This is a genomic window from Verticiella alkaliphila (assembly GCF_018904615.1).
In the GTDB taxonomy this organism is placed as follows: Bacteria; Pseudomonadota; Gammaproteobacteria; order Burkholderiales; family Burkholderiaceae_B; genus Verticiella; species Verticiella alkaliphila.
Genome location: NZ_JADCNH010000028.1, coordinates 1 through 53,476 on the forward strand (window position 1 = coordinate 1; position 53,476 = coordinate 53,476).

General features: G+C 67.5%; 43 protein-coding genes and 4 pseudogenes. 23 read left to right on the top strand and 24 right to left on the bottom strand.

Annotated features, from left to right (window positions below; translation table 11 throughout):
* The 4 genes and pseudogenes from IMZ29_RS16220 to IMZ29_RS16235 all read right to left on the bottom strand — a co-directional run.
* A pseudogene (locus IMZ29_RS16220) lies at positions 1 to 106 on the bottom strand (type II toxin-antitoxin system HicA family toxin); the annotation flags it as partial.
* The gene (locus IMZ29_RS16225) at positions 90 to 965 is read right to left on the bottom strand and encodes a ParA family protein (protein WP_003098988.1); all 876 of its coding nucleotides are present in this window, start codon (positions 963 to 965) and stop codon (positions 90 to 92) included. The gene IMZ29_RS16225 and the pseudogene IMZ29_RS16220, both read right to left, overlap by 17 nt.
* Positions 966 to 1,007: 42 nt before the next feature.
* Positions 1,008 to 1,220 carry an AlpA family transcriptional regulator gene (locus tag IMZ29_RS16230; RefSeq protein WP_003090093.1) on the bottom strand — a complete coding sequence of 71 codons (213 nt, stop codon included), beginning with the start codon at positions 1,218 to 1,220 and terminating at the stop codon, positions 1,008 to 1,010.
* A gap of 118 nt (positions 1,221 to 1,338) precedes the next feature.
* Positions 1,339 to 2,085 carry a hypothetical protein gene (locus IMZ29_RS16235; protein ID WP_003098991.1) on the bottom strand — a complete coding sequence of 249 codons (747 nt, stop codon included), beginning with the start codon at positions 2,083 to 2,085 and terminating at the stop codon, positions 1,339 to 1,341.
* Between the two features lie 450 nt (positions 2,086 to 2,535).
* On the opposite strand from IMZ29_RS16235, the gene IMZ29_RS16240 reads away from it, so the two are divergent.
* Entirely contained in the window at positions 2,536 to 3,036 is a 501-nt protein-coding gene (locus IMZ29_RS16240) for a DUF305 domain-containing protein (RefSeq protein ID WP_003098996.1), read from the top strand.
* A gap of 620 nt (positions 3,037 to 3,656) precedes the next feature.
* On the opposite strand, the pseudogene IMZ29_RS16245 reads toward IMZ29_RS16240, so the two are convergent.
* From IMZ29_RS16245 to IMZ29_RS16265, 5 genes and pseudogenes are all read right to left on the bottom strand, one after another.
* Positions 3,657 to 4,681, bottom strand: a pseudogene (locus IMZ29_RS16245) (Bug family tripartite tricarboxylate transporter substrate binding protein).
* A 45-nt stretch (positions 4,682 to 4,726) separates the two neighbouring features.
* A complete protein-coding gene (locus IMZ29_RS16250; RefSeq protein ID WP_216186024.1) occupies positions 4,727 to 5,494 on the bottom strand; it encodes an SDR family NAD(P)-dependent oxidoreductase in 768 nt (255 codons plus the stop codon).
* Entirely contained in the window at positions 5,491 to 6,204 is a 714-nt protein-coding gene (locus IMZ29_RS16255) for an SDR family NAD(P)-dependent oxidoreductase (RefSeq protein ID WP_216186026.1), read from the bottom strand. The genes IMZ29_RS16250 and IMZ29_RS16255 overlap by 4 nt, the downstream gene beginning before the upstream one ends.
* A 14-nt stretch (positions 6,205 to 6,218) precedes the next feature.
* Positions 6,219 to 7,115: an isocitrate lyase/PEP mutase family protein gene (locus tag IMZ29_RS16260; RefSeq protein ID WP_216186028.1), complete on the bottom strand. Its 897-nt coding sequence runs from the start codon at positions 7,113 to 7,115 to the stop codon at positions 6,219 to 6,221.
* A gap of 25 nt (positions 7,116 to 7,140) precedes the next feature.
* Positions 7,141 to 7,863 carry a GntR family transcriptional regulator gene (locus IMZ29_RS16265; RefSeq protein WP_216186030.1) on the bottom strand — a complete coding sequence of 241 codons (723 nt, stop codon included), beginning with the start codon at positions 7,861 to 7,863 and terminating at the stop codon, positions 7,141 to 7,143.
* Between the two features lie 295 nt (positions 7,864 to 8,158).
* Between IMZ29_RS16265 and acnA the strand changes: the two genes are divergently transcribed.
* The 5 genes from acnA to IMZ29_RS16290 all read left to right on the top strand — a co-directional run bounded on the left by acnA (position 8,159) and on the right by IMZ29_RS16290 (position 14,483).
* Positions 8,159 to 10,822, top strand: a complete 2,664-nt coding sequence (gene acnA, locus IMZ29_RS16270) for an aconitate hydratase AcnA (protein WP_216186032.1) — start codon at positions 8,159 to 8,161, stop codon at positions 10,820 to 10,822.
* A 13-nt stretch (positions 10,823 to 10,835) separates the two neighbouring features.
* Positions 10,836 to 12,197, top strand: a complete 1,362-nt coding sequence (locus IMZ29_RS16275) for a dihydroorotase (RefSeq protein ID WP_216186034.1) — start codon at positions 10,836 to 10,838, stop codon at positions 12,195 to 12,197.
* 17 nt (positions 12,198 to 12,214) lie between these two features.
* Complete coding sequence (locus IMZ29_RS16280; RefSeq protein ID WP_216186036.1) at positions 12,215 to 12,934, top strand: isochorismatase family protein; 720 nt, start codon at positions 12,215 to 12,217, stop codon at positions 12,932 to 12,934.
* Between the two features lie 2 nt (positions 12,935 to 12,936).
* Complete coding sequence (locus IMZ29_RS16285) at positions 12,937 to 13,947, top strand: CobW family GTP-binding protein (protein WP_216186038.1); 1,011 nt, start codon at positions 12,937 to 12,939, stop codon at positions 13,945 to 13,947.
* Between the two features lie 77 nt (positions 13,948 to 14,024).
* A complete protein-coding gene (locus IMZ29_RS16290) occupies positions 14,025 to 14,483 on the top strand; it encodes a MarR family winged helix-turn-helix transcriptional regulator (RefSeq protein WP_216186040.1) in 459 nt (152 codons plus the stop codon).
* A gap of 56 nt (positions 14,484 to 14,539) precedes the next feature.
* Here IMZ29_RS16290 and IMZ29_RS16295 read toward each other — a convergent pair whose 3' ends face one another.
* From IMZ29_RS16295 to IMZ29_RS16310, 4 genes are all read right to left on the bottom strand, one after another.
* A complete protein-coding gene (locus IMZ29_RS16295; protein ID WP_216186042.1) occupies positions 14,540 to 15,856 on the bottom strand; it encodes an MFS transporter in 1,317 nt (438 codons plus the stop codon).
* A gap of 182 nt (positions 15,857 to 16,038) precedes the next feature.
* The gene (locus IMZ29_RS16300) at positions 16,039 to 19,131 is read right to left on the bottom strand and encodes a c-type cytochrome (protein ID WP_216186044.1); all 3,093 of its coding nucleotides are present in this window, start codon (positions 19,129 to 19,131) and stop codon (positions 16,039 to 16,041) included.
* On the bottom strand, positions 19,128 to 19,649 hold the full coding sequence (locus IMZ29_RS16305; protein WP_216186046.1) for a (2Fe-2S)-binding protein: 522 nt from the start codon (positions 19,647 to 19,649) through the stop codon (positions 19,128 to 19,130). Before IMZ29_RS16305 ends, IMZ29_RS16300 begins: the two co-directional genes overlap by 4 nt.
* Before the next feature lie 67 nt (positions 19,650 to 19,716).
* Entirely contained in the window at positions 19,717 to 20,874 is a 1,158-nt protein-coding gene (locus IMZ29_RS16310; protein WP_216186048.1) for an FAD-dependent monooxygenase, read from the bottom strand.
* Between the two features lie 314 nt (positions 20,875 to 21,188).
* Here IMZ29_RS16310 and IMZ29_RS16315 point away from each other — a divergent pair, with 314 nt between their 5' ends.
* The 5 genes from IMZ29_RS16315 (at position 21,189) to IMZ29_RS16335 (ending at position 26,971) form a co-directional block, all read left to right on the top strand.
* A complete protein-coding gene (locus tag IMZ29_RS16315) occupies positions 21,189 to 21,959 on the top strand; it encodes a maleate cis-trans isomerase family protein (RefSeq protein ID WP_305852519.1) in 771 nt (256 codons plus the stop codon).
* A gap of 89 nt (positions 21,960 to 22,048) precedes the next feature.
* Entirely contained in the window at positions 22,049 to 22,882 is an 834-nt protein-coding gene (locus tag IMZ29_RS16320; protein ID WP_216186050.1) for an alpha/beta fold hydrolase, read from the top strand.
* 27 nt (positions 22,883 to 22,909) lie between these two features.
* Positions 22,910 to 23,983, top strand: coding sequence for a 2,5-dihydroxypyridine 5,6-dioxygenase NicX family protein (locus IMZ29_RS16325; RefSeq protein WP_216186052.1), 1,074 nt, complete (start codon positions 22,910 to 22,912; stop codon positions 23,981 to 23,983).
* Complete coding sequence (locus tag IMZ29_RS16330) at positions 23,980 to 24,645, top strand: N-carbamoylsarcosine amidohydrolase (protein ID WP_216186054.1); 666 nt, start codon at positions 23,980 to 23,982, stop codon at positions 24,643 to 24,645. The genes IMZ29_RS16325 and IMZ29_RS16330 overlap by 4 nt, the downstream gene beginning before the upstream one ends.
* Positions 24,646 to 24,667: 22 nt before the next feature.
* Entirely contained in the window at positions 24,668 to 26,971 is a 2,304-nt protein-coding gene (locus IMZ29_RS16335; protein WP_216186056.1) for a xanthine dehydrogenase family protein molybdopterin-binding subunit, read from the top strand.
* Positions 26,972 to 27,033: 62 nt separating this feature from the next.
* Here IMZ29_RS16335 and IMZ29_RS16340 read toward each other — a convergent pair whose 3' ends face one another.
* The 7 genes from IMZ29_RS16340 to IMZ29_RS16370 form a co-directional block, all read right to left on the bottom strand.
* Complete coding sequence (locus tag IMZ29_RS16340) at positions 27,034 to 27,342, bottom strand: DUF2149 domain-containing protein (protein ID WP_371820316.1); 309 nt, start codon at positions 27,340 to 27,342, stop codon at positions 27,034 to 27,036.
* Positions 27,339 to 27,851, bottom strand: coding sequence for a MotA/TolQ/ExbB proton channel family protein (locus tag IMZ29_RS16345; protein WP_216186060.1), 513 nt, complete (start codon positions 27,849 to 27,851; stop codon positions 27,339 to 27,341). Before IMZ29_RS16345 ends, IMZ29_RS16340 begins: the two co-directional genes overlap by 4 nt.
* Positions 27,852 to 27,854: 3 nt before the next feature.
* A complete protein-coding gene (gene cobN / locus IMZ29_RS16350; protein ID WP_253207190.1) occupies positions 27,855 to 31,925 on the bottom strand; it encodes a cobaltochelatase subunit CobN in 4,071 nt (1,356 codons plus the stop codon).
* A complete protein-coding gene (locus tag IMZ29_RS16355; protein WP_253207191.1) occupies positions 31,925 to 32,761 on the bottom strand; it encodes a TonB-dependent receptor domain-containing protein in 837 nt (278 codons plus the stop codon). Before IMZ29_RS16355 ends, cobN begins: the two co-directional genes overlap by 1 nt.
* Complete coding sequence (locus tag IMZ29_RS16360; RefSeq protein WP_216186065.1) at positions 32,734 to 33,903, bottom strand: TonB-dependent receptor plug domain-containing protein; 1,170 nt, start codon at positions 33,901 to 33,903, stop codon at positions 32,734 to 32,736. Before IMZ29_RS16360 ends, IMZ29_RS16355 begins: the two co-directional genes overlap by 28 nt.
* A gap of 156 nt (positions 33,904 to 34,059) precedes the next feature.
* Positions 34,060 to 35,442 (bottom strand): YncE family protein, encoded by a 1,383-nt coding sequence (locus IMZ29_RS16365; protein ID WP_216186067.1) that lies wholly within the window; start codon positions 35,440 to 35,442, stop codon positions 34,060 to 34,062.
* An 8-nt stretch (positions 35,443 to 35,450) separates the two neighbouring features.
* Positions 35,451 to 37,505, bottom strand: a complete 2,055-nt coding sequence (locus tag IMZ29_RS16370; RefSeq protein WP_216186069.1) for a TonB-dependent receptor — start codon at positions 37,503 to 37,505, stop codon at positions 35,451 to 35,453.
* 591 nt (positions 37,506 to 38,096) lie between these two features.
* On the opposite strand from IMZ29_RS16370, the gene IMZ29_RS16375 reads away from it, so the two are divergent.
* The 10 genes and pseudogenes from IMZ29_RS16375 (at position 38,097) to IMZ29_RS16420 (ending at position 46,448) form a co-directional block, all read left to right on the top strand.
* On the top strand, positions 38,097 to 39,191 hold the full coding sequence (locus tag IMZ29_RS16375; RefSeq protein ID WP_371820319.1) for a LuxE/PaaK family acyltransferase: 1,095 nt from the start codon (positions 38,097 to 38,099) through the stop codon (positions 39,189 to 39,191).
* Entirely contained in the window at positions 39,188 to 40,678 is a 1,491-nt protein-coding gene (locus IMZ29_RS16380; protein ID WP_216186071.1) for an acyl-CoA reductase, read from the top strand. The genes IMZ29_RS16375 and IMZ29_RS16380 overlap by 4 nt, the downstream gene beginning before the upstream one ends.
* A gap of 2 nt (positions 40,679 to 40,680) precedes the next feature.
* Positions 40,681 to 41,433, top strand: a complete 753-nt coding sequence (locus tag IMZ29_RS16385) for an ABC transporter ATP-binding protein (protein ID WP_216186073.1) — start codon at positions 40,681 to 40,683, stop codon at positions 41,431 to 41,433.
* A 106-nt stretch (positions 41,434 to 41,539) separates the two neighbouring features.
* Positions 41,540 to 42,361 carry an ABC transporter permease gene (locus tag IMZ29_RS16390; RefSeq protein ID WP_216186075.1) on the top strand — a complete coding sequence of 274 codons (822 nt, stop codon included), beginning with the start codon at positions 41,540 to 41,542 and terminating at the stop codon, positions 42,359 to 42,361.
* Entirely contained in the window at positions 42,358 to 43,347 is a 990-nt protein-coding gene (locus IMZ29_RS16395) for an ABC transporter substrate-binding protein (RefSeq protein WP_216186077.1), read from the top strand. Before IMZ29_RS16390 ends, IMZ29_RS16395 begins: the two co-directional genes overlap by 4 nt.
* Before the next feature lie 13 nt (positions 43,348 to 43,360).
* The gene (locus tag IMZ29_RS16400; protein WP_216186078.1) at positions 43,361 to 44,128 is read left to right on the top strand and encodes an SDR family oxidoreductase; all 768 of its coding nucleotides are present in this window, start codon (positions 43,361 to 43,363) and stop codon (positions 44,126 to 44,128) included.
* Positions 44,129 to 44,242: 114 nt separating this feature from the next.
* On the top strand, positions 44,243 to 44,701 hold the full coding sequence (gene queF / locus IMZ29_RS16405; RefSeq protein ID WP_216186080.1) for a preQ(1) synthase: 459 nt from the start codon (positions 44,243 to 44,245) through the stop codon (positions 44,699 to 44,701).
* 9 nt (positions 44,702 to 44,710) lie between these two features.
* A pseudogene (locus IMZ29_RS16410) lies at positions 44,711 to 45,309 on the top strand (DUF2946 family protein).
* 135 nt (positions 45,310 to 45,444) lie between these two features.
* Positions 45,445 to 45,651: a cold-shock protein gene (locus tag IMZ29_RS16415; RefSeq protein ID WP_216186082.1), complete on the top strand. Its 207-nt coding sequence runs from the start codon at positions 45,445 to 45,447 to the stop codon at positions 45,649 to 45,651.
* 200 nt (positions 45,652 to 45,851) lie between these two features.
* Positions 45,852 to 46,448 (top strand): MgtC/SapB family protein, encoded by a 597-nt coding sequence (locus IMZ29_RS16420; protein ID WP_216186083.1) that lies wholly within the window; start codon positions 45,852 to 45,854, stop codon positions 46,446 to 46,448.
* A 40-nt stretch (positions 46,449 to 46,488) separates the two neighbouring features.
* Here the strand turns inward: IMZ29_RS16420 and cls are convergent, their stop codons facing one another.
* A complete protein-coding gene (gene cls / locus IMZ29_RS16425) occupies positions 46,489 to 47,928 on the bottom strand; it encodes a cardiolipin synthase (RefSeq protein WP_371820318.1) in 1,440 nt (479 codons plus the stop codon).
* Between the two features lie 20 nt (positions 47,929 to 47,948).
* The gene (locus IMZ29_RS16430; protein ID WP_253207196.1) at positions 47,949 to 48,404 is read right to left on the bottom strand and encodes an outer membrane lipoprotein; all 456 of its coding nucleotides are present in this window, start codon (positions 48,402 to 48,404) and stop codon (positions 47,949 to 47,951) included.
* A 177-nt stretch (positions 48,405 to 48,581) separates the two neighbouring features.
* On the opposite strand from IMZ29_RS16430, the gene IMZ29_RS16435 reads away from it, so the two are divergent.
* Complete coding sequence (locus IMZ29_RS16435; protein WP_216186091.1) at positions 48,582 to 49,625, top strand: metal-dependent hydrolase; 1,044 nt, start codon at positions 48,582 to 48,584, stop codon at positions 49,623 to 49,625.
* A 256-nt stretch (positions 49,626 to 49,881) separates the two neighbouring features.
* Here the strand turns inward: IMZ29_RS16435 and clpA are convergent.
* Positions 49,882 to 52,146 (bottom strand): annotated as a pseudogene (gene clpA / locus IMZ29_RS16440) (ATP-dependent Clp protease ATP-binding subunit ClpA); the annotation flags it as partial.
* Positions 52,125 to 52,436: an ATP-dependent Clp protease adapter ClpS gene (clpS, locus tag IMZ29_RS16445; protein WP_216186095.1), complete on the bottom strand. Its 312-nt coding sequence runs from the start codon at positions 52,434 to 52,436 to the stop codon at positions 52,125 to 52,127. The gene clpS and the pseudogene clpA, both read right to left, overlap by 22 nt.
* Positions 52,437 to 52,624: 188 nt before the next feature.
* Here clpS and lexA point away from each other — a divergent pair, with 188 nt between their 5' ends.
* Positions 52,625 to 53,263 (top strand): transcriptional repressor LexA, encoded by a 639-nt coding sequence (gene lexA / locus IMZ29_RS16450; RefSeq protein WP_216186097.1) that lies wholly within the window; start codon positions 52,625 to 52,627, stop codon positions 53,261 to 53,263.
* Positions 53,264 to 53,476: the final 213 nt, after the last annotated feature.

The window sequence follows — 53,476 nt, forward strand, 5'->3', positions numbered from 1 at the left end:
GGTGCCCGCCCGGCGTGCGCTTGACGTGCCAGCCCTCACCGACCGCGAACTCGATCAGGGCGCGCAGCCGCTTGTGGCCGCGGGCCAGCTCATGTGCGTTCGCCATGGGGCCTCCCAGGATCAAGAGGTCGCTGCGGGCGGCCGGATACTTGAGCCAGTCGGTCCTGCCATTGCGGGAACAACTCGCTGGCGAGCGCGCGCATCGTGTCGAGCGCGGCAGGGGCGACTCTGCCGGGCGGCTGGCGGTGCTCGACCCGATGCACCGGCAGGCCGCGCGTTGCGGCACGTGGATACGCTTCTATGGCCGGCACGTCGGTGGCGAGCACGCGGATGCCGGCGCTGTCCTGGAACAGGTCGCGCAAGGCCTGCTGGATCAGCCGTGCGTTGGCGGACACCGGGTGGACGCGGTTGATGAGCAAGTGCAGCGGCGGCGGTTCGATGCCCAGGTGCCGGTACGGCGCAATGTCTTCGAGCAACTGCATGGTGCCGCGCCGCAGCTCGCGTGCCGCGAGGATCTCCGGCGTGACGGGCGACAGCGCGAGATCGGAGGCGAGCACCGCCATCTCCAGCAGCACGGAACGCGCGCCCTGGGTGTCGATCAGCACCAGGTCGTAGAGGGGAGCAAGTGCTGGCAGCAGATGCCGCAACCGCAGGCGGCCATCCGGCGCATGCAGCAACAACGTGTTCAGCTCGCCCCGGTGGTCGTCGGACAGCACCAGGTCCAGGCCCGCGATGATCGTGCGGGACACGAGCTGGCCAAGGTCGCGCTCGTTGAAGGCCAACAGCTCATAGATGCCGCCCGGCGCGCGCTGGGTCAGTTCGTAGTAGGAGGACAAGGTGGGCTGCACGTCGAGATCGAGCAGCAGCACGCGCAGGCCCGCGTCCGCGGCGAGCCCGCCCAGGTTGGCGGCCGTCGTGGTCTTGCCGACGCCGCCCTTCGTTGAAATGATGGACACGACCTGCATGGCGCTCTCCGGCTGGGAATGGGAAGTCCGCGGGAGAGCGGGTCAGGTCCGGTGGTTGAGGCGCTCGGCGATCCACTGGTCGATTTCGATCGAATCCCAGCCGACAGCGCGCACGCCCAGGCGCAGCGCCTGAGGGAACTGGCGCTTCTTCATCAGGTTGTAGATGTGGGCGCGTTTGAAGCCGGACTTCGCTTCGACTTCATCGAGCCGCAGGATGCGGCGCTCGTTCGGCGGGAGTACAGGGGTCTGCGACATGGCGGTCACTCCTGAACGCTCGGTGGCGTTTGTTGGCGTGACCTCTATTCAATAGACCTGGCTGCGGAAAGACATTGCAAATGCAATCTCCGCGATTGCACATACAAGCTGGATAACCTCATGCGCTTGCGCTACGAACGTACCTCTTAGCGTTGGCGAACTTTCCGTTTAAGGTGCGCTCAGTGATGCCCATGGTGCCGCCGTAGTGGGCGACCAATGCAGAGACAAGGGCCTCCTGCGTTTTGAAGCTGGAATAGGGCACGCCTGAAGGCGACTGGCTCAGCATCAGCGTCAACATCCCTCCAATGATGTTGAGATAGGTCGTTTCCGCCCGTTCGCTGATCTCGCATTGCTTGGATGCCAACAGCACCGAGGATTGCTTGAGTAGCGTGTCGTGCTGCTCCTGCAGTTCTCGCATCTCACGTCGGGCTTGTTCAAGCGCGGCCTGAAGGGCCAGCCGCTCCACGAGGATCGCCTGTCCTGTTTCCATGGTGATGAAAGGATGCGCCATGCGTTCGCCACGGCTGAACAGAAATCCTGGCCGGTGCTCGGGATAGTGGGTGCGCATCCAGCGTTTTAGATCGACATGGCGAACAGTCAGATCCAGAGAATTGAGCAGGTTCGGATCATTGAGCGTGATCCCGTTCTTGCCGTAGGGCAGCTCTCCGTTGAGGATGCCGTCATAGATACGTTCCGAGTGCAGCCGGCACTCATTCCATCGAGGGCAGTTCAGCGACCGAGGCAGGACACGCGGTGACGCGATCGTGGCCAGGATCATCGGGAGATACCGCAGCAACCCAGCCCATCGGATGGCCGCCTCGATGGGACGATAGAACACCTTTGATGTTGAAATGTCCTTGTGCATGTCTTCGTCTCCTTTCGGGTGCGCTACATCACCGGCTCCTTTCTTGCCCAAGGGCTGTTGTGTCGTTATGGCCTGCGACGGACGCTTGAGGCGATGCCCTAAGCGAAGGCGGAGGAGGCCATTGGCGTCCGCCGCAGGTGGCCTTGTCTTGCTTGATATGCAAGAATCGATCAGTTGCCGGCCCATCGAGCGATGAGGACGCAAGCTCGATATTGGCGCTCACGGTACCAGCGTCATAGGTGGCGCAAAGCCCATCAAGACCGATTTGGTATGGTCTGATATCCAGACGGTTCAAGACCAGCGAGTTGAAGCGTTCGACGCCCCTACGTCCAGTTGGGGACTGGAAATCAGCGGTTAGTGATGCATCGCTCCACATGCTGATATATCGACAAAGTATCTGCCGCAGTACCAGTGACCCTGCCAGGTTGCCCCAGCACATAGGAGACGGAGATGGCTGAACATTCCCATGAACATCAACATCACACATCCGGTCAGATGGGTAAGCACGGCCGACCATACGCCAAGTTCTGGGTGAACATGGTGTTGGGCCTCGTCGTCATGTACTTCGTAATGTTCAGCATGATCGACGGCGCCAGGGACTTCAGAAACAATCTCAACATGCTCTACATGGCGGTCACTATGTGGGCGCCAATGGGCATCTTCATGCTAGCGACAATGCCCGGCATGTTTCCAAACCGGCGGCTCAATCTCGTGCTGTACGGCTTGTTTGCCGTTCTCACACTCGGTTCTTTTGCCGCTACCCGTGCTCAAACCGGAATCGGCGATCGACAGTTCATCGCGTCTATGGTCCCGCACCATTCGGGAGCGATCCTCATGTGCCGCGAGGCGCAGCTCTCAGATCCGGAACTCGTCAACCTATGCCAAGCGATTTCCGATGGCCAGCGCGCGGAGATCGAGCAGATGAACCGGATTGCTGCACGCCTTCGTTGAGGCTGGCTGCCACTACACTGGCGCCGCGTTGCGCTCCGGCGAAGTTAACCGCAGCGATGTAAAGATGAGTACTTGCGGTGTTCCGATGCCGGCGGTTGTGTCCTACAGCCGTCCAGGTGCCAGGTAGTCCACGCGACACCACCCCGCGCTGCCTGCGGAGCGAGCGCAAGTCATGATCGTCGCAAGTTGGAGTTCGATAGCGAACCCGCTCAGCAGCTGGACGCATCAGGCGTAACGACGGGTGGATGGATCATCCTTGGACGCTGGTGGAAGTGGTTGGATGAACTTTGTTGCCGAGGGCGAAAAACAAGGCTATAATTGAGTTCTTCGCTGATCACCACAGTGGAGAAAGTGATTGGGAAACAGAGACTTAGCGCTCTAGTGCATGACTCGTCTCCCGCTCCAAATTCCAGAAAAAGGCCGAAACTCAGGTTTCGGCCTTTTTCTTTGCGTCGACGCTACGGATACACGCACGGCATCATCAGCGTCTGGATGTGTGGCATTTGGCCCTACATTCTCGCGATCTTCCCCGCCCCACCCCGGAAACGATCAAGCCCGGCTACAACGCAAGCCGGGCTCGATCAGGAACGCGCATGCGCGTTCCGTGGGGTCATTCACACTTAGTCGACGCTCGCGCCCGAGATCTTGACGGCTTCGGCCCACTTCGTGATTTCCGCATCCACGAAGGCGCGGAATTCGTCAGGCGTGGACGGCGTGAAGACGCTGCCGGCGGCCACGATCTTTTCCTTCAGGACCGGATCGGCCATCGCCGTGCGCATGTCGGCCGAGATCTTCTCGACGATCGGCGCGGGCGTGCCCTTGGGGGCGAAGAAGCCCGACCAGGGCGGCGCGGCGTAACCGGGAAAGCCCTGCTCGGCCACGGTCAGGTAATCCGGGGCGCTGGAGAAGCGCTCGGCGGTCGTGACGGCGATGATCTTGAGCTTGCCGCTCTTGGCATAGGCCTGCACGGCGGGCAGACCGGTGATGCCGACCTGGATCTGGCCGCCCAGGAGATCGGTGACCATCGGCGCGCTGCCACGATACGGCACGTGCGGCAGGTCGAACTTGCCCTCGCTCTTGATCAGTTCCATGCCCAGATGCGAGGCGGTGCCGTTGCCGTCCGAACCGTAGGCGTACTTCGAGCTGTCCTTCTTCAGGAGCTCGACCAGCTCCTGCAGGTTGTTGACGGGCACGTCGGCATTGACGACGATCGCGTTCGGGTAGAGCGTGGCTTGCGTGAGCGGCTCGAAATCCGTGCGCGGGTCATAGCGCATGTTCTTGTAGAGCGAGGTGTTGATGCCGTGCGAACCCGTCACGCCCAGCACCAGGGTGTAGCCGTCCGGATTGGCGCGCGCCACGTACTCAGAGCCGATGTTGCCGCCCGCACCGGGACGGTTCTCGACGACGACGGACTGGCCCCACTGCTTGGACAAGCCATCAGCCACCAGGCGAGCGGTGATGTCGGTGGCGCCACGGCCGGGAACGGGACGATGATGGTCACCGGACGGCTCGGGAAATTCCCGGCAGCGTCCTGGGCCTGGGCGACGCCAAACGGCGCCACGGCCGCGAGCGCCAACACGGCGGCAGCACCGCGCATGCCATGACGGCGCTTCATATTGAGACTGCTGCGATTTCCCTGCTTCATAACGGCTTCCTTAGTTAGAGAACGACCCACGGAGCACTACCAAACCTAGACGGTGGAATAGCCACCGTCCACACGTAAATCTGTACCAGTGATGAAACCCGCCCCTTCCGTCATGAGGAACAGGGCGGACTGCGCCACCTCGTCGATGGTGCCCAGACGGCCCACCGGATACTTGCCCGCCAGCGCGGCAGTCGCCGCATCGGCACTGCCGTAGCGGCGCATGACGCGTCCCGTGAGGACAGCCCCGGGCGACAGGCTGACGGCGCGAATGCCCTCGTCGGCATAATCGACGGCGATGGCACGGGCCAAGGCGATGAGGCCGGCCTTGCTGGCGCCGTAGGCCCCGCGTCCGGGTGCGGCCACACTGCCCAGCTGCGAGGCCACGTTCAGCACGAGCCCGCGACGCGCCCGCTGCATGGCAGGCAGCACGGCGCGGCTCATGAGCCAGGCGCCGGTCAGGTTGACATCGAGCGCGGCACGCCAGTGCGCGAGCGACAGGTCGCCGACCTTCTCGCCCGGTGTCACGATGGCGGCGTTGTTGACGAGCACATCCACGCGACCCCAGGCGGCGAGCACCTGCTCGACCGCCTGCGCCGTGGCATCCGGATCGGCCACGTCGAAGACGACATGCCGAAGCGCGTCGGGATCCTCGCCGCCACGCTCGGCCAGCGCGCGGGCGTCATGGTCACAACACGCCACGCGCGCGCCGGCGGCGCGGCAGGCTTGTGCGATCGCCCAGCCGAGATCGCCCCCTGCCCCGGTGATGACGACGACCTGCCCGGCCAATGCGGGATGCGCGATGGCCGTGCTCATAGCGGCCCACTCCCGAGCGAAGCGCCACCGCACACATACAAGGTCTGTCCGGTGACGGCACCGGCCGAGACCGACAGGAAATAGGCCACCGCACCCGCTACCTCATCCGGCTGGATGAGCCTGCCGATGGGCAGCGAAATCTGCGCCGGCGCGCCGCGCGAGGGGTCGCTCAGCATGGGCGTGTCGACCGCGCCGGGCGCCACCACGTTGACCGTGATACCGCGGCCGATGAGCTCAGCCGCCAGGCTGCGGGCCAGCCCGATCTGAGCGGCCTTGCTGGAGGCGTAGGCCGCCCGGTGGGCACGGCCGAGGACGGCACGGCTGGAGACGAGGACGATGCGCGCGCGCCGCTCGAGCAACGACGGCACGATCGCGCGCAACAGCGCCATGGGCGCGCCCACGTGCAACTGCCACATGAGCGCGGCGTCTTGGTCACGGGTATCGATGATGCCGCCCGTGCGCATGACGCCCGCGGCATGCACGAATCCAGTGATGGGCCCACCGTCGAGCGAGAGCGCCAGCCGGCGCACGGCGTTGGGATCTGACAGATCGCACAGATGATGCGTGTACGCCGGCCCCAGATCGACCGGCACGGGCTGGCGATCCACGCCGATCACGGTCCAGCCTTCGTCTAGCAGCAGCCGCGCGAGCGCAAGGCCGATGCCGGAGGACGCGCCGGTCAGGATGCAGCGAGGCGGCGTGCAGATCATGACGCGGCTCCTGCTCAGGCTTCCAGCGTGGTGAGGCGCTTTTCGAGCGCACGCATCTCTTCATAACCCATGAGGGCCATGATGTCTTCGATGCCCACCAGCAGATCCGGGCGATCGACCGGCTCGCCGCTGGCGATCACGCCCTGCATGACCTGGAGCGCCTGGCGCATGCCGAAGATGGCCGCAGCCGGCAGCATGCGCGGCAGGCTGATGCGCTTGACACCGATTTCCTTCAGACGCGGCAGCGGAATCAGCGGCGTCGTCGGACGGGCACGGATGCCGAAGCCCATGTTGATGCTGAGCGGCACGCCAGCAGCGTCGACCAGGCGCTTGATGTCGTCCTCGGTGCGCACGGCATCCGGGAAGATCATGTCGGCGCCGGCACGGCCATAGGCGCGCGCCCGCTTGACGGCGCCTTCGATGCCTTCGATGGCGATGGCGTCGGTGCGCGCGATGATCACGAAATCATCGTCGCGGCGCGCTTCGCAGGCCGCCTCGATCTTCTTGACCATCTCGGCTTCGGGGATGACGTCCTTGCCGGGCATGTGGCCGCAACGCTTGGGGCTCACCTGATCTTCGATGTTGATGCCGGCCACGCCGGCTTCTTCGAACATGCGCACCGTGTGGAACACGTTCACCGGATTGCCGTAACCCGTGTCGGCATCGGCCGTCATGGGGATGGACACCGAACGCGCGAGGTTGCGGCAGTGGGCGACATTCTCGGAGAGGCCGAGAACACCGATGTCCGCAATGCCCAGCAAGGCGTTGGAGACAGCCGCACCGCTCGTGCACGCCGTCTTGAAGCCCGCGGCTTCGACCAGACGGATGCTGTAGCCGTCGTAGACACCCGGCGAGACGATGAAGGGCTCGTTCTTCAGGAGTTGCCGGAACTGATGACGGGGATTGCTCATGACTTGCTGTGCTCCAAGGAAGGCGTCAGGCGATCGGCACGTGCTGCCGCGCGATGGCCGGCGCGCCGTAGGCCAGGTGTTCGAAAAGATGTTGCGTCGCGCGCTCGATGTGCGAGCGCATGAGCGATTCGGCGAGCTCGGCATCGCGGGCACGGATGGCGCGCACGATCTGCCAGTGCTCGGCGTAGGCGTCCTCCTTGCGCTCGAGGACACTGCCGGAGTGCCGGCGGTAAATGCGCAGGAGGTGATAGAGATCGCCGCACAGGCTGTTGATGATGCGTTGATTGCCGCAGGCCCGCACGATGCGCTCATGAAAGTCGAAGACGCGCGCGCCGACGGCCTCGCCCTGCGCCACGGCCACGCGGTGCTTGCGATCGCGTTCGAGATCTTCCAGCAGGCGTGCGATGTCCTCGTCGCTCATGCGGCGCGTGGCGAGATTGCACGCGACGCCCTCGAGAGCCATGCGCATCTGGAAGAGTTCCAGTGCCGACTCGGCGGACAGGAGCACCACGCGCGCCTTCATGTAGGGCTCGCGGGTGACCAGTTGAATGCCTTGCAGCCGACGCACCGCCTCGCGCACGGGCCCGCGACTCACGTCGAACTCCTGCGCGAGCGCCACTTCATTGATGACGCTGCCAGGTGCCAGCCGCCCCTGATAGATGGCGTCCAGCATGCGCTCGAAGACGGCATCCGACAGAGGCCCTGTGGGCTCGTCCTTGATCAGTTCGGTGGTGGCGGAAATGCTCATAGTGTTGACAGCCTATCAAAGAATTGGAAAAAGTGTCAACTCTTCAACGATTCGACACAAGTCAGGGAACGCCCAGGGCTGGCCGGAATCTCTCCTGCCCTCACCCTGGCAATACCAGGTTCATACCACATCGCTCTCGATGCACGAGACCCATTCGCTTGCGCGGCACGCCATTCTCCATCGAATTTCAAGTGTTGACCGCGTCATACGCAATGCACCAATCCCACCATAGTGTTGACACTATCGGACAATGACCCGTAAGATGATTGGCAGTTGAGATTCTGCCCCTTACGCCATGACCCGTGATTTCGTCCATGGCGACCAGTCGCTGCGCACCATCGACCTGGCCGCTGCCGCCCCCCAGACCGGATTCGACGGGGTGTCCAGCCTGCCGTTCGTCATCCGCATCCTGATCGAGAATCTCTTGCGCCATCAGGCCTGGGGTGCAGCCGTCTCCGATACGGAGATCGGACGGCTCTGGCGCTGGCGTGAGCACGTCGGTGCAGACCTTCCCTTGCATGTTGCTCGCGTGATCCTTCCCGACTCCAGCGGTCTGCCGGTGCTGCAGGACCTGGCCGCGCTGCGCGATGCCGTGGCGGCCGCGGGCGGTGACCCGGCGCGTGTCGACACCCGTGTGCCGGTCGACCTGATCGTGGATCACTCGCTGCAGGTGGATCACTGGGGCGACGGCCAGGCCGTGCAGCTCAACCTGGGCCGCGAATTCCAGCGCAACGACGAGCGCTACCGCTTTCTCAAGTGGGCGCAGCAAGCCTATCGCGGCCTGCGCGTCATTCCGCCGGGCACGGGCATCATCCACCAGATCAATCTCGAGTACCTCGCGAGCGTGGTCACGCGCCACCCGCAGGCCGATGGGGTCTGGGCCTACCCGGACTTCGTGATCGGCGGCGATTCGCACACCCCCATGGTCAACGCGCTGGGCGTTTTGGGCTGGGGCGTGGGTGGCATCGATGCCGAATCGGCGCTGCTCGGTCAGGCCTATACCTTCCCCATCCCCGAAGTCGTCGGCGTGCGGCTCACGGGCGCGGTCAAGGCACCTGCCCTGTCCACCGATGCCGCGCTCTACATCACGCAGCGGCTGCGCGCGGCCGGCGTCACCGGCACCATGGTCGAGTTCTTCGGCCCGGCCGTGGCAAGCCTGGGCATTCCGGAGCGCGCCACCATCGCCAACATGGCGCCCGAGTACGGCGCTACCTGCGGCTACTTCCCGCTCGATGCGCAGAGCATCACCTACCTGCGCCTGACCCGCGGAGACGCCGACGAAGCGGCCTTCGTCGAGGCCTATGCGCGCGCGCACCATCTGTGGCGCGACGACAGCGAGCCGGTCTACTCGCGCGTGCTGGAGATCGACCTTTCCGAGGCCGGGCCCAGCATGGCGGGCCCGCGACGTCCGCAGGATCGTCTGGCCCTGCCCGAGATCGGGCCTGACTTTCGCCAGCGCCTGGCGCAACCCATCGCCGAGGGCGGTTTTGCCGCCGCCCCCGCCCCTGCGGGCGAGATCGGCCACGGCGCCGTGGTGCTGGCCGCGATCACGTCCTGCACCAACACCTCCAATCCGAGCGTGATGCTGGCCGCGGGCCTGCTCGCCCGCAACGCACTGGCCCGCGGCATCACCCCAGCCGACTGGACCAAGCGCTCGCTCGCGCCTGGCTCGCGCGCCGTCACGCAATACCTGAGCCGCGCGGGGCTGCTCGATGCGCTCGAGGCCCAGGGCTTCTATGTGATCGGCTACGGCTGTACCACCTGCGGCGGCAAGTCCGGCCCGCTCACACGCGAGGCCGCTGAAGCCATCACGGACGGCAAGCTGGTGGCGGCTGCCGTGCTGTCGGGCAACCGCAATTTCGAAGGCCGCATCCACAAGCTCGTGCGGGCCAACTACATCGGCTCACCCGCGATGGTCGTGGCCTATGCCCTGGCCGGCCGCATCGACATCGACTTCGATACGGATCCGCTGGGCCACGACACGGACGGCGCGCCCGTTTACCTGCGCGATCTCTGGCCCACGCCGGCAGACATCGACGCCTTGCTGCCGCACGCGATGCAGCCGGAGCTCTATCGCGAGATCTACGCACCGGCCGCGCTCGACAGCGAAATCTGGCGCAGTCTGGAAGCCCCGCGTGGGCTGCACTTCCCATGGGATCCGCAATCCCACTACCTCGTGCAACCGCCGTTCTTCCAGAACCTGCCGGAGGACGCCCTCGGCGAACTCGCCCGGCGTCTGAAGCACGCCCACGTGCTTGCAGCCTTCGACGACTCCCTTACGACGGACCACATCTCGCCCAGCGGCGAGATTCCGCTCGATACCCCTGCCGGCCAATACCTGGCCGAAGCCGGCATTGCCCCGCGTGACTTCAACACCTATGTGGGACGCCGCTGCAACTACCATGTGATGACGCGCGCCACCTTCGCCAACATCCGCATCAAGAACGCCTTGGTGCCGGATACCGAAGGCGGCTACACGCGCCATTTCCCGGATGGCGCCACCCACACAGTGTTCGACACGGCCAGCGCCTATGCCAAGGACGGCATCGCGAGCCTCATCCTGGCCGGCAAGGACTACGGCATGGGCAGCAGCCGCGACTGGGCTGCCAAGGGCTCCGCGCTGCTCGGCGTGCGCGCCGTGATCGCCGAATCGTACGAACGCATCCATCGCGCCAACCTGATCGGCATGGGCGTGCTGCCGCTGGCCTTCGCGCCGGGCCAAGGCTGGCGCTCGCTCGGCCTCACGGGCAGCGAGCGGTTCTCCTTCGCCAACGTCGAGGCAGGGATCACGGCCGGCGAGCCCATCCACGTGACAGCCACCGACGGCGAGCGCACCATCCGCTTCTCCGTCACGGCGCAGGTGCTCACGCAGGCCGAGCGCCAGCTCATGAGCGAAGGCGGCATTCCGGCTGCCGTGCTGCACCACTTTCTGAAAGCGCCGGCCGCGGCCGCGCACTAACCTGGATATCCTCATGCTGGATCTCGTACTGACCAACGCCCGATTGATGCTGCCCGGCCACGGCCTGACGGACGGCGTGCTCGGCGTGCGCGACGGCCGCATCGCCGTCATCGCCGCCCACGGCGAGACGCTCGCCGCGCGCGAGACCGTGGATTGCGAAGGCCGCTGGGTGCTGCCCGGCCTCATTGACCCGCACGTGCACTTCGGCTTCGGCTCGCCCGAGACGGACTTCCTCACCGAGTCGCGCTTCGCGGCGCTGGGCGGCACGACCTCCGTGCTGTCGTTCCACCGCTCGGCCGACATCCGCGATTCCGCCGACGCCGCCCGCGACCGGGCGCTCGCGCAGAGCTGCGTGGATTTCGGCTTTCACTTCGGCATCACGAGCCAGCTGCACGTGGACACGCTCGCCGAGATTTCCGAGCGCTTTGGCGTCAGCTCGTACAAGCTCTACATGATGTACAAGGGCGCAGCGGGCCTGTCCAAGGGCTTCACCGACATCGACGACGGGCTGCTCTACAGCGCGCTGAAGGCCACTGCCGCGATTCCGGGCGCCATCATGGGCGTGCATTGCGAGAACGTCGAGGTGATCCCGGTGCTGCGCGAGCCCCTGCGCGCCGCCGGCCGTGATGACCTGGCAGCCTGGAACGAGCAAAGCCCCGATTTCCTGGAAGCGGAGAATGTGCACCGTGTGTGCTACTTCGCGAACAAGGTGGGCGCTGCCGTGAACATCGTGCACCTGAGCAGCCGCGAGGCGCTGGCCGAAGCCCGCCGCCATCGTCGCACCAAGGGCGCGCCGCCCATCTACGTCGAGACCTGCCCGCACTACCTCTTCCTGAACGACCAGTCCCCGGCCGGCACCTACGCCAAGGTCAACCCGCCCGTGCGCGGCCAGGACGATGTCGAAGCCATGTGGGAAGGCGTGCTCGATGGCTCGATCACCACCATCGGCACGGATCACGTGCCGCGCAAGCGCGTCACCAAGGACAAGGACATCTGGACGGCCAGCAATGGCTTTCCCGGCACCGGGCTCATGCTGCCCATCCTGCTGCATGAAGGCTATCACCGCCGTGGCGTGCCGCTCGAAACCCTCATCAACGTGGCGGCGGGCAATTCGGCCGACATCTATCGCATGCCGTCCAAGGGCAGCATCACGGTGGGCAAGGATGCCGACCTGGTGATCGTGGACCCGGATCTCGAACGTACGGTGGATCCGGCCACGCTCGAATCCCATTCGGATTACTCGCCCTACGAGGGCATGACCCTCAAGGGCTGGCCGGTTCGCACCTTCGTGCGTGGCCGCACCGTGGCTCTCGATGGCCGCATCACTGACGAGGCGACCGCCACCCCGGGCGGACGCTACCTGCACCGCATCTAAGACACACAGGACACGACATGAGCGATAACCGCAAGCGCATCTGGGACGACTTTCTGACCGAGCGCGACAAGCAGGTGCTGGCCCAGGCCGGCTACGGCAAACGCGGCGGCTTCGGCAAGCGCCCGGCCCTCTTCATCATCGACGTGCAGTACAACTTCTGCGGCGACAAGCCCGAGGACATCCTCGAAGGCCTGAAGCAGTACCGCACGCACTGCGGCCGCGAGGCCTGGGAAGCGGTCGAGCACATCGTGCCGCTGCTCGAACTCGCCCGCGACAAGAACATCCCCGTGTTCTACACCGAGAGCGGCCGCCGCGCGGATCTGCTCGACAGCGGCGTGCAGGTGGGCAAGAACCATCGCGGCGGTGAGAAGACCGTGGTGGCCAACACCCACGCCACGCAGACCGTCGAGCCCCTGGCGCCGCGCCCGCAGGACATCCGGATCACGAAGCAGAAGCCCTCGTGCTTCTTCGGCACGATCTTCATGAGCCACCTGAACTTCCTGGACGTGGACACGCTGATCCTCGTGGGCTGCACGTCCTCGGGTTGCCTGCGCGCCACCACCGTGGATGCGTACTCGTACAACTTCAAGGTGATCATTCCTGAAGAAGCCGCGTTCGATCGCTTCCAGGCCAGCCACGCCATGAGTCTCTTCGACCTGAACTGCAAGTACGCCGACGTCATCCCGTCGGCCGAGGTGCAGGACTACCTGCGCGAACTGCCCGCGAAGGAAGCCTGAACATGACGGCGGCTGTCGGTGCGTTGCCCGTGGTGCTGCTGACGGGGTTTCTCGGCAGCGGCAAGACCACCCTGCTCTCCACCCTGGTGCGCAGCGCGGCCTTCGCCGACACCGCCGTCATCATCAATGAATTCGGCGAGATCGGACTGGACCACGCCCTCGTGGGGCAATCCGACGACGCCGATGTGGTCCTGCTCGATTCGGGGTGCCTGTGCTGCGCCTCGAGCAGTTCGCTGCAGGACACGCTCGAATCCCTCTGGTATCGACGCCAGCGCGGCGAGATTCCTGCATTCTCGCGCGTGGTCGTCGAGACCTCGGGCCTCGCCGATCCGGGCCCGGTCATCAACACGCTTGCTGCCGATCCCTTGATCGCCAGGCACTACCGCTTCGCGGGTGCGATCACGACGCTCGACGCGATGCACGGCCTGGCCACCTTGGCCGAGTACCGCGAGGCATCGACGCAGGTGGCGATCGCCGACCGGATTGCACTGACAAAGACGGACATGGTGGGGCCGGAGGTGACGTCGGCCGTGATGGCCGTGCTCGCCGAGCGCAACCCCACGGCCCCGATCCAGCAGATCACGCCGGCCAACCGCGCAGACGAAGCGCCGCGGCTTTTCGAGGACTTGCAGGCACGTCACCTGGATGCCGTGCCTGCCGACACCAGGACGGGCCTCTCGGCCATCGGCCATGTGCTGCGTTACGGCATCGTCTCGCACGCCTGGCGCCAGCCCGACACGCCCATGGACTGGGGCACGTATGCCGCCTGGGTGAAGCACGTGCAGCGGCACCTGGGCGACCGGCTGCTGCGCGCCAAAGGCATCCTGCACTGGCAGGATGGCACCGTGCGGGCCATCCACGGCATCCATCACGTGTTCGCGATGCCCGAGCCGTTGCCGGCTGCGGCGGCCGGCCAGGCGGGCGCCATCATCCTCATCGTGCGCGACACGGACACCGACGAAGTCCAGGCCGCGTTCGCGCAGCTGCAAACGCAGGGCGACGCGCCTGACTGATGCGCAAGCCACAGCCCAGGCGGGGCACGGCTGGCGGTTATCATGCGACATCCCCGCCTGCCTCACGCCTTGCATCCATGACGGACACTGACACCCCCGGTCAGAACGGCTATTCCTTCTCCGACCAGGTCGGCCACCTGCTGCGACGCGTCTATCAACGTCACACGTCGCTCTTTCAGCAATACATCCCGGATTCGCAACTCACGGCGGCACAGTTCGTCGTGCTCTGTACGCTGCGCGATCACGACGGCAGTTCGCTCGTGGACATCGTCAAGGCCACCGTGATCGACCAGGCCACCATCCGCGGCGTGGTCGATCGGCTCAAGCAGCGTGAGCTCGTGCACATCGGGCACGATCCGACGGACCGGCGCAAGGTGGTGGTGAGCCTGACGGCATTGGGCCGCGATCTGGTCGAGCGCATGGAGCCCCATGCCCGCCAGATCACGGAAAGCACGCTTGGCCGGCTGAATCCCGCCGAGCGCCTGGCGCTCGATTTTCTCTTGCGCAAGATGCTGGAGACCGACGAGACCGAGTGAGGTCTCGTCGGTGGCAGCGCACATGGCGCGCGCTGCCCGACGTCAGCGACGCCGCATCAATCCAGCGCGCGATTGCGCGATTCGACGTCCACCGCCCAGATGGCGACGGCACCGGCCACGAGCATGGCCGAGAGCACGCCCAGCGCCAGCGTGAAGTGCGTGGTCATGATGGGTGCGATGATGGCCGGCGCAAAGAGACCACCGAAGCGGGCCATGGCGCCTGCCGTGCCCATGCCGCTTGCGCGCAGCGCTGTCGGATACACCTCCGGCGTGAAGGCGTACAGCGCACCCCACGTACCCAGCAGCGAGAAGCTCATGAGCAGGGTGGAGCCTACGACGATCACCGGATCCGTGCCGAGGCTGTACAGCATGCAGCCCACGGCGCTCAGGAGCAGGAAGCCGATCAGCGTGGGCTTGCGGCCCCACTTCTCCACCCCGTAGGCCGACAGCGCAAAGCCCGGCAACTGCACCAACGCGAGGATCACGAGGAATTCCTGGCCGCGCATGAAGGCAAAGCCTTCGGTGGACAGACGCACCGGCAGATACACGAACACGCCGTAGTAGGCGATCGAGATCAGCGCCCATGCCAGGAAGAGCGAGATGCTGCGTCGTCGCATCTCGGGTGAGAACAAGGCGAAGATCGACTTGCGCTCCTGCGGCTCGGCCTGCAGCTGCGGGATCGTGATGTTGTTTCCGTTGACCTTGGCCACCCGCTGCAAGACCTGGTGCGCCTGATCGGACTTGCCGTTGCGATTCAGGTAGAGCGGCGACTCCGGGATATAGAAGCGCAGCACCACGCCGACGAGGGCCGGCAGGCCGGTCACGAAGAAGATGAGGCGCCAGGCATCATCGCCCCAGGACACGGCGTACAACGCAAGCAGCGCGAGGAAGATCGTGCCGATGGCCCAGAAGGACTCGAGCAGCACGAGCCAGCGGCCGCGACGCTGAGCCGGCAGGAACTCGGCCATCATCGTGTAATCCACGGGCAGCGTGCCGCCCACCCCGACGCCGGTCAGAAAGCGCAGGAAGAGCAGCCACGCGAAATCCGGCGCGAACGCCGAGGCCACACCAGCGCAGGCGTCGATGATGACCGCGATCATCAGCACGGGCCGGCGCCCGATGCGGTCGGCCAGGCGGCCGAAGAAGAACGCGCCGATCAGCATGCCGACGAAGAACAGCGTGCCCGTCTGCAAGGCTTCGGGCACCGTGATGCCGAACGTCTTGGCGATGGAAGGTGCGCTGAAGCCGATCGACAGCACCTGCATGGCATCGGCCAGCCACACCAGGCCGAAGATCACGAACAGCCGGTATTGGAACTTGCCGACGCCTGCGGTCTGCAGGCCTTGTTCCACCGAGATGAATGTAGATGCCACCTGAGAACTCCTTGATGAAGACATCGCAACGGGGTTGGTTGGGGCGCCCCTGAGGGCAACCTGAGAAAGGTTTCTTCTGTCCGGCCTGACCCGCGCATGCCGAACGATGACACAACAACGCCCCTCGCACCCGCCGCGGGGCGGAACGATCTGTGGCAAAACCGAGAGGCGTGACGGTACGGCTAGGGAACGGGGTCGTGCAGGACCGGGCGCGCAGCGCGCACCGCGGTGGGCAGATCGGACCACGCCGGCGAGCCGGGCGCGAAACGCGCCCTCAGGTAGCCCGCGAGATCGGTGAGTTGCGTGTCGTCCAAGCTGTCGGCAAAGCCCGGCATGTAGCCCAGCGCGTCGTCAGCCGGGTTCTGGATGCCATGCAGGATCACCTGCAGCAGATTGTCTGGCGTGTCGGCATGCAGGTTGGTGTTGAACCCCAGCATGGGTTTCACGCCGAAGAGCGTCGGGCCGCTGCCGGCCTCGTGGCACACGGCGCAGGCGTTCTGATAGATGCGCTCGCCATTGGCGTGCGTGGCGAAGACGCGAGCCTCACGCGGCTGCGGGTTGGCCAGTGAGGAAGACTCGGACGACATGCGAGACGCTGAGGTCGGCGCGACGGGCTGGGGGACGACGTGAGCGGCCGGCGGCGCCGACGTGACCGGGCCCGTGCGCGACGCCGGCGATTCCGCATCGCCAGGCAGCACCTGCGGCGCCTGCCCGGGCAACGCCGTGAGATACGTCACCATGGCGTGGATATCGCTGTCGGGCAGCTCGGCCAAGCCCTGGATGACAGGTGCCATGGGGCCCGCCGCCACGCCGTGACGAGATGCATGGCCGGTACGCAGGTACTGGAAGAGCTCGTCGCGGGTCCAGGGGAGCGCGCCGGTGCCCAGCACATTGAGCGCGGGCGCCTGCCAGCCTTCGGCTTCGCCACCGGCCAGGTAATGCAGGCCCTTCTTCTCCGCACCCAGACTGTTGCGTGGCGAGTGGCACGCGGCGCAATGCCCCGCCCCTTCCACCAGATAGGCGCCGCGATTCCACGCGATGCTGCGGCCCGGGTCCGGCGAGAACGGCGTGGCGTCATGAAAGAGAAGATTCCAGCCGGCAATGGCCGGACGCAGACTGTACGGAAACGCGAGCCGCGTTTCCGGCGCCTTGGCCGACACGGCCGGCTGCGTCATCAGGTAGGCATAGAGCGACTGGATGTCCGCGTCGCTCAGCTTGGCGAAGGCTGTGTACGGGAATGCCGGATAGAGCTGGCGGCCGTCCTGGTGGATGCCCTGGCGCATGGCGCGTTCGAACGCGGCATACGACCAGCGCCCGATGCCCGTCTCCGCATCCGGTGTGATGTTCGTGGAGTAGATCGTGCCGAATGGGGTTTCCAGGGCGAAACCGCCCGCATTGGGCTTGCCGCCCGGCGCGGTGTGGCAGGCGACGCAATCGCCCGCCGCGGCCACCAGCCGGCCCCGTTCGATGGCCTGATCCGAATAGAGCGAGACGTCCGGACCGGCGGTGAGCGGGATGGCGGGCTTGGCCGGCCAGGCCATCACGGCCAGACCGGCCAGACCGGCGGCCCCGGCCGTGGCCCAGCGCCAGGCACGGCGCAGGCCCGGCGGCACGGCCTCGCTGTCGCCCTGCCCCAGGGCCCGACGCAACTGCGCCACATCGAACGGCGCCTCGCGCAAACGCACGCCGGTGGCATCGTGGATGGCGTTGGCGATGGCCGCGGCCGCGGGCAAGGTCAGCACGCCATCGAGCGCGAGCCGGCCCTGATTGACCACGGCGTGATCCGGCGCATGAGGCGCCACAGACCGCGCCGCGTCGTGCAGCGGCGTCGGTCGGGCCGCGCGCCAGTCATCGAACGCTGTGTCCGTGCCCAGCAGCCGCTGGGCGCCCTGCATCAACCAGGGCTCGTCATGCACGATCTGCCCATGCACCGGGGCAGCCTGCGCCGGCTGCAGACGCTCGCTGTCGTGGCCGGCCACCACGCGCGTCACGTCGATGTGCCCCGTCTGCGGATGCACCGCCACTTCGGCCACCCACGCGCTCCACACGGTGCCGGGCTGACCGTCGTCATCGTGATGGGCGAGATGGGCCGTGGCCAGCCCGACACCGCGCAGTCGGCCATCCGGCAGACGGCGATCCTCGGCACCTGCAGACGCCCAAGGCGCCTGTTGCACAACCTGCGTGGCCAGTGCACGCGCTTTGCCCTGCAAGGCCGCCAAGCGCGCGGCGATGGGGTCGTTGCCCGCGGCGACGGCGGCATCGCACCACTGGCTCTCCTGCGCGAAGACCTGCGCCGCGTCCAGATCCTGTGGGCCGGCATCGGACAACAGGTGCACTCCGGACGTCCCGCTGACCGCATCCGCAGGCAGCACCCGAGCGCCGGCGACGGGCCCGGCTGCGTGGGGGAGGGTGAGGAGTCTTGCCAGGCTCGGCCGGACTGCCCAGACACCGTCCGTCTGCCACTGGCGTGCGAGTGCGCTTGCCGGCGTGTGCGTGCTTGAAGCGGCAGGTGCGCCGCCCCCGGCACCTGGCGTTGCGCGCGGCGCCGACGATGCCAGCGGAACACCGACACGCGTGCCATCCATGCCCTCAGGGCCGGGTTGGGCTGCACCCGCGCTGGCGGGCGCATCGGACACCGCGTGCAGCCGGACGCGCGTGCTGGCCACCGCACGCAGGGCCACCTGCACGGGCCGTCCCGCGGCACGCGAGAGCAGCGCGGCACTCGCCGCCGCATCCACCAGGCGCATGGCGGCAGGCGCATGGCCCTCGCCACCATCCCTCTCATGGAGCTCGACCCTGCCCTCCGGCAGGGCCAGCAACGCCGACAGTTCCTGTCGGATCAGGGCTGGCGCGTCCGGATGGCCTGCTGGCAGCCACACTGCCACGCGGCCCGGCACGCACCAGGCGGTGACCGCGCCCTCACCCGTCGTGGGCATCACCTGCCAGGTGTAGTCCGCATCGGTCACGGCGGGTGCGATCGCACGCGACGCACGGCCCGACGACTGCCAGACGGGTGCCAGCGCATCCAGCGCCTGGCGCGCATGCAACGCGCTCACAGCGACCACGCCAGCGAAATGCTGCTCGCGCACCACCGCAGCCACGCCCGGCATGGCCCGCGCGGCGTCGAGTGTCACGCTCACCAGCGTGCTGCCTGCATAGCGTTGACCATCCCAGGCCAGGACGGGCGGCACCAGCACGGCACCGTGCAGCGCATGGGACGGCTGCTCGAGCGCCTGTCCAGCCGTGCGGGAGAGCGGGTGTACGCCGTCGCTCATGGCGCCCTCTCGTCGGCGTGCGTCTTGGCGTGTAGCGTGACCGCGCGATGCGCGGCCTGCAGGATCTCGACGTGCGTGCCACACCGGCAGAGATTGTGATGCAGCTCGCTGCGCAGCGCCGCGTCCGTGGGCTGCGGATTGCGCCGCAACAGGGCTTCGACGGTCATGATCATGCCGTTGAGGCAGTAGCCACACTGAGCCGCCTGGCACTCGATGAAGGCCTGTTGCGTGGGGCCCGGGCAGGTCCGCGTCCCCAGCCCTTCCAGCGTGGTCACCTCGCGCTGCTGCACGGCCCGCACCGGAATCACGCACGAACGCGCCGCGACGCCATCGATCAGCACCGTGCAGGCGCCGCACTCACCCAGCCCGCAACCGTACTTCGGGCCGTTGAGCATGAGATCGTTGCGCAGCACGTGCAGCAACGCCGTCTGCGGCGGCACGGCCACGACATGCTCATCACCGTTCACCCGCAGGCGCAGCGGCGCGTCGGTAGCGTGTGAATCGGGATGGGTTTGCATGGCAGGCTCGGCAAATGGCGGGAGTGGCAGCTCGCGGGCGAGAGGCTCGGCAGTCGCCCGCGCGGGGTCAGACGGCGGCCTTGATCTTCGGATCCACGAGCGGCACATTGAACACGTCGTACCCAAAGCACCAGGCCGGATCTTCGTTCGTGCGCAGCCAGGTGTTGTCGTGCGAGATGCGCTGCACCTTGCTCGCGCGCTCGGCACGGTTGGCTTCATACAAGGCGAAGGCCAGCTCGTGATTGTGCACGCCCACTTCCTTGAAGCAACGGGCGAGCATGGCGCCGTCCTCGATGGCCATCGCCGCGCCCTGCGCCATGTGCGGCTTCATCGGGTGGCAGGCGTCGCCCAGCAGCACCAGACGGCCGCGGCTCCACAGCGGCAGCGGGTCACGCTCGAGCAGCGACCACTTCGTCACCTCCACCGTGGCGTCGATCAGCGCCTGCACCGTGGGGTGCCAGCCCCGGAAGGCCTCGCGCATCTCTTCCTGGCTCGAGGGCAGCCAGCGATCGTTCAAGTCCCACTCCTCCACGGGCACGCCGGTGACATAGTAGAGCTCGTCGGCCTTGCTCGTGACGAAATAGGTCATGAGGTGGCGATCGTCCGTCCACCACTTCACGCAGGGCTCGAAAGGCAGCATCCCCGCCTTGACCTCGGGCGTGGGGAACACCGCGCGGTGCGCGAGGTAGCCTGCGTACTTGGGGGGCTCCGGCCCAAGCAGCTCATCGCGGATGCGCGAATTCACGCCGTCGGCACCGATCACGATGTCAGCTTCCTCGGACGTGCCGTCGGCGAAGTGCATCACCACCACGTCGCCGCGGTCCTCGACCCGGGTGAGATGCTTGTCGTAGGCCACGACGCCGCTCGGCAGCGCCTCGATCAGCAGGGCATGGAAGTCGCCCCGGTGCACGGTCAGGTAGGAGGCACCATAGGTCTTCACCGCATAGTCGCCCAGCGGGATCTGCGCCAGGATGTCGCCCGTCTCGCCGTGGCGGCTGTGCCAGAAATCGGGCCGCGAGCCCTGGGCGTCGAGCGCCTCTTCGATGCCGATGCGGCGCAGGATCTTCATCACGTTGGGGCCGACGTGAATGCCGGCGCCCAGCCGCGAAAAGCCGGGCGACTGCTCGTAGACGCGCACGTCGTAGCCCTCCTGGAGCAGCAGCTTGGCGGTGGCTGCGCCACCCAGGCCGGCACCGACGACGGCGATACGCGGGGATTTGGACACGAGATTCTCCTTGCAGGATGGTTGAGAGACCAATGGATCGCTGTCGCGCCACGCACCTCTCTTGACGTTGCAAAAGCAGGAATCGCGCCAACTTTGGCGGCAGCTATTTACAGTGTATACGCTCTATTTTCCATTTGACTAGAGCACACCATCATGGTGCAGTGCCGCACGAGAATCACGATTTCAGTGCATTTACCGCACGTTTTTGGGCGTAAATCCGAGTTTGCCAATTGGCCAACTCTTTGCAAGAATAGAACGTACACGCTTTTAATTCATGTAGCGAAAACCCTAATCACAGACCCGGAGGAAGGGCCATGACCCGCACCTATCGCATCGGCCAGATCGTGCCGAGCTCGAACACCACGATGGAGACCGAAGTGCCCGCCATGCTGCAGGCCCACTCGGTGCTGCGCCCGGAAGACCGCTTCACGTTTCACTCGGCCCGCATGCGCATGAAGACGGTGCAGAAGGACGAGCTGGCCGCCATGGATGCGGAATCCGATCGCTGCGCGCTGGAGCTCTCCGATGCGCGCGTGGACGTGCTGGGCTACGCTTGCCTGGTCGCGATCATGGCCATGGGCAACGGCTATCACCGCGTCTCGCAGGCGCGCCTGACCGAGCGCACCGCCGGCAATGGCGCCAGCGCCCCCGTCATCACCAGCGCGGGCGCGCTCGTCGAGGCCTTGAAGGTGATGGGCGCGAAGAAGATCGCGCTGGTTGCGCCCTACATGATCCCGCTCACCCAGCTCGTCATGGACTACATCGCCGCCGAAGGCTTCGAGATCGTGGACTGGCGCGCGCTCGAAATCCCGGACAATCTGGAGGTCGGCCGTCACGACCCCGCCAAGCTGCCCGGCATCGTGGCCGACATGAACGTGGCCGACGCCGATGTCATCGTGCTCTCGGCCTGCGTGCAGATGCCCTCGCTCGCTGCCATCTCGCAGGTCGAGGCCCAGACAGGCAAGCCCGTGCTCACGGCATCGGTCGCCACGGTGTATGCCATCCTGAAGTCGCTGAACCTGGACCCGGTCGTGCCAGGCGCAGGCGCGCTGCTCTCTGGCGCCTACCCCTACGCCAAGGCCTGATCCCCACCGCGCGGCACCGGGCGGCCTCACGGGGCCACGGGCCGCCTCGACTGAGCCGCCGCCTCTCGCGTCGGCACGAGGAGTTCTGCATGACGTCTTCCAGCACCTTTCGCTACGGCGGCCAGGTCCACGCCAACGGCATCCGCCAGCACTATCTGCGCTATGGCGGCGCCGAGGGCGAGCGCGCGCAGCGTGACGCGGTCATCCTCATTCCGGGCATCACGAGCCCGGCCGTGACCTGGGGCTTCGTGGCCGAGCACTTGGGCCAGGCATTCGACACCTACGTCCTCGACGTGCGCGGCCGCGGGCTGTCCGCGAGCGGCCCCGGACTGGATTACGGCCTGGATGCGCAGGCTGCAGACGTCACGGCGTTTGCCCAGGCACTGGGCCTTGCCCGCTATGCCCTCGTCGGGCATTCGATGGGCGGACGCATTGCCGTGCGCGCGGCACGCAGCGCGCCCGCCGGCCTCACGCGGCTGGTCATCGTGGATCCGCCGGTATCCGGCCCTGGGCGCCGCGCCTATCCGGCCGCCCTGCCCTGGTACGTGGACTCGATCCGGCAGGCCACGATCGGCATGACGGCCGAGGACATGCGCCAGTTCTGCCCCACCTGGACCGAGGAACAGCGGCAGCTACGCGCCCAGTGGCTGCACACCTGCTTCGAACCTGCCATCGTGCAGAGCTTCGAGGACTTCGCGCGCGACGACATCCATGCCGATCTGCCCAAGATCACGCAACCGCTGCTGCTGATGACCGCCGAGCGCGGCGACGTGGTGCGCGATGAGGACGTGGCCGAGTGGCAGGGCCTCGCCCCGCAGACCACGCACGTGCGCGTGCCGAACGCGGGTCACATGATTCCGTGGGACAACGAAGCCGGCTTCTACGAAGCGTTCGGCGATTTTCTGGGCGCCCCCGTGCGCTGAGCGTCTTCATCCAACTCAGGAGCCACCATGTCCGTCAGCGACATCGATCTCATTCAGGCGTGGAAGCAGGTGCTCACGCTCTCGATGCTGGAGCGCGGCCAGATCGTCACCGTGCTCACCGGCGCGGATACCCACCCCCAGACGCTGCGCTGCGCCATCGCCGCAGCCAGCGACATGGGGGCGCGCGTGAACCGCCTGGACCTGCCCCCGGTGAACGCGGAGAAGTCGCTGAGCCGCGACTCGCTCGCGTATCTCGGCACGACGCCCCTCACCGGCAACCCGGCCGCCATTGCTGCCTTGAAGGCGAGCGACCTGGTGCTCGACCTCATGACCCTGCTCTTCTCGCCGGAGCAGCACGACATTCTGTCGAGCGGCACGAAGATCCTGCTGGCGGTCGAGCCGCCCGAGGTCCTGTGCCGTCTCGTGCCCACCGAGGCCGATCGCGCCCGGGTGCTCGCGGCGGCTCAACGCATCGAGGCCGCGCACGAGTTCCGCGTCACGTCCAAGGCGGGCACGGACCTGCGCTGCCGCATTGGCGAATTCCCCGCGATCTCGGAGTATGGCTTCGTCGACCAGCCGGGCCGGTGGGACCACTGGCCCAGCGGCTTCGTGCTCACCTGGCCCGACGAAGGCCACAGCCAGGGCCAGGTGGTGCTGGACCGCGGCGACATCCTGCTGCCACTGAAGGACTACGTGACGGACCCCATCACGCTCACCATCGAGAACGGCTACGTGCGCCGCATCCAGGGCGGCCTGCAGGCGGACATCCTGAAGGAGTACATGGCCGCCTATGAGGATCCAGAGGCCTACGCCGTGTCGCACATTGGCTGGGGCTTGCAGCCGCGGGCGCACTGGTCCATGCTCGCCCACTACAACAAGGAGACGCACATCGGCATGGATGCGCGCGCCTTCGAGGGCAATTTCCTGTGGTCCATGGGGCCGAACAACGAAGCCGGTGGCAGCCGCACCACGGCCTGCCACATCGACATTCCGATGCGCCATTGCACCGTCACGCTCGATGGCGAGGCCACCGTCATCGACGGCGTGGTGCAGGATGCATCGGGCCTGGCCCGCGCCCAGCGTCGCCCGGAGGGACTATGAACGACACTACCCAGCACATCCCCACTGAGGGTGCGCAAGGCGACATCTCGGCTTATGCCCGTCAGGGCTTCGGCACGCCGCTGCCCTTGAAGCCGCCCTTTGGCCTGCTCATCATCGATTTCGTGAACGGCTTTGCCGATCCGGCCGTGTTCGGTGGTGGCAACATTCCCGAAGCCATTGCGCAGACACGCGAACTGCTGGCCCACGCCCGCGCCCAGGGCTGGCCGGTGGCCCACAGCCGCATCGTCTTCTCTGACGACGATGCCGACAGCAACGTCTTCTGCCTGAAGGTGCCAGGCATGCTCACGCTGAAGGAAGACAGCCCGGCCAGCGCCATCGTGCCGGAACTGGCCCCCGCCGCCGGCGAGTACGTGGTGCGCAAGAGCACGCCCTCGGCGTTCTTCGGCACCATGCTCGCGCCCTGGCTCGCGCAGCGCGGCGTGCAGACGCTGCTCGTGGCCGGTTGCGTCACCAGCGGCTGCGTGCGGGCGAGCGTGGTCGATGCCATGCAATCGGGCTTTCGGCCGCTGGTGGTGGAAGACTGCTGCGGCGATCGCGCGCTGGGACCGCACCAGGCCAATCTCTTCGACATGGCCCAGAAGTATGCTGCCGTCATGCCGATGGCAGACGCCATCGCGCAGACCCGCGCGCTCACGCCCTGAGCGGATCGACCCGGCCATTGTCATGACATTACCCCAGCCCGGCACCCTGCACGACAGACTGCTGCACCGCGCCGGCACGGTGCTGGTGATCCGCGAGCCGGTGGCCCCGCCCCGGCCCGCGCCGGGTCAGCCGGGCTCCGGCACGGATTACGTGCAGGCCACGCCCGAGGTCTTCGTGGCGCTGCTCGCACCCGCGCCGGGCGAACCGGCCGACGCCTGGCGGGTGATGGCGTTCAATGGCCACGTCGATCTCGGCACGGGCATTCGTACGGCGCTCGCGCAGATCGTGGCCGAGGAGCTGGACGTGCCGCTCGCGCGGCTCGACATGGTGTTGGGCCATACGGGTGCCGCGCCGAATCAGGGCCCGACCATCGCCAGCGCCAGTATCCAGATCTCTGCCGTGCCCCTGCGCCGCGCTGCGGCCCAGGCGCGTGAGCATCTGCTGGGGCTGGCCGTCCAGGCCTGGGGCGTGCCGCGCGACGCGTTGCAGGTGCGCGACGGCATCGTGCAGGCTGACGATGGCCGCACGCAGGACTACGGGACCCTGATCGGCATCGCCCACACGCGGCTTGCGCTTGCCGCGCCTGACGTCACCGTACCCCTCAAACCCGTGGCGGACTACCGCCTCGTCGGTCGCGGCGCGCCCCGCGTGGACATCCCCGCCAAGGCCACCGGCGAGCTGAGCTTCGTGCACGACGTCCGCGTGCCCGGCATGCGACACGGCCGAGTCGTGCGCCCGCCCCACCCCGGGCGCGACGGCGGCACCTTCATCGGCCGCTGTCTGATCGACGTGGACCGCAGCGCCGTCGCCCACCTGCCCGGCCGCGTCGATGTGGTCGTGCAGGGAGACTTCGTCGGCGTGGTCGCCGATCGCGAGGAGCAGGCCATCGCGGCGATGCGCGCCCTGCGCGTGCGCTGGCACCCTGTGCCGCCTGCGCCGGTGTTGGACGACGTGGCCGCCGCCATCGTGGCGCAGCCCGCGCGCGAACGCGTGTTGGTGGACGAACGCGACGACGACGCTGCCGAACAGCCTGCGGCCATCCGGCTGCAGCGTCGCTACGTGTGGCCCTACCAGATGCATGCCTCCATCGGCCCCTCGTGCGCCGTCGCGCAATACGACGACGGGCGCTTGACCGTCTGGACGGGCACGCAGAATCCGCACATGCTGCGCACGGACCTCGATCGCCTGCTGCACCTGGGCGAGGGCAACATCGACATCGTCCGGCTGGAAGCGGCCGGCTGCTATGGTCGCAACTGTGCCGACGATGTCTGTGCCGACGCGGCGCTCCTCGCCCAGGCGGTGGGCGCCCCCGTGCGCGTGCAGCTCACCCGCGAACAGGAGCACCAGTGGGAGCCTAAGGGCACCGGCCAGGTCATGGACGTGACCGCCACGGCCGACGCCGCCGGCGCCCTGCTCTCTTACGATTTCGCCGTGCGCTATCCCTCCAACGACGCTCCCCTGCTGGCCCTGCTGCTCACCGGCCAGGTCTCGGGCGAGCCGCGCACGCTGGAGATGGGTGACCGCACCGCCGTGCCGCCCTACGGCTATGCCAGCCAGCGCATCGTCTGTCACGACATGGCGCCGCTGGTGCGGGCATCCTGGCTGCGTGGCGTCTCGGCGCTGCCGAACTCCTTCGCGCACGACAGCATGATCGACGAGCTCGCGCACGCCGCAAGCGCCGATCCGGTGGCGTTTCGTCTGCGCCACCTGCGCGATGCGCGCGCCATCGCCCTGCTGGAGGCCACCGCCGCCCACGCGGGCTGGCGCGCCGGGCAGCCCGGCAGCCGCGGCGAATCCGGACCCGACGGGCTGCTGCGCGGGCGCGGGGTGGCCTATGCGCGCTACGTGCACAGCCGCTTTCCGGGCTTCGGCGCAGCCTGGGCCGCCTGGGTGATCGATCTCACGGTGGATCCGGTGAGCGGGCAGATCGTGGTCGAGCGCATCGTCGTCGGCCAGGACACGGGCATGATGGTCAACCCGGATGGCGTGCGCCACCAGATCCACGGCAACGTCGTACAGACGTTGAGCCGCGCGCTGCTCGAGCGCGTCGGTTTCGATGCTGGCGGCGTCACCAGCCGCGAATGGGGCACCTATCCGATCCTGGGCTTCAAAGCGGTGCCCCCCATCGAGGTGCTCCTGATGCCTCGCCAGGACGAGCCGCCGATGGGCGCTGGCGAATCCGCCTCCGTGCCCGGGCCTGCAGCCATCGCGAACGCCTTGTTCGATGCCACGGGGGTGCGCTTTCACGAAGCACCGTTCACGCCCGACGCGGTGCGCCGCACGCTGCAGGGCGCCAAGGCGCCCGCCATGCCAGCGTTCGAGTAAGCCAGCATCGAACAGGTGCCGAGACCCACGGGCTTGCCGTCGCCCGTCCGACGGGCTCTGGCTCAGCGCTCGGGCACGTAGATCATGCGCCCATCATCCAACCGGTACGTGACACCGGCGCGGGCGCCCTGCCCCTCGCCCATCTCGCCGCTCGATTCGTACTGCGTGAGCGTCTCGCCGTCCTTGACCGTGATCCGCATGTCCGCCTCGCCCGGGTTCTCCACCACGACCACGCGGTCGGCCGAGAACGGGTTGAGCGGGTTCTGCGCGATGACCACCATGAGGATGCCAATGATCACGAGAAACAGATCCACCAGGTTCACCACGGACAGCATCGGATCGGTGTCCTCCTCATCGAGGAAGCGGCTCACGGCGTGACTCCCAAAGCGCGCGCGCGTTCGCATTCGCGCAGATCCTGCAGCAGCCAGCGGCGGCGCACCGTCAGGATGACGAAGCTGATGCTGGCCGCCAAGAGCGACAGGATGACCGCCGAGAAGGCGGCCACCATGTTGCGGCCCACCGCCGCCCCATCCGCATTGCCCAGCGCCAGCAGCGCCGGCCCCATGGGAATCATGGTGGCGATGAGGCCCAGCATCGGCGCGGTGCGCGAGACCACGCGCAAGCCTTCCAGTCGGCGCAGGATCCACAGTTCCAGATCGTCGCTGGGTGCGATGCCGTTGGGATCCGTCGCCACGGCCCGCTGACGGGCCACCGCCAGCAAGGTGCGCGGATGCGTGCCGCGATGCCGCTGCCACGCCTCCACGCCGAAGCCGCCCAGCATGACGAGGGCATAGGCCAGTGCGGCGGCAATCGCCAGGAGCACGGGCGCCAGGAAGACGCGGGAGACGTCGTACAGCAGGATTTCGAGATCAGCGAACACAGTTCAACTCGGAAGGACAGAAAAGGGATGGCGGCGGCGTGCCGCGTGCGCCTGATGCAGGCCGCCTGCGAGCATCAGCATGGCCATGACGGCGAGCAGAAGTGCCGTGGAGGTGTCCTCGGCGACGGGTTCGGCGGCAACGGCTTCGAGCACCTGACCCTGCACAGTCTCGCGGGCAGCGGCGGGTGCCGGGGCTGTCTCAGACGGCGCAGTCGATGACGAATCGGACGACGTGTCGGACGTCGTGGCTTCGGGCGCGGCTGGCGTGGCAGGCGCCGGCGTGGCGTTCAAGCCGTAGCCCTGCGCCATGTCCGCGATGAACTGCCGGGTCAGTGCCGCGCCCGTGTCCACGCCATGCTCGCGTTCGAGCGCCTGCCAGCGTTGCGCCAGTGCTTGGCGGGTCTCATCGGCGGCATCCCAATACCCCTTGCGCATGGCTTCGGCCATCCGCTCCAGCACCTGCGCCTGGGCCGTCGGGTTGTGCGCCTCGAACCAGGCCGCAGTGCCCAGACCCCGAGTGTCGGCGACGTAGGTGTCGAAGAGGGCTTGCCACTGATCGTCGCGCACGGTGGTGGCATCCATCGCCTGCCAGCCGAAGAGATTGTTCGTGGCGGACAGCACCTCCAGCGTGCCGGCGTAGCCTTCGGCCTGCATGCCGGCGATCCACTGCGGATTGAGATAGCGCGTGCGCATCTCATCGGCCAGAAAGCGCGACAGCCCCGTCGTGCGCACGTCCGGCCGTCGCAGATCCGACACCAGCAGCTGCGGCGCCTTGCCGTCCACCACCTGCACCGCGGCGGACAGCCCGCCCAGGAACTCGAAGGGATGATCCGTGGACAGCACGCCATGCAGATTGGACGAGCGCGCCAGCACGGCTGCCTGGGTGCCGCGCAATTGCTCGGCGAAGACGTTCACGCGGGCATCGGCCACACCCCACGCCTCACGCCCATAGGCGTGGCGACTGCTCTGCAGGAACTGCTCGCCCAGGACCGCGTTGTCATCCCACTCGGTGGATCGCAGGGCAAGGTCGGGCACGCCCGTGCCATAGGCCCCCGGCGCCTGACCGAAGATCCGGTAGCCCGCGGCGGCACGCGCCGCACCGGCCGTCAGGCCCTTGGCGATGAAGGCGTCGGTCAGGCGCGCCGTGTTGGCGGCGATCGGATTGTCAGGCTCGTCCAGCGCCGCCAGCTCGGCCATGGCGGTGTCGAGCAGGCGCAGGAACCCGTCGAACTGATCGCGGTAGACACCCGTCACCTGCACGACGACGTCCGTGCGGGGACGGCCGAGCTCCGCTCGCGGGATGATGGCGAGTTCGGTGACGCGCCCGCCCGCGTCCCACACCGGACGCAGTCCGAGCGCGTGCAGGATCTGCGCTTCCGTGACGCCCAGGTGCCGGATGGTTTCGGACGACCACAGACTGAACGCGAGCTTGTCCGGCCAGTCGCCGTCATGCTCGGCACGGAAGGCCTGCACAAGCTGATCGTAGGCGATGGCGCCGGCGTCGTAAGCGGCCCGTGCCGGGATCTTGTCCGGCTCGAACGCGTAGAGATTGCGTCCGCTCGCCACGTCCGGATTGCGGATGGGATCACCGCCCGCGCCCGGGGGCACGAGCCGCCCGGCGAGCCCCGCGAGCAGGCTCTCCATCTCCTGGGTGTCGATGCGCCGCTGCGCGAGCATACGGGCGCGATCGGCGAAGGCCAATATCTCGGGCGGCAAGGGCGCCCCATCGGGCGCGCCGTCGATTCCTGCCAGCCCCGCGGCGTCGGGTGCGACCGTCGCGGCAACGGGCAGGTTGGCATCCCGCGCGCGATCGCCTTGAGCGGGCTGGTGCGCCAGCAATCGCTGCACGGCCACGATGCCAGGGTGGCGCGCGAGGGCATCCAGGCCATCCACCACCAGGGATTCTTCGTCCACCCCCAGAGCCTGGATGAAGTCGTCGCCCAGCTGCTGCATCACGGTGGCGGCACGATGCGCGGGCTCGGCCGGCTGACCCAGCGTGTGCAGACCGAGCGGCATGGCCGTGCGCGCCAGCTCGTGCAGGTGGTCGTGCAGGATCTGCACGGCTTCGGCGGGGCGTGCCCGTGCCTCCTCGACGTGCCAGCCCAGGTCGGCCCACATGCCGGCGTCATCGGCCAGCGCGAAAAGCCGGGTTGCGGCCTGCTCGCGCACGCCCCCCTCATCTGTCATTTGATACTCGTGGATGGCGTGATGGACGTCGCGCAGTGCGTCATAGAGTCCGGCAGGTGCGAAGGGCGGCGTCTGGTGGCTCACGGTCACGGCGCGACCTCGCCGGCGTGCCTGCAAGGCTTCGCCCACGTTGTCCTGGATGTAGGGGTAGAACACCGGGAGATCACCCACGGCAAGCCAGGGATAGTCGCTCGCGGCCAGCCCGCGGTCCTTGCCGGGCAGCCACTCCTGCGTCCCGTGCGTGCCCAGATGGATGAGCGCATCCGCCGCGTGCGCCTCGCGCAGGTACAGGTAGGCCGCAAAGTAAGCGTGATCCGGAGCCGCCTCGGTGTCGTGGTAGTGACCGTGGCCATGGGCCTCGCGGGGCATCTGCGGCATCACCACCCAGTGACCGAGCTGCCAGCGCGGAATGACGAACACACGTTCGCCAGCCACCTCGCGCACGAAGGGATGCGCATCCGGGCGGCCGCCGTGGCGCAACTGCGCCTGTCGTGCGGGCGGCAGGCTGGCCAACCAGCGTTCGTACGCGGCCACGGGGTAGGTACCCGCGAGGCCTTCTGCCAGGAGCTCCTCCAGCGGGACGGTGCCATAGACCCCGCCCAGCATGCGCTGGCCCGCGGCGATCACGTCGGCCTCCAGGACGCCTTGCCCGACGTCGTAGCCCGCGCCGGCCAGCGCGACCTGAAGGGACACGACGCTGCGCGGGATGTTCAGGTGTGACGCGCCCAGGTTCTTCTCGCCTGCCGGGTAATTCCAGAACATCAGGGCAATTCGCTTTCCCGCCGGCGGCGTGTGGCGCAGCGCCACCAGCCGCGTCAGCTTGGCCACCAGAGCATCCGTCTGCGCGGGCAGCAGGTCGTCGATACCGGCGGTCGCAGCGCTCAGCACGATGGGGTCGGTCACGCCCCAGGCCTCGGGGCCGGCGAGGAACACCGCCGTCGTACGCGCACCGATGCCGCTGACGGCTGCTGGCCAATCCACGGCGTCGCCTTCGCGGAACCCCAACGTCTGGATCACCGGAACGTCGAGCGCCCGGAAATCCGTCGCGCGCGCCGCGCCGTTCTGCAGGTGGGTCATGTTGACGAGCGCATCGAACTCAGCATCGGCGAGCGTGCCGGCGATGCCGCCCGCCTCACTGGCATCGAACCAGAACACGATGGGTTGCAGATCGGCGGCCTCCAGCCGACGCACCAGCGTATCCACCGGCCGCGTGAGCCCGTCCGACACGACGCCGGCATGCACGAGCAGCGCCACCCGGCCGCGATGGCCTCGTGCGCGGGCGTCCGACCACGCAAGGTACTCCGTCAGGCGGCCGAAGACGCGGGGCGCCTCGGGGTGGTAGAACCCGGTCGCCGGCAGGCGCTCGGCCGGTGCCAGGGCGTCCGCGGGCGGAGCCACCTGCGCGTGCCAGGCCCGCGCGAGCTGGAAGACGCGGCGAAAGCCGGCCTCGCCGCCCGCGGCATAGTGCGCCGCCAGCGGCCGTGCGATCACGGCATCGATGCCGGCAGCATCAGGCGGGCCGCCGCCCACGGTGACACGCGGCACGTCCGCTGCGCCAGCCGGCAGTGCCGCCAGCCTGCCCTGCACGGCGGCGCGGTCGTTCGGCCGTGGCACGTCCAGCAGGATCAGGTCTGCGGCGATGGCGGCATCGGCGAGCGCGTCCGGCGTGGCCCGCTCCACATCGAGGTGCGTCAGACGTACACCCTCTCGCTGCGCCAACGCCTGCCATTGTTGGAACTTTTCAGCGGAAACGAACCGGTTGTGCACGACCAGGAGGTCGACCTCGGCCAGCGCGACGGCGGGCCGCAGTGCCAGCCCCCACACGGCCAGCGCCCACGCGAGCCCCAGCACCCACCGATACCCCATGGCCTGCCATCCGGTGCCCATCAGAAGCGCGCCGTCAGGCCAGCGAAGTAGCGCCGGCCTTCGTCGGCGCGCGCGTAGACGCCCGCGTCGTCGTTGGCCAGTCGCCTGTCGGTCAGGTTCTCGACGCCCGCGTGCAGGCTGAGGTGCCGCGTCACGGCATAGTCCACGTAGGCATGCAGCAGCGTGTAGCCAGGACGATCGGATTCGGTGGCCGAGCGATACTGACTGCCGATGTATTCCACGCGTAGACGGGTGGTGAGGGGCGCGGTCGGCTTCCAGGCGAGCGTCGCATTGGCACGATGACGCGAGCGATCCGGCAGACGCGTATCGGTGGCCCGGTTGCGCGCGTCGAGCCAGGTGTAGTTGGCCTGCACGGACCACTGCGGCGAGAGTGTCAGCCCGCCCGTCAGCTCCAGCCCCTGCAAACGCGCCCGCGCCACGTTGTCGTAAGCGAGGCAGGTGCGGCCCGGCGCAAAGCAGGTCGGCTGGCGCACCGTCTCGATGAGGTTGCGTACATCGTTGTGAAAGGCGGTGGCGCCCAGCGACCATCGCTCGTTGGCGTACGCGGCGCCCAGCTCGAACGATTGGTTGGTCTCTGGCTGAAGTTCGGGATTGCCCCGGATCACCCCGCGCCCGCCCATGGCTGCCCAGGATTCGTACTCCGGGGAGAGCTGCTTGAGCGTGGGTGCCTTGAAGCCGCGGCCTGCGCCCGCGCGCAGGGTGAGTGCCTCGGTGGGCCGGTACAGCAGGTAGGCGCGCGGGCTGGCCTCCCAGCCGAAGTCCGCATGATGATCCATCCGCCCGCCCAGCACGAGCTCCCAGGCGTGGCTCAGTTGGATCTCGTCCTGCAGGAACATGGCGTAGTGGGTCTGCGCCTTCTTGCCAACGCGGTTGACCGTCGGGTCTTCCAGACTTTCGCGCCGCGTTTCGGCACCCAACGTGATGCGCTGGTGGCGCCCGGCGGCAAAGCCGCGCGGGCATCGAGCACGGTGTCGACGAAACGGTTGGGCCCGTTGGCATCGCCGCCGTCGCTGCGCCAGCTGTCACGCGACAGGGTGCTGCGATACGCCCGGACCTGCGTGTCGCCCCAATCCCACTCGCCCCGGTGCGACACCGCATAGCGCCGACGCTGCACGTCGGCACCGGCCTCGTAGTCCGTATTGCGCGCGCCCCCGCGCACCCCCGCCTGGTCTTCGCTGCCCGCGTCGGCCGACACGTCGATGCGCTGGCGGGTGTCTGGCGTCCAGGTCAGGCCGACGTGGCCGGTGCGTGCGCGTTGCGCATCGAGCGCGGTGAGCGTCGCATTGCCCGCGTCGCGCAGGGCATCGCGGCGACGGTACTCGCCCCACGCGTTGATGCCCAGGGTGCCCGGCACGAGCGGTCCGCCCACATAGAAGCTCGTCTTGGCCTGATCGCCGTCCAGGCCGTGGTCGTTGCGCAGGAGATAGGTGCTGGCCGAGCCCTGCCAGGTATCCGTGGCCGCCCGGGTGATCACATTGACCACGCCGCCCAGGGCCTCGGATCCATACAGCGAGGACATCGGGCCACGCACCACCTCGACGCGCTCGATCGCCTCGGTGGGCACCCAGCCCAGTTCGAAATCCGAGTGCGCGATGGCCGATGCCGAAGCGCTCACGCGTTGGCCATCGACCAACACCAGCGTGTGTTCCGGATCCATGCCGCGGATGGAGATGCCGCGGCGCCCGAGGCCCACGCTGCCGTCCAGATCGACCCCGACCGTGTCACCCACCGCATCGGCGAGATCCAGGACCGGACGCTGGCGCAGCGTCTCGCCATCGACCACGCTGACGCTGGCGGGGGCGTCGGCCACCTCGCGTTCACGGGTAGTCGCGGTGACGACCACGGGTGCGAGCATCTGCGGCGAGGATGCCACGGCGGTGCGATCGACGGGCGACAACGGGGTGGCGGCATGCGTGCCGGGAGACCACGCTGCGAAAAGGACGAGGCAGGGGGTGGCGAGGGCGCGGCGCGCAGTCATGGACAAATTCCCGATAGTGGTGGTGACACGTATCCGAACGTGTCACCGGCTGCGAAAGAGCGCGATGATATAACATTACATTTCTCGCACACAACCTGATCCGGGAAAATTCTCATCCAGGGGGATCGCGTGTGGCGATCCCCCGAACAGCACGCCTCAGCGCGCCGCGGCCCACTCCAGACGAGTGATGTCGTCGGTATCCTTGCCCTGCCCCGACTTGTCCACCACGAACACGTGACCCTTGCCATCGGCGATCAGGTGATTCGCCTTCAGCGCGTCGCCGAGGTTGGCAACGATCTTGCCGTCGCCGTCCACCACCGTGATAGTGCCGGCGGCGCGGCTCACCACGTATGCCAGCTTCTGGCTGGGTTCGTAGACCACGTTGAGCGCGCCGGAACCGACGGTCACGTCGTGCAGCACGTTGCCGCTCTTCAGATCGAGCACGACGAGGTTGTCGGAGCCCTGCGCAGCCACGTAGGCCTTGCCACCCTTGGCGTCGACGTCCAGCCCGATCGTGGAATCCGCCCCGGGCACCGGTATGCGTCGCACAACCTTGCCGGCCGGCCCGTCGATCACGGCGATCTCGGCGCCCGTCAGGCTGGACACGTACAGCGTGCCGCTGTCGGCATCCAGACTCAGGCTGGCGGGCGAGAAGACCTCCTTGCCGGCAGGCGGGAGGGCGATCGACGGCAGCGGCTCCAGCGTGCGCGCATCGAAGACTGCCACCGCAGCATCGCGAACGAGCGAGACGTAGGCGCGGCCGCGCTGCGCGTCGATGACGACATCGCGGGAATGTCTGGCAGAGCCCTTCTCGAACTGCTTCTTGAGCGACAGCGTCTTCAGATCGTAGACGGCCAAGGCATCCTGGCGTGTGTTCGTGACCCAGAGATTGCCGCGGGTCTCGTCCAGCCCGATGCCGTACGCACCCGCCGCACCCGCGTCTCCCGGCATCGTGGCCACCGTAACCTCGCGGCGGATCTTGAGCGTCTGCGGATCGATCTCCAGCAAACGGGAGCGTTCATTGGGCGGATAACCCGTGGCCGACGTCGCGTAGAGCGCGTTCTGCTGGGTACTGTAGGCCAACTGGTACAGGCCGGGCGCCACGGCGGCATCCGTGCGCCGCAGCCGCGGATTGTCCAGGAGCGGCACTACCTGCGACAGCTTGAGCGGCAGGACTTCGGCGTAGTACGGCGATTCGGTCGTCAGCACGATGGGATGCACGCCTGGCACGGCATCGGCGGGGATGGTCCAGGTGCCTGAGATGCGCCCTTGCGCATCGGCCGTGATCGGCGAGGGCAGCAAAGGGGTCAGGCCACGCGAGAACTGGATGCGCTGCCCGGGCTTGAAGCCCTCGCCGCCGATCTCGAGGGTGGCGCCCGGAACGCGTGCACCACCGCCCACCGCGTTGGCCCAGATCTGAGCGTTGTAATCGGTATCCGGCGCGTCGAACACTGGGCCGGGCGCGGCCGCGCCGGCGGCCGTGGCGGCCGTCAGGAGAATGGCGGCCAGCGCCGCTGTCGTGCTGCATCGTTGCATCATGTCGTCCTTCAGAATTCGTAGTCCAGTCGCAGCCCCACTTCGCGACGCTCGCCAAGTGTGGCGTTCGCGCCCGGGCCGCTCTCGTAGCGGAAGTAGTTCTTGTCGAACAGGTTGTTCACATACGCGGTCACCCGCACGCCCTGGCGCCAGCCATAACCCAACGTCGCGTCCACGATGGTGTAGTCGTCGAGCTTGACGGGACGCGGCACCCCGGTTTCCAGACGCGAGAGACGCGAACTCGTGTAGCGTGCGTTGCCGCTCGCATACCAGCCCACGGCATGACCCCAGCGAAAGCCCAGTGCGAGCGTGGTCTGCGGTGCGCCCGCGAAGGCCAGGCCAGAGAAGTCGTCCTGTCCCGTGCGGAAATCCTTGAAGCGTGTGTGCAGCAGGCCCAGGCCTGCGTAGACATCGAGCCGGCGCGTCGCCGCGTAGCTCGCCTCGAATTCCGCTCCCCGCGACACGGATCGTCCGGCGTTGGTCACGTAGCTGCTGGCCGCGTCCAGCCGCTCGGCGCGCAGCTCCACCTGCTGGCGATTCCAGCGCTGATAGAACACGCTGGCGGCCAGATTCAGGCGTTCGTCGAGGAACTGCCCGCGCCACGACAGTTCGAGATTCTTCGCGCGTTCGTCGTCGTACTCGAACTGCCGGCCGGTGGAAGCCTGGATGCCCGCGCCGCCGGGCCGGTAGCCTTCCTGATAGACCAGGGCCGCGCGCTGCGTGCCGCCGGCAAAGCTGCGCTCCAGGCCGAGCTTGGGCAGGAACACCGTGGCGTTCACCGAGGACTGGTTGTCGGAGGTGACCGCACCGTTGACGGAGTAGAAGGCGCTCTGCCGTTGCCGGACGTGATCGACGCGACCGCCAGCCAGCACGCGCCAAGCCGGTGCGAATGCATAAGAGGCTTCGCCGAATGCCGCCAGATTGGTGACGCGTGCCTGATTGCGGCTGCGATCGACGGACAGCAACTGCTGATTGCGGAACGCACCCTGGCGCTCCTGTGCGCCGTAGAGGCCCGCCACGGCGCGCCAGCGGCCGGCCTCGTAGTTGGCCCGCAATTCCTGCGTGAACAGTTTCTGGTCGAACTCGCCTGCCACCGCAAGGAATTCGCCGGGCATGCCTTCGTTGATCGAATGACGTTCGGTCAGCGACCGCGTCCAGCCTGTCTGGGACGTGAGGGTGAGCGCATTGGACACGACATGGGTGAGCTCCAGACCGACGTTATCGACCGTGGTGCTGCGCACTTCCTGGAAGGCGGGCAATTCGTTCAGGCCCAGACCGAAGCGGTACATGTCCGGCAGGATGTCGCCCCAGGCATCGCCTCGGCGCGCGTCATAGCCGGGCGCGTTGGACGACCAGCCCGAGCCCACGATGCTGTGCTGGCCTGGCCGGTCAAAAGATCTGGCATAGCTCAGCAGGACACGGGTGTCCTGGGCACCCGTGGGCAGCCACAGCAGCTTGCCGCGCAGCGTATGGTATTCGTCCTTGGTGAAGTCCCCATATCGGTCGAAGCGGCGGTAGGAGGGATAGGCCAGGTCCGATTCCTTCTGCGACCACTCCCCGCTCACCCGGAACGCGAGCGTCTCGCTGATGGCATCGCCGTAGGCCAGCCCCATCTGCCGGCGCTGGTCCTGGCCCAGCGTGACCTGGGCCCGTCCCGAGCGCGAGAACGTGGGGTCGGCCGTGCGCAGGTAGATGGCACCAGCCAGGGCGTTGCGCCCGGCCAGCGTGGATTGTGGGCCACGATAGATCTCGATCTGCTCGGCGTCGAACGTGCCGCGCGCGCCGCGACGCGTGCCTTCCACCGTCTGCTGCACCCCATCCACGTAGAACGAGGCCAGCGGCGCGCCGATACCCCCGGGGGTCAGGCCTTCGGCGTTGATGCCACGGATGACGAATCCGCTCTCGACGAAGTCGCCCGTCTCGACGTTGACCGTCTGCCGAAAGGCGTCGCGCCAGGCATGCACCGTAGGCGCATCCAGCGCATCGGGGCCCACGACAGCCACGCTGCTGTTGCTGTCCTGCAGGCTCGTGGTGCTGCGGTCACCGTAGATGCGGACTTCGCCCAACTGTGGCACCGCGGCGGGTGGGGCGGGCTGTGCATGGGCTGGGCCTGCCGCGAGCAAGGCCCCCGTCAGGGCTGACGGGAGACCCGTTCGAACACGTATGGACATATTGAGAATGATTATTGTTGAGATTATTACTCATGATCACAACAATGCATCCATCTGTCAATGCTCGGCCGTCGCCGCCAACTGCGCGTCTGCCCATCGCCCATAGAGCGTCAGACCCATGCGCTGCGCATGCGCGCTGGCTTCGCGCCACGTGAGTCGAGCAAGCCGCGATCAACCCGCGTGCGAGTAGCGAGCAGAGGGAAGCCTCCAACGCAGGCATGCCCGCCGCCGCCGGGCGGCGTCGTGTCCCCCTCGTGCCCTCGCTTATAATCCGGGCTTGCTCCGGGGTGTGTCCAGCCGGCCGGCGGACGCTGAGATGATGCACTCGAACCCGTGAACTTGACTCGGATCATGCCGACGTAAGGAGAGCTCGCTGCCGTGCCCCGGGGCCCAGCCCCGGCATGGCATCCGCCCACGACGGGCGGCGTTCCTTGCGGCATCCCGAGCCTGCCGGCGGCCGCCGGCGCCACCGAGGATGCGGCTAGCGTGACCACCGACGACGTGTACGTCCAGGCAGAAGCCCTGCGCGAGGACCTGTTCGACTTTCTGCGTCGCTCGCCGGCGGACGATGCCGCCTTCGACGCGCTGGCGCTGCGCCTCTTCGCGCATCAGTTCCGCTTCAACACCGCGTTCAATCGCTACTGCGTGCAGCAGGGCCGCACGCCTCGTACCGTACGCCAATGGCAGGACATTCCCGCCGTCCCCATCGACGCCTTCAAGGACAGCACGCTCTCCTGCTTGCCGGCGGACACCTGCGCGCGCACCTTCATGACCAGCGGCACCACGCGCGCCGAGGTGCGCGGTCGGCACTACCACCCAGACCTGCGCCTGTACGACGCGTCGATGACGGCGAATTTCGCGCAGCGCTTCATGCGCGGGGCGCCCAGCATTCGCATGGCAGTGCTCTTTCCGGACGAGACCCTGCTGCCGAACTCGTCGCTCGCGCACTATCTTGCGCTGGCGCACGCCACGTTCGGGACGGCCGACAGCGCGTACGTCATGGACGCCAACGGCCTGGACGTGCCCGCCCTCATCGACATGCTGGCGCACGCCGAACGCAGCGGTGAGCCGCTTGCCCTGCTGGGGGCGAGCTACAGCCTCGTGCATGCGCTCGACGCGCTGGGCGAACGCCGCTTTGCCCTGCCCGCTGGCAGCCGCATTCTCGATACGGGCGGCTTCAAGGGTCAGTCGCGCGAGTTGTCTGCGCCCGACTTCTATGCCGCGCTGGGCACGGCCTTCGGCGTCGCGCCGGCGGACTGCATCAACATGTATGGCATGACCGAGCTCAGCACCCAGTTCTACGACGAGGGCAACGCCACGCTGCCCGCCGTCAAATCCGGCCCCGCCTGGATCCGCACTCGCGTGATCGATCCCTTGACCGGGGCCGACGTGCCCGATGGCGAACGCGGCGTGCTGGCGCACACGGACCTGTGCAACATCAACTCGGTGGTCACCATCCTGACCGAGGACGTCGGCGAGCGCGTGCCCGGCGGCTTTCTGCTGCACGGCCGCGCGCAGGGTGCTGACGCCAAAGGCTGCTCGCTCGTGGTCGACGCCTTCCTGCGCGCAGTCAACGCATGAGCGAGCGCGAGCCGCCCGCCGCAGCGACGGCACCGGCAGCCAGCCCGCTCGTCGGCTATCTCCCGCCGGGCATCGAGCCGGTGCCCCCCATCACGCGCACCTTCACCGCGCATGCGCAGACCGTGACGCTGGCGCTGCCGCTCGCCGATGCCGCGCACGTCGAGGCCGTCACGCAGGCCGTGAGGTCAGCCGCGCGTCGTGTCTTTGCCGATCTGCCGGTGCTGGCCGTGGTGGATGCCGTTGATCGCACCGTGGCCCGCATGCTCGACCCCGCGGATCCGGCACGCCAGCAGGCCGAGCGCATCCTGCCCGTCATCACCGGTTTCGATCCGGCTATGGTCCAACAGGGCCTGACGGCCGCCCTCGCGGGCTTTCGCCGCCCACAGCTGCTGCGCTGGCTCGCCGAGGAATTCGGCGATGCGGGAGTGCTCGACGACTTTCGCCCCCGGCCCCGAGGTGGCTGGTCGCGCGCCTACGGCGCTCATCTGCTCGGCCATGTCTGGGCCGGCAACGTACCCGGCATTCCGCTGTGGAGCCTCATCAGCGGGCTGCTCACCAAGGCCGGCAGCGTGGGCAAGGTGGCGAGCGACGAGCCCTGGCTCGCAGGTTGGTTCGCCCGCACGCTGGCCGAGGTCGAGCCGCGCCTGGCCGGGGCGATCGCCATCCTGTGGTGGCCGGGCGAAGACACCGCCCCCAGCCGCGCCCTGGCCCAGGCGAGCGAGGTGTTGGTGGTCTATGGCGGCGACCCGGCCTTGCAGGCCTGGCATGCGCACGCCCCCGCGTCGACCCGCCTGGTGGCGCATGGCCATCGCGTGAGCGCCGCTCTCGTCGCCCGCGAGGTGCTCGACACCCGCCAGGCCCAGGCCGCCGCGCGCCAGGCCGCGCTGGACGTGGCCCGCTGGGATCAGCAGGGGTGCTACTCGCCCCAGATGATCTACGTGGAGGACGGCGGACAGGTCACGCCGAGAGATTTCGCGGCCTTGCTGGCCGGCGAACTGGCGGCCGTGGCACACCGCTTCGCGCGCCGCACGCTCACGCTGGCGCAGTCGCAGGCCTTTGCACGCTGGCGCCAGACGCTGGCCCGACACGTCCTCGCCAACGACGCGGTGCACCTCTTGGGCACTGCCGATGCGCCGTGGGGCGTGGCCTACCTGGCCGATGCCACCCTGGCTCCGCAGTGTGCGCTGAACCGGTCGATCTGCGTGATCGCCGTCCCTGCGCTGGACGCCGCGGTGTCGGCACTCGCACCGCTGGGCGCCGTGCTCCAGACGGCGGCGCTGGCCGCGCCGCCCGCCCGGTTGTTCGCCCTGTCGGGCGCGCTCGGTGCTGCCGGCGTCACCCGGATCTGCGCGCTGGGCCACGCCGCGTTGCCCGAGGTGGGCTGGCATCCCGATGGCCGCTTCAGCCTGCTCGATCTGGTTCGCATGGTGGACCTCGAAGCCGGTGCGGAACAGGCGGCCGACGCCTACACCGTGCATCGGGACTAGCCATGGCCGACGCACCCTTGCTGCGCCTGGCGGGCGTGCGCTTTGGCTACCCCGGCGCACCGCCCGTGGTGGACGGCATCGACTGGGACGTGCCCTCCGGGGCTTTTCACTGCTTCGTTGGACGCAGCGGCTGCGGCAAGTCGACGCTGCTGCGCCTGGCCGCCGGGCTGTTGCGCCCGCACGACGGCACCATCACCTTGGCGGGCCACGCCGTGCAAGGCCCTGACCGCGAGGCGGCCTTCGTGTTCCAGCGCCCCACCCTGCTCGATTGGCACACCGTGCGGGACAACGTGCTGCTGCCCGTGACCCTGCGGGGCCGCGCCAGCCCCGCGGATCAGGCGCGCGCAGGCGAACTCATCCATGCGCTCGGCCTCGATGGCCTGGCAGAACGCTATCCGCATCAGTTGTCGGGCGGCCAGCAAAGTCGCGTCGCCATCGCGCGCGCCCTGCTGCCACGCCCGGCCCTGCTGCTCATGGACGAGCCTTTCGCCGCCGTCGACACGCTCACCCGCGAGTCCTTGCACGACGTGCTGCTGGCCGCCTGCCGGGCCGAGGGCACGGCCGTCCTCTTCGTCACGCACGATCTTGCCGAAGCCGTGTATCTGGGCGATCGCGTGGCCGTGATGCGAGCGGGCCGACTTGCCCAGGCACAGGACATCGCCCTGCCCCGCCCGCGCACGCCCGCCCTGCGCGAACACCCGATCTTCCAGGCCGCGTGCGCACAACTGCGCCAGGCGATGCAGGCGGCGACATGAATCCGGCGCCCACACCCAACGCCATCGAGACGCGACCGTGCCGGGAGCCGCGCGGCGTCACGACGGGCATCGCACGCCAACGTGATCGGCTGCAGGAGGCCCGGCGATGACGTCCCGCCCGTCTTCCCGCGCCCCCTTGTCCACGACAGCGCACGAAGCCCCGGCGCGGGCCTGGGCGCTCGTGTTGCTCGTCATCGTTCTGCTCGCGTGGGAAGCCGCGGCGCGCTGGCAGGATTGGTCAGCCCTCGTCCTGCCCGCGCCGTCGGTGGTGGGTGGCGCCCTGTGGCGCGGCCTCGCCTCCGGCTACTTCTGGCCTCACCTGTGGCAAACCACCCTGGAGGTGCTCCTCGGCCTGGCGGTGGGCGGCACGCTGGGCTTCGCCCTGGGCCTGCTGCTGGCCGAGTCGGCCTTCCTGCACCGGCTCGCCATGCCTTACGTCGTGGCCAGCCAAGTCGTGCCCAAGCTGGCGCTCGCCCCGCTGATGACGGTGTGGCTGGGCTTTGGCACGGCGCCCATGGTGGCCATCACCGCGCTCGTCTGCTTCTTTCCGCTGCTGGAGAACACGCTCACGGGCATCGGTCAGACAGATCCCGATCGCCGCGAACTCTTTCGCATGCTGGGCGCCACGCGCTGGCAGACGCTCTGGCGCCTGAAGGTGCGCAGCGGCCTGCCGGCCATCCTGGCGGGCCTGCGCATGGCCGTCGTCCTCGCCCTGGTGGGCGCGGTGGTGGGGGAATTCATCGGCGCGAGCCGCGGGCTTGGCGCGCTCATCATCGCGGCCCAGGGCTCTATGGACACCCCCCTCATGTTCGCCGTGCTCGTGCTCATCACCGTGCTCGGCCTCGTGCTCTATGGCGCCACCACCGCGCTGCAGCGCTGGTTGCTGCGCTCCTACACCCGTTCCCTCCCTGGAGACCCCGCGCCATGAGACGCGACTTCCTGCGCCGCGCCGCCGGCGCCACGCTCGCCAGCCTTGCCCTGCCCCACCTCGCGCGGGCGGGCACGACGCCACGCCCCCTGCGCCTGGCGGGCTGGAGCAAGCCCATCACGGAGATCATCAATCTCCTCGCCGAAGACGATCTCGGTTTTTTCCACGTCAACGGCCTCGCGCTGACCTACCTGCCTGGCGCCGGGGGCGGGGATGCGATCCGCAACCTGCTCTCGGGCCAGGCAGACGTGGCCTTCACCGACCCGGGCTCGTTCTTCTCCGCCCTCGACAAAGGCGAGCGCCTGCGCGCCATCTACGACGTCTACCCGCAGAACGTCTTCAACGTGGTGAGCCTGCCGGGCAGCGGCATCACCACACCCGCCGATCTCAAAGGCAAGCGCATCGGCGTCTACAGCCTCGCAAGCGGCACGCGCCTGAACCTGCAGTTGCTGCTGCAGGAGGCTGGGCTTTCGGAGTCGGACGTCGAGATCATCGTGACGGGCGTGCTCAACTTCGTGCCGCTGATGCAGGGCCGTGTGGACGCCACGGCGGCCACCGACACGGGTCTGGCGGTCGCGCGCCGCCGCGGTCTGAAGGACCCACGCATCATCCAGGTCGCAGATCACCTGAACTACTCGAGCGACATCCTCGTCGTGCGCGAGGCGTTCTACCGCGAATCGCCCGACGTGCTGCGCAAGGTGGTGTCCGCCTTCCGCGAGAGCGTGGAGTGGATGGTGCGAGATCCGCAGGACGCCGCCCAGCGCGCCGTGCGCCTGGCCATCGATGGCCAGGACGTGGCGCTCAACCGCGAGATCATCGACCTGCGCGTGCGCGCCAGCCAGTCGCCGCTCACAGCGCGCGAAGGGCTGGGTACCCTGGACGCCGCATCCCTTCAGACCGCCGCTGACGCCTATCATCGACTCGGCCTGATCACGCGACCGATCACGATCACAGACGTCATTGCGCCCGAACTGATCCAGGACTGACCGGAGACTCGCCATGGACTTTCGCGACAAGGTGATTCTCGTGACAGGCGCGAGCCGCGGGATCGGCGCGGCACTGGCAGAAGCGTTTGCCCGCGAGGGCGGCACGGTGGCCGCGAACTATCGCCAGGACAGCGCCGCTGCCGAGGCCACCGTGGCGCGCTGCCATGCCGCAGGCGGCAGCGCCTGGGCCGTGCAGGCCGATGTCACCGACAAGGCCGCCGTCGATGCCATGATCGCCGGCGTGCTGGCCGAAACCGGCCGGCTCGACGTCATCGTCAACAACGCGTTCGCGCCCTACCGCTTCGATCCCGACACCCGCGCACGTGTCGGCGACTTGCCGTGGTCGGCCTACCAGGCGCAGTTCGACGGTGCGGTGCGCAGCTGCCACCACGTCTGCCACGCCGCGTTGCCGCACCTGCGCGAGCGCGCGAGCGGCAGCATCGTGAATCTGCTCACGGACCTCGTCGAACAGCCGGTCGTTCCCTATGCGGAGTACGCCACGGCCAAGGCGGCGCTCGCGGGCTTCACGCGTCAGCTCGCCGCCGACCTCGGCCCGCATGGCATCCGCGTCAATGGGGTGGCCCCCGGTCTCGTGTGGCCAACCGACGCGAGCCGCGCCACGCGCGCCAGCGTGCGCGAAGCCATCGCGTCCCAGACGCCGTTGCGGCGCATTGCCAACCCGCAGGATGTCGCCGGGCCCGTGCTCTTTCTCGCCTCGGACTGGGCGCGTTTCGTGACGGGTCAGATCGTTGTCGTGGACGGCGGGCTCGTCATGCGCTGATCGCAAGGCGGTGTCGTGCGCACCCGCCGCCGTCGCACGGAACCCGAGGCACGCCCGGAGGTAGAATCGGATTTTGTCTCTTCGCCGCCGGGCGTGCTTCGCGCGCCTCACGCCATGACCCAGACTTCGCATCTCACGCAACTGGGCACGCAGATCGCCGCCGCCACCTCCCCCGAGGCTGCCGTGCTGGAACGCGTGCCGAACCCGCACCCCGACACCGCCTACGTGGCCCGGTTCACCGCACCGGAATTCACCTCGCTGTGCCCGGTCACCGGCCAGCCCGATTTCGCCCATCTCGTCATCGACTACGTGCCGCAGGACTGGCTCGTCGAATCCAAGTCCCTCAAGCTCTTCCTGACCGCCTTTCGCAACCACGGCGCATTCCATGAGGATTGCACCGTCGGCATCGGTCGTCGCCTGGCCGACCTGCTCGAGCCGCGCTGGCTGCGCATCGCGGGCTACTGGTATCCACGCGGCGGCATCCCGATCGACGTGTTCTGGCAGACGGCCGAACCCCCGGCAGGCATCTGGCTGCCGGACACCGGCGTCGCCTCGTACCGCGGCCGCGGCTAGGACAACGCCATGGACAGCTCCGTCAAAGCGGCGCTCGTGCGCTGGCCCGATGTGCCGGCGGCCTTTGGCTGGCTCTCGCTCGATGCGCGCGGCCAGTGGCATCTGCATGAAGACGGCGCGGCCGCGAGCGGTGGCGTCGGCGCGCCGATCACCAGTCCCCAGATCATTGCCTTCATCCACCGCAACTACGAACACGACGATGCCGGGCGCTGGTTCTTCCAGAACGGCCGCAGCGGGTCTACGTGCGACTGGATGCCGCGCCTTACGTATTGCGCCTTGCCGAGACGGGGGATGGTCTCGTCACGCATACCGGCCTGACAGTGGGTGCGGTGCGCAGCTGGTGCCTGGCGGACGGCGAGGCCCTCTTCGCCGACACTGATGTGGGCCCTGGGATCATCGAGGATCGCGATCTTGCCGCAGTGCTCGACACGCTGCGCACGCCGGACGGCATGTCGCTCGCCGAGTGGCTGTCGGCAGGTGACGCTCGCACCGAACCCTTGCCTGCCGCGCTCAGCTGGCCGGGGCTGGGCGAAGCCCGTCTTTTCGAAGCCGCACGCTCGCACGTCGCTTCGGAACTCGGTTTCGAGTCGAACCCCGCGAGCGCCTGACGTCGCCGGCTCGACCGCGGCGAGAGGCGTGGTACGCCGGGAACATCACTGAGAGGATTCCCCCAGAAGCCGCTTGACACCGCCGGGGTGCGGCGCGATAGTTAGAGAGCATTCCCCCACTTCAAGGAAATCCAGATGGCAACCGGCGTGGTCAAGTGGTTCAACGCAGAAAAGGGATACGGTTTCATTACCCCGGATGACGGCGGCAAGGATTTGTTTGCCCATTTCTCCGAAATCCGTAACGTGCAGGGCTACAAGACCCTCGCCGAAAACCAGAAAGTGAGCTACGAGCCTGCCCAGGGTGCGAAGGGCCCCCAGGCGACCAACATCACGCCGCTTTGATCTCTGCGTTTCTGTAGTCTTCGCGCCGCCCGGCTTCCTGCCTGGCGGCGCGTTCTTTGTGACGTGTCGCCTCAGTCCTGGCGGCGGCGCGACACGGACGAGCACGCGGCCGGCCCCGATGCAGGTACGTCGCTTGCTCGCGCTGCCCCACCCGATCGCACCACCCCGGCGCGGCACGGGCTCCTGTCCTGAGCTGCATCATGAACGATATCTTGCTACAGATCGGCACCACGATCCGGGCCGAATTTCAGGACTTGCAGAACGTCAGCGAATACACCCGCATCGTCATCCGCCTGAGCATGGCGGTGCTGCTGGGCGGCCTGCTGGGCTATGAACGCGAATCCCACGGCAAGTCGGCCGGATTGCGGACCCACATGCTCGTCGCCCTGGGTGCCGCAATGTTCGTGCTGGTGCCGTTGCAGGCGGGCATGTCGATCAATGATTCCAGCCGTGTGCTCCAGGGCATCATTGCCGGGATCGGTTTCCTGGGGGCCGGTGCCATCATGAAGTCGCGGGGCGATGGCCGCATCCATGGACTCACCACCGCGGCCAGCATCTGGCTCACGGCGTCGGTCGGCATCGCCGCCGGCATGGGGCGCGAAAGCACGGCGGTGATCACCACCCTCTTCGCCCTCTTCATCCTGAGCGTGCTCAAACGCTTCAGCCGCGAGCTGGAGCCCGACGTCGAACGCGCGGAACGCGAGCGGGCCGCGGCCAACGAGCGTCAGCGGTCCGGCAAAGATCCGATGGCCGACGAGAACAACGGCGTGGGGCCAGGCCAGGACGCGTCGAACTGACGCAAGCCGCAACACGCCAGCCGGCAAGACGCCGCGGCCGCTAGAGCACCGGCGAGAACAAGCGCGCGAATGCGTCACCGAAGCGCCGCCACAGCGGGGCCTTGCGTTTTTCCGGCACCCGCTGCGCATGACGCAGGTCCGCGAGAAACGCGTCCGCCAGGTCTTGCGCGAGCTTGGGGCCATAGGCCAGCGCGCAGACTTCGTAATTGAGCCGGAAGCTGCGATTGTCGAAGTTGGCCGTGCCGACGAAGCTGCAGTCGTCGTCCACCAGCAGCGTCTTCGAGTGAAGCATGCGCCCGCGGAATTCCCACACCTTCACGCCCGCCGCGATCATCTCGTCGTAGTACGAACGCGCCGCCGCGCTCACGATGCGCGAATCCGCACGCTCGGGCACCAGCACGCGCACGTCCACGCCGCGCAGCGCGGCCGATGTCAGCGCCATGACGGCAGGCTGGGTGGGCACGAAATACGGCGTGGTGAGCCACGCACGTCGGCGCGCCATGTTGATCGCAGCCACCTGCGCGCGATGGATGGACTCGCGCTCGTCGTTGGGCCCCGAATGCAGGATCTGGACGTAATGCTCGCCTGGCGACATCTCTGGCAGCAGCTGTGCGGTGACGTCCACCGGGGTCTTGCCGCGGCTCTCGTCCGCCGTATAGAACCAGTCTTCCAGGAACACCATCTGCAGCCAGCGCACCGCCCCACCTTCGATGCGAAGGTGCACGTCATGGTAGGCCGCCGGGTTCACCCGTTCGTCCTGGTCATCCGTGACGTTCAGCCCACCCACGAAGCCCACGTTGCCGTCACACACCACGATCTTGCGATGCGTGCGGAAATTGATCACCGGACGAAACCGCCGACCAATGCGCGTGTCATGGAAGAAAGCGAGCTCGCCACCGGCATCGGTGAGGGGACGAAAGAACCGCCGGCCCGCGGTGACCGAGCCCAGTGCGTCGATCAGAAGGCGCACCTTCACGCCCGCCTTCGCCTTGGTCACGAGCAAGTCGCGCAACGCCGTGCCGATGCGGTCCGTCGCGAAGATGTAGTACTCCAGATGGACGTGATGCCGGGCCGCCTGAATGGCCGCGAAGATCGCATCGAACGTCTGCGCACCGTCCACCAGCAACCGCACGTCGTGGGCGGTAGACAAGGGATTGTCGCAGGTCATGTAGGCGAGGCGCGCCATCTGCTGCGTGCGCCAAGGCGCATCAGCCACATGCTCTCGGGCCTGGGCGGCCTCAGCCTGTGCCGCGATCGCTGCCCGGCTGCGTAGCCGGCGAAGCCGCACGCGCTTCAAGCGCTGCGGTCCGAAGAAGTAATAGATGAGATAGCCCAGAACGGGCAACAACGCGAGCGACAGCAACCACGCCACCGTGGTGGCGGGGGAGCGTCGCTGAAGAATGATCCATAGTGCCAGCCCAGCCAGGTACATGGCCCAGCCGACACCCAGAATCGTGTGCCAGGCGAGATCGCTCAGCACGCCTGCCGCCCCGTGCGGGGTCAGCGGGCCGGGATCACCCGCGTGGGGCCAGAGCCACTCACGATCTGCACGCGCTGGCCGACCTGGATCGGGATGTCGGCCTCTTGCGCGACGACACGCGTCTCACCGTTGTCCAGGCGCACGGTGATCTCGTAGCCTGCCTGACGCTGCACGCCACGCTCGACACTCGTGCCTGCCAGCGCGCCGCCGAGGCCACCCAGCACCGTGGCGATCGTGCGGCCGGTGCCGCCACCGATCTGGTTACCCGCCAGCCCGCCGATGGCCGCGCCGGCGATCGTGCCGGCACCCGTCGTCTGCTCGGGTTGGATGGTGATGTTGCGCACGTTCAGCACCGTACCATTGCGCGAGATTTGCTCGCGCTGGGCTTGGCCGTAACTGTAGACGTTGCCCGAAGCGCTCGGGGTGGCGCAGCCGGCCAGCGTGGCGGCGGCGACCAGGGCACCGACGGCGGCCATGGCACGCAGGCCAGGGGCACGACGCGGGGACGAACGGGGGTGAGCTGCCATGATGCAATCCTCTTGCACTGTCGAGATGCCCGATCATAACGGGTTCGGCGACCACGTCTGTAACCGGTTGGGAGCAAGCCTTTCAGCGAAAAGCGTGCCCACGGGCTGGACCGTACAATGCGCCCCATGGATTCGATCACACAGGCGGTACTGGGCGCAGGTCTGCAAGGCGCCATTCTCGGCCGTTCCCAAGGCCGGCGCGCCATTCTGTATGGCGCGGCCCTGGCCACCCTGCCGGATCTGGACGTGTTCGTGCGCTATGCGGACCCGGTCTCCTCCATGACGTTTCACCGCGGCTTCAGCCATTCGCTCTTCATCCTGACCGCGCTTTCGATCGCGATGACGCTGGTCATCCGACGACTCTTCCCCAAGGCGGACTACAGCGCGAGGCGATTATGGCTCACGCTCTGGCTGGTTCTCGTCACCCATCCCCTGCTGGATGCCCTCACTGCCTACGGCACGCAACTCTGGTGGCCGCTCACGCCCACGCCCACGGCCTGGTCGAGCCTCTTCATCGTGGATCCGGTGTTCACGATCCCGCTGGTGCTCACGACCGTGGCAGCGCTTATCCTGGGCATCGGCGCTCGCATGACGCGCTGGCTGCGCGGCGCCCTCGTCTTCTGCGCGCTCTACATCGCGTTCTCGCTCGTGGGCAAGACGATCGTCGAGCAGCGCGTGACCCAGGCGCTGCGCCAGGATGGCATCGAGGCCACGCAAGTGTTCTCCACCCCCGCGCCGTTGAACACCCTCCTCTGGCGCGTCATCGCCAAGGACGGCAGCGGCGATTACCACGAGAGCTTCGTCAGCCTCTTCGATCGTCAGGCGCCTGACTTGACGCGGCTACCGCTGCAGCAGCCGCTCGCCGCGCTGCTGGGCGACGCCCCCGAGCACGCCCGGCTGCAGTGGTTCACGGACAACTGGCTGCGCTACGACGTCGCGGGCGACACGCTCGTCGTCACCGACCTGCGCATGGGCATGGCCGGCCACCACTTCTTCCGCTTTGCCATGGCCGAACGCCGTGATGGCCAATGGCACGTCATCGTGCCGCGCAACTGGCCAGGTCTTCGTGGCGGCGAGCCCGAACTGCGGCTGCTCTTGTCGCGCATCCTGGACGAGTCCGTCGTGATCCCGTTGGCGCAATGGGATGCGTTCATGACGGACGTGCGCTAGACCGATGCGCAGAGGCCGCCGGCGCGCAGCTGCCTGACCCACCTCACGCCGACGCCGGGATCACCAAAAAATGCCCACCTCTCGGTGGGCATTTTCACGCCTGGGCAGCGACTCACACGGCCAGTTCAGGCTCCGACGGAACGTCACCTTCCTGACGGGTGGCCTTGCCCGACTTCACGGACTTGGCTCGCCCCTTGGGCGGCTTGGGTGCGACGGGACCACTGCCCGGCGAACCACCCCCGCCTCCACCGCTGGAGGCTTCGAACGCCAGCTGAATCTCGCCCGCGTCGTCCACGTCCACCGTGACCCGGCCACCATCCACCAGCTTGCCGAACAGAAGCTCGTCGGCCAGCGCACGACGAATGGTGTCCTGGATCAGCCGATGCATGGGGCGTGCGCCCATGAGCGGATCGAAACCCTTCTTCGCGAGATGCTGGCGCAGCGCATCCGTGAAGATGGCTTCCACCCGCTTCTCGTGGAGCTGCTCCTCGAGCTGCATGAGGAACTTGTCCACCACCCGCAGAATGATCTGCTCGTCCAGCGAGGCGAACGGGATGATCGCATCGAGACGGTTGCGGAACTCCGGCGTGAACATGCGGCGGATGTCGCCCATCTCATCGCCCGCGGCGCGGCTATTCGAGAACCCGATGGACCGACGGTTCAGGTTCTCTGCCCCCGCATTGGTCGTCATGATCAGGATGACGTTGCGGAAGTCGGCCTTGCGCCCGTTGTTGTCCGTCAGCGTGCCGTGGTCCATGACCTGCAGCAGGATGTTGAACACATCCGGGTGCGCCTTCTCGATCTCGTCGAGCAGCAGCACGCAGTGCGGCTTCTTGGCGATCGCCTCGGTTAGCAGACCGCCCTGGTCGAACCCGACATACCCCGGCGGCGCGCCGATGAGGCGCGACACCGCGTGACGCTCCATGTACTCGGACATGTCGAAGCGCAGCAGCTCGATGCCGAGCGTGAAGGCCAGCTGACGCGCGACTTCCGTCTTGCCCACGCCCGTCGGGCCCGAGAAGAGAAAGGCACCAATCGGCTTTTCGGGCTTGCCCAGGCCGGACCGCGACATCTTGATCGCCGCCGACAAGGCATCGATGGCCGCGCTCTGCCCGAAGACCACGGCCTTCAGATCGCGCTCGAGCGTCGCGAGCTTGTTGCGGTCGTCCATGGACACGGACTGCGGCGGGATGCGCGCGATCTTCGAGACGATGTCTTCGATCTCGGACTTGCCGATGAGCTTCTTCTGGCGCGACTTGGGCAGGATGCGCTGCGCGGCCCCCGCTTCGTCGATCACGTCGATCGCCTTGTCCGGCAGATGACGATCATTGATGTAGCGGGCCGAGAGCTCGGCTGCGGCGGTGAGGGCCGCGGCCGAATACTTGATGCCGTGGTGATCCTCAAAGCGCGCCTTCAGCCCGCGCAGGATCTGCACGGTCTGCTCCACCGACGGCTCGTTGACCTCGATCTTCTGGAAGCGCCGCGCCAACGCGTGGTCCTTCTCGAAGACCCCACGATACTCGGCATAGGTGGTGGCACCGATGCACTTCAGCTGCCCGGACGACAAGGCCGGCTTGAGCAAATTGGATGCATCCAGCGTCCCGCCCGAAGCTGCGCCCGCGCCGATGAGCGTATGGATCTCATCGATGAAGAGCACGGCCTTCGGATTTTCCTTGAGCTGCTTGAGCACGCCCTTCAGACGTTGCTCGAAGTCGCCACGGTACTTCGTGCCGGCGAGCAGCGCGCCCATGTCGAGCGAGTAGACGCTGGTGTCCTGCAGCACGTCGGGCACGTCGCCCTCGGTGATGCGCCAGGCCAGGCCTTCGGCGATCGCCGTCTTGCCCACGCCGGCCTCACCCACGAGCAGCGGGTTGTTCTTGCGGCGGCGGCACAATACCTGGATGACGCGCTCGACTTCATGCTCGCGACCGATCAGCGGATCGATGCGCCCGGCACGGGCCGCGGCGTTGAGATTGTGCGTGAACTGCTCGAGCGGAGACGGACGCGCTTCGGCGTCTGCCGGCGCGGCGGTCTCCTTCGGGGGGGTGGCGGCTGTCATCTGTGGCTGCTTGGTGATGCCATGCGACATGTAGTTGACGACATCCAGCCGGCTCACGCCCTGCTGGTGCAGGTAGTACACCGCGTGCGAATCCTTCTCGCCGAAGATCGCGACGAGCACGTTCGCCCCGGACACTTCCTTCTTGCCACCGCCCGTGGACTGCACGTGCATGATGGCGCGCTGGATCACCCGCTGAAACCCCAGCGTGGGCTGGGTATCGGCCTCTGCACCACCCGGGATCACCGGCGTGTTGTCGTGCACGAACTGCCGCAGATTGCGGCGAAGCTCGTCGACGTTGACGACGCAGGCGCGCAGCACTTCCAGCGCGGACGCGTTGTCGAGCAAGGCGAGCAGCAGGTGCTCGACCGTGATGAATTCGTGTCGGGCCTGGCGGGCCTCGACGAAAGCCATATGCAGGCTAACTTCCAATTCCTGGGAAATCACGCTTCCTCCATGACGCATTGAAGCGGATGCTGTTGTTCCCGCGCGAAGCGGCTGACTTGCACCACTTTGGTGTTGGCGACGTCGTACGTGTACACCCCGCAAACCCCCTTTCCCTCATGATGCACCTTGAGCATGACCTGGACGGCCTGTTCATGCCCCAGGGCAAAGAAGCGTTGCAGCACCAGCACGACGAACTCCATGGGGGTGAAATCGTCGTTGAGCAGCACCACCTGCCACATTGGTGGTTGCTTGGCGGCAGTCTTGCTTTCCTGCGCCAGTTCCGGTGTCGTTTCGAGCCCTGTACCCATGCACCTATTCTATCCACATTTGCGAAGGCGCCCCGCAAAAAACCGTAAGCCCTGTAGGCCCTATGTGGCACTGCACCAGTGGTTTTCAAGCCCCGTCGACGACACCGGATTGAGGCGAGCGCAGAGCGCCGCTTGCATCGCGCGCCAGACTGTATGAAAATACAGGTGTCTTACTTCATCTTCTCGTCATGATCCGGCTCACCGCTAGGCAGCAGCAAATCCTCGATCTGATTCGCGACACCATCGAGCGGACGGGAATCCCACCCACGCGCGTGGAAATCGCACGCGCCTTGGGATTCAAATCGCCCAACGCGGCAGAAGATCATCTGAAGGCACTGGCGCGCAAGGGCGCGATCGAGCTGTCGGCAGGCACCTCGCGCGGCATCCGCATGACGCAGCCCGCCGCCAACGACGCCAGCCACCCCGGTGCAGCAGCGGGCCTCGTACTGCCGCTCGTCGGTCGCGTAGCGGCAGGCCACCCCATTCTCGCAGCAGAGCACGTCACTCGCCAGGTCGGTGTCGATCCATCGCTCTTCGCCGAGCGGCCCGATTACCTGCTCACGGTGCGCGGCCTGAGCATGCGGGACGCCGGCATTCTCGAAGGCGATCTGCTGGCGGTGCGCAAGGTGCAAGAGGCGCGCAATGGCCAGATCGTCGTCGCCCGCCTGGGCGACGAGGTCACCGTCAAGCGGCTCAACCGCCAAGGCTCTCGGATAGAACTCTTGCCCGAGAATCCGGATTTCCACCCCATCGTGGTCGAGGACGCAGACGGCTTTGCGCTGGAGGGCGTGGCAGTGGGCCTGATTCGGGCGCAAGGCTTGAACTGAACGGGCCCGGCGGGGCGTGAGCGCCTCCGGCCCGCGTGGGGCAGTGGTCGCCGAGGTTGGGCACCGCGGCATTTGCCGACGGCAGCCGGGGATCGCTCCCCCGCTCGGGTTTCCCGACGAGAAAGGCCCCGCATCGTGAACTGCACCCCAAAAGTTGGACACCGATCCAACCTTTGGGGTGTTTTTCATGGCGAAGTATGACGAGCAGTTCAA

Coding starts and splice junctions, on each gene's coding strand:
- IMZ29_RS16225 (WP_003098988.1), bottom strand. CDS start 965: ATGCAGGTCGTGTCCATCATTTCAACGAAGGGCGGCGTCGGCAAGACC.
- IMZ29_RS16230 (WP_003090093.1), bottom strand. CDS start 1,220: ATGTCGCAGACCCCTGTACTCCCGCCGAACGAGCGCCGCATCCTGCGG.
- IMZ29_RS16235 (WP_003098991.1), bottom strand. CDS start 2,085: ATGCACAAGGACATTTCAACATCAAAGGTGTTCTATCGTCCCATCGAG.
- IMZ29_RS16240 (WP_003098996.1), top strand. CDS start 2,536: ATGGCTGAACATTCCCATGAACATCAACATCACACATCCGGTCAGATG.
- IMZ29_RS16250 (WP_216186024.1), bottom strand. CDS start 5,494: ATGAGCACGGCCATCGCGCATCCCGCATTGGCCGGGCAGGTCGTCGTC.
- IMZ29_RS16255 (WP_216186026.1), bottom strand. CDS start 6,204: ATGATCTGCACGCCGCCTCGCTGCATCCTGACCGGCGCGTCCTCCGGC.
- IMZ29_RS16260 (WP_216186028.1), bottom strand. CDS start 7,115: ATGAGCAATCCCCGTCATCAGTTCCGGCAACTCCTGAAGAACGAGCCC.
- IMZ29_RS16265 (WP_216186030.1), bottom strand. CDS start 7,863: ATGAGCATTTCCGCCACCACCGAACTGATCAAGGACGAGCCCACAGGG.
- acnA (WP_216186032.1), top strand. CDS start 8,159: ATGACCCGTGATTTCGTCCATGGCGACCAGTCGCTGCGCACCATCGAC.
- IMZ29_RS16275 (WP_216186034.1), top strand. CDS start 10,836: ATGCTGGATCTCGTACTGACCAACGCCCGATTGATGCTGCCCGGCCAC.
- IMZ29_RS16280 (WP_216186036.1), top strand. CDS start 12,215: ATGAGCGATAACCGCAAGCGCATCTGGGACGACTTTCTGACCGAGCGC.
- IMZ29_RS16285 (WP_216186038.1), top strand. CDS start 12,937: ATGACGGCGGCTGTCGGTGCGTTGCCCGTGGTGCTGCTGACGGGGTTT.
- IMZ29_RS16290 (WP_216186040.1), top strand. CDS start 14,025: ATGACGGACACTGACACCCCCGGTCAGAACGGCTATTCCTTCTCCGAC.
- IMZ29_RS16300 (WP_216186044.1), bottom strand. CDS start 19,131: ATGAGCGACGGCGTACACCCGCTCTCCCGCACGGCTGGACAGGCGCTC.
- IMZ29_RS16305 (WP_216186046.1), bottom strand. CDS start 19,649: ATGCAAACCCATCCCGATTCACACGCTACCGACGCGCCGCTGCGCCTG.
- IMZ29_RS16315 (WP_305852519.1), top strand. CDS start 21,189: ATGACCCGCACCTATCGCATCGGCCAGATCGTGCCGAGCTCGAACACC.
- IMZ29_RS16320 (WP_216186050.1), top strand. CDS start 22,049: ATGACGTCTTCCAGCACCTTTCGCTACGGCGGCCAGGTCCACGCCAAC.
- IMZ29_RS16325 (WP_216186052.1), top strand. CDS start 22,910: ATGTCCGTCAGCGACATCGATCTCATTCAGGCGTGGAAGCAGGTGCTC.
- IMZ29_RS16330 (WP_216186054.1), top strand. CDS start 23,980: ATGAACGACACTACCCAGCACATCCCCACTGAGGGTGCGCAAGGCGAC.
- IMZ29_RS16335 (WP_216186056.1), top strand. CDS start 24,668: ATGACATTACCCCAGCCCGGCACCCTGCACGACAGACTGCTGCACCGC.
- cobN (WP_253207190.1), bottom strand. CDS start 31,925: ATGGGCACCGGATGGCAGGCCATGGGGTATCGGTGGGTGCTGGGGCTC.
- IMZ29_RS16355 (WP_253207191.1), bottom strand. CDS start 32,761: ATGTTCCTGCAGGACGAGATCCAACTGAGCCACGCCTGGGAGCTCGTG.
- IMZ29_RS16360 (WP_216186065.1), bottom strand. CDS start 33,903: ATGACTGCGCGCCGCGCCCTCGCCACCCCCTGCCTCGTCCTTTTCGCA.
- IMZ29_RS16365 (WP_216186067.1), bottom strand. CDS start 35,442: ATGATGCAACGATGCAGCACGACAGCGGCGCTGGCCGCCATTCTCCTG.
- IMZ29_RS16380 (WP_216186071.1), top strand. CDS start 39,188: ATGAGCGAGCGCGAGCCGCCCGCCGCAGCGACGGCACCGGCAGCCAGC.
- IMZ29_RS16385 (WP_216186073.1), top strand. CDS start 40,681: ATGGCCGACGCACCCTTGCTGCGCCTGGCGGGCGTGCGCTTTGGCTAC.
- IMZ29_RS16390 (WP_216186075.1), top strand. CDS start 41,540: ATGACGTCCCGCCCGTCTTCCCGCGCCCCCTTGTCCACGACAGCGCAC.
- IMZ29_RS16395 (WP_216186077.1), top strand. CDS start 42,358: ATGAGACGCGACTTCCTGCGCCGCGCCGCCGGCGCCACGCTCGCCAGC.
- IMZ29_RS16400 (WP_216186078.1), top strand. CDS start 43,361: ATGGACTTTCGCGACAAGGTGATTCTCGTGACAGGCGCGAGCCGCGGG.
- queF (WP_216186080.1), top strand. CDS start 44,243: ATGACCCAGACTTCGCATCTCACGCAACTGGGCACGCAGATCGCCGCC.
- IMZ29_RS16415 (WP_216186082.1), top strand. CDS start 45,445: ATGGCAACCGGCGTGGTCAAGTGGTTCAACGCAGAAAAGGGATACGGT.
- IMZ29_RS16420 (WP_216186083.1), top strand. CDS start 45,852: ATGAACGATATCTTGCTACAGATCGGCACCACGATCCGGGCCGAATTT.
- IMZ29_RS16430 (WP_253207196.1), bottom strand. CDS start 48,404: ATGGCCGCCGTCGGTGCCCTGGTCGCCGCCGCCACGCTGGCCGGCTGC.
- IMZ29_RS16435 (WP_216186091.1), top strand. CDS start 48,582: ATGGATTCGATCACACAGGCGGTACTGGGCGCAGGTCTGCAAGGCGCC.
- clpS (WP_216186095.1), bottom strand. CDS start 52,436: ATGGGTACAGGGCTCGAAACGACACCGGAACTGGCGCAGGAAAGCAAG.
- lexA (WP_216186097.1), top strand. CDS start 52,625: ATGATCCGGCTCACCGCTAGGCAGCAGCAAATCCTCGATCTGATTCGC.